This window comes from Halarcobacter mediterraneus, assembly GCF_004116625.1.
GTDB lineage: Bacteria > Campylobacterota > Campylobacteria > Campylobacterales > Arcobacteraceae > Halarcobacter > Halarcobacter mediterraneus.
Map to the genome: position 1 here is coordinate 1 of NZ_NXIE01000007.1, position 57,671 is coordinate 57,671.

The 57,671-nt window shown below is 28.3% G+C and carries 60 protein-coding genes (1 of these 60 running past the window's edge); 33 read left to right on the forward strand and 27 right to left on the reverse strand.

Features of this window, described 5'->3' with window-relative positions; genetic code table 11:
- Positions 1 to 178: 178 nt before the first annotated feature.
- On the forward strand, positions 179 to 1,618 hold the full coding sequence (locus tag CP965_RS13265) for an SLC13 family permease (RefSeq protein WP_129062598.1): 1,440 nt from the start codon (positions 179 to 181) through the stop codon (positions 1,616 to 1,618).
- A gap of 60 nt (positions 1,619 to 1,678) precedes the next feature.
- Here the strand turns inward: CP965_RS13265 and rpsU are convergent, their stop codons facing one another.
- The gene (gene rpsU, locus CP965_RS13270; protein WP_129062599.1) at positions 1,679 to 1,891 is read right to left on the reverse strand and encodes a 30S ribosomal protein S21; all 213 of its coding nucleotides are present in this window, start codon (positions 1,889 to 1,891) and stop codon (positions 1,679 to 1,681) included.
- A 114-nt stretch (positions 1,892 to 2,005) separates the two neighbouring features.
- Here rpsU and moaC point away from each other — a divergent pair, with 114 nt between their 5' ends.
- The 4 genes from moaC to CP965_RS13290 are packed head-to-tail and all read left to right on the forward strand — an operon-like array spanning position 2,006 to position 5,026.
- Positions 2,006 to 2,506: a cyclic pyranopterin monophosphate synthase MoaC gene (gene moaC / locus CP965_RS13275; RefSeq protein WP_129062600.1), complete on the forward strand. Its 501-nt coding sequence runs from the start codon at positions 2,006 to 2,008 to the stop codon at positions 2,504 to 2,506.
- Positions 2,499 to 2,762 (forward strand): HP0495 family protein, encoded by a 264-nt coding sequence (locus tag CP965_RS13280; RefSeq protein ID WP_129062601.1) that lies wholly within the window; start codon positions 2,499 to 2,501, stop codon positions 2,760 to 2,762. The genes moaC and CP965_RS13280 overlap by 8 nt, the downstream gene beginning before the upstream one ends.
- A 10-nt stretch (positions 2,763 to 2,772) precedes the next feature.
- A complete protein-coding gene (locus CP965_RS13285) occupies positions 2,773 to 3,675 on the forward strand; it encodes a M15 family metallopeptidase (protein WP_129062602.1) in 903 nt (300 codons plus the stop codon).
- Complete coding sequence (locus CP965_RS13290) at positions 3,647 to 5,026, forward strand: M99 family carboxypeptidase catalytic domain-containing protein (protein WP_129062603.1); 1,380 nt, start codon at positions 3,647 to 3,649, stop codon at positions 5,024 to 5,026. The genes CP965_RS13285 and CP965_RS13290 overlap by 29 nt, the downstream gene beginning before the upstream one ends.
- A 6-nt stretch (positions 5,027 to 5,032) precedes the next feature.
- Here the strand turns inward: CP965_RS13290 and CP965_RS13295 are convergent, their stop codons facing one another.
- The 6 genes from CP965_RS13295 to CP965_RS13320 are packed head-to-tail and all read right to left on the reverse strand — an operon-like array spanning position 5,033 to position 11,743.
- Positions 5,033 to 5,293 (reverse strand): hypothetical protein, encoded by a 261-nt coding sequence (locus tag CP965_RS13295; RefSeq protein ID WP_129062604.1) that lies wholly within the window; start codon positions 5,291 to 5,293, stop codon positions 5,033 to 5,035.
- A gap of 1 nt (position 5,294) precedes the next feature.
- Complete coding sequence (surE, locus tag CP965_RS13300; protein ID WP_129062605.1) at positions 5,295 to 6,083, reverse strand: 5'/3'-nucleotidase SurE; 789 nt, start codon at positions 6,081 to 6,083, stop codon at positions 5,295 to 5,297.
- Positions 6,083 to 9,628: a DNA polymerase III subunit alpha gene (dnaE, locus tag CP965_RS13305; protein ID WP_129062606.1), complete on the reverse strand. Its 3,546-nt coding sequence runs from the start codon at positions 9,626 to 9,628 to the stop codon at positions 6,083 to 6,085. Before dnaE ends, surE begins: the two co-directional genes overlap by 1 nt.
- Positions 9,629 to 9,669: 41 nt before the next feature.
- Entirely contained in the window at positions 9,670 to 10,410 is a 741-nt protein-coding gene (locus CP965_RS13310) for a patatin-like phospholipase family protein (RefSeq protein WP_129062607.1), read from the reverse strand.
- Positions 10,407 to 11,144 carry a UDP-2,3-diacylglucosamine diphosphatase gene (locus CP965_RS13315; protein WP_129062608.1) on the reverse strand — a complete coding sequence of 246 codons (738 nt, stop codon included), beginning with the start codon at positions 11,142 to 11,144 and terminating at the stop codon, positions 10,407 to 10,409. Before CP965_RS13315 ends, CP965_RS13310 begins: the two co-directional genes overlap by 4 nt.
- A gap of 44 nt (positions 11,145 to 11,188) precedes the next feature.
- On the reverse strand, positions 11,189 to 11,743 hold the full coding sequence (locus CP965_RS13320) for a DJ-1 family glyoxalase III (RefSeq protein ID WP_129062609.1): 555 nt from the start codon (positions 11,741 to 11,743) through the stop codon (positions 11,189 to 11,191).
- Positions 11,744 to 11,886: 143 nt separating this feature from the next.
- Between CP965_RS13320 and CP965_RS13325 the strand changes: the two genes are divergently transcribed.
- Together CP965_RS13325 and CP965_RS13330 are read left to right on the forward strand one after the other, a co-directional pair.
- Positions 11,887 to 12,549 (forward strand): FlgO family outer membrane protein, encoded by a 663-nt coding sequence (locus CP965_RS13325; protein WP_129062610.1) that lies wholly within the window; start codon positions 11,887 to 11,889, stop codon positions 12,547 to 12,549.
- Positions 12,550 to 12,554: 5 nt separating this feature from the next.
- Positions 12,555 to 13,199, forward strand: coding sequence for a FlgO family outer membrane protein (locus tag CP965_RS13330; protein WP_164971036.1), 645 nt, complete (start codon positions 12,555 to 12,557; stop codon positions 13,197 to 13,199).
- On the opposite strand, the gene recJ is transcribed toward CP965_RS13330, so the two are convergent.
- From recJ to mnmG, 7 genes are all read right to left on the reverse strand, one after another.
- Complete coding sequence (recJ, locus tag CP965_RS13335; protein ID WP_129062611.1) at positions 13,194 to 14,759, reverse strand: single-stranded-DNA-specific exonuclease RecJ; 1,566 nt, start codon at positions 14,757 to 14,759, stop codon at positions 13,194 to 13,196. The genes CP965_RS13330 and recJ overlap by 6 nt on opposite strands.
- On the reverse strand, positions 14,759 to 16,375 hold the full coding sequence (locus CP965_RS13340; RefSeq protein WP_129062612.1) for a CTP synthase: 1,617 nt from the start codon (positions 16,373 to 16,375) through the stop codon (positions 14,759 to 14,761). Before CP965_RS13340 ends, recJ begins: the two co-directional genes overlap by 1 nt.
- Before the next feature lie 109 nt (positions 16,376 to 16,484).
- Positions 16,485 to 17,867 (reverse strand): cytochrome c oxidase accessory protein CcoG, encoded by a 1,383-nt coding sequence (gene ccoG, locus CP965_RS13345; protein ID WP_129062613.1) that lies wholly within the window; start codon positions 17,865 to 17,867, stop codon positions 16,485 to 16,487.
- A gap of 178 nt (positions 17,868 to 18,045) precedes the next feature.
- Positions 18,046 to 18,432, reverse strand: a complete 387-nt coding sequence (locus CP965_RS13350) for a S24 family peptidase (RefSeq protein ID WP_129062614.1) — start codon at positions 18,430 to 18,432, stop codon at positions 18,046 to 18,048.
- Between the two features lie 3 nt (positions 18,433 to 18,435).
- Positions 18,436 to 19,224: an MOSC domain-containing protein gene (locus tag CP965_RS13355; protein ID WP_129062615.1), complete on the reverse strand. Its 789-nt coding sequence runs from the start codon at positions 19,222 to 19,224 to the stop codon at positions 18,436 to 18,438.
- Positions 19,225 to 19,320: 96 nt separating this feature from the next.
- Positions 19,321 to 20,136 (reverse strand): AraC family transcriptional regulator, encoded by an 816-nt coding sequence (locus CP965_RS13360; RefSeq protein WP_129062616.1) that lies wholly within the window; start codon positions 20,134 to 20,136, stop codon positions 19,321 to 19,323.
- Between the two features lie 34 nt (positions 20,137 to 20,170).
- Entirely contained in the window at positions 20,171 to 22,042 is a 1,872-nt protein-coding gene (mnmG, locus tag CP965_RS13365) for a tRNA uridine-5-carboxymethylaminomethyl(34) synthesis enzyme MnmG (protein WP_129062617.1), read from the reverse strand.
- Between the two features lie 182 nt (positions 22,043 to 22,224).
- Here mnmG and CP965_RS13370 point away from each other — a divergent pair, with 182 nt between their 5' ends.
- Positions 22,225 to 22,836: a riboflavin synthase gene (locus CP965_RS13370; protein WP_129062618.1), complete on the forward strand. Its 612-nt coding sequence runs from the start codon at positions 22,225 to 22,227 to the stop codon at positions 22,834 to 22,836.
- Here CP965_RS13370 and mreC read toward each other — a convergent pair.
- The 8 genes from mreC to CP965_RS13415 form a co-directional block, all read right to left on the reverse strand.
- Complete coding sequence (gene mreC / locus CP965_RS13375; RefSeq protein WP_129062619.1) at positions 22,826 to 23,623, reverse strand: rod shape-determining protein MreC; 798 nt, start codon at positions 23,621 to 23,623, stop codon at positions 22,826 to 22,828. The two genes, CP965_RS13370 and mreC, sit on opposite strands and share 11 nt — an antisense overlap.
- Positions 23,616 to 24,647, reverse strand: coding sequence for a rod shape-determining protein (locus tag CP965_RS13380; protein WP_129062620.1), 1,032 nt, complete (start codon positions 24,645 to 24,647; stop codon positions 23,616 to 23,618). The genes mreC and CP965_RS13380 overlap by 8 nt, the downstream gene beginning before the upstream one ends.
- A gap of 15 nt (positions 24,648 to 24,662) precedes the next feature.
- A complete protein-coding gene (gene clpX / locus CP965_RS13385; protein ID WP_129062621.1) occupies positions 24,663 to 25,886 on the reverse strand; it encodes an ATP-dependent Clp protease ATP-binding subunit ClpX in 1,224 nt (407 codons plus the stop codon).
- Between the two features lie 3 nt (positions 25,887 to 25,889).
- The gene (gene lpxA / locus CP965_RS13390; protein WP_129062622.1) at positions 25,890 to 26,681 is read right to left on the reverse strand and encodes an acyl-ACP--UDP-N-acetylglucosamine O-acyltransferase; all 792 of its coding nucleotides are present in this window, start codon (positions 26,679 to 26,681) and stop codon (positions 25,890 to 25,892) included.
- Positions 26,682 to 26,697: 16 nt separating this feature from the next.
- Positions 26,698 to 27,141, reverse strand: a complete 444-nt coding sequence (gene fabZ, locus CP965_RS13395) for a 3-hydroxyacyl-ACP dehydratase FabZ (protein ID WP_129062623.1) — start codon at positions 27,139 to 27,141, stop codon at positions 26,698 to 26,700.
- A 57-nt stretch (positions 27,142 to 27,198) separates the two neighbouring features.
- Positions 27,199 to 28,242 carry a lipid-A-disaccharide synthase gene (lpxB, locus tag CP965_RS13400; RefSeq protein ID WP_129062624.1) on the reverse strand — a complete coding sequence of 348 codons (1,044 nt, stop codon included), beginning with the start codon at positions 28,240 to 28,242 and terminating at the stop codon, positions 27,199 to 27,201.
- Positions 28,239 to 29,312 carry an epoxyqueuosine reductase QueH gene (locus tag CP965_RS13405; protein ID WP_129062625.1) on the reverse strand — a complete coding sequence of 358 codons (1,074 nt, stop codon included), beginning with the start codon at positions 29,310 to 29,312 and terminating at the stop codon, positions 28,239 to 28,241. Before CP965_RS13405 ends, lpxB begins: the two co-directional genes overlap by 4 nt.
- 467 nt (positions 29,313 to 29,779) lie before the next feature.
- The gene (locus CP965_RS13415) at positions 29,780 to 30,979 is read right to left on the reverse strand and encodes an NAD(P)/FAD-dependent oxidoreductase (protein WP_129062626.1); all 1,200 of its coding nucleotides are present in this window, start codon (positions 30,977 to 30,979) and stop codon (positions 29,780 to 29,782) included.
- Between the two features lie 267 nt (positions 30,980 to 31,246).
- Between CP965_RS13415 and nfo the strand changes: the two genes are divergently transcribed.
- The gene (gene nfo / locus CP965_RS13420) at positions 31,247 to 32,092 is read left to right on the forward strand and encodes a deoxyribonuclease IV (protein ID WP_129062627.1); all 846 of its coding nucleotides are present in this window, start codon (positions 31,247 to 31,249) and stop codon (positions 32,090 to 32,092) included.
- Between the two features lie 11 nt (positions 32,093 to 32,103).
- Here nfo and CP965_RS13425 read toward each other — a convergent pair whose 3' ends face one another.
- Positions 32,104 to 32,346 carry a hypothetical protein gene (locus tag CP965_RS13425; protein WP_129062628.1) on the reverse strand — a complete coding sequence of 81 codons (243 nt, stop codon included), beginning with the start codon at positions 32,344 to 32,346 and terminating at the stop codon, positions 32,104 to 32,106.
- A gap of 129 nt (positions 32,347 to 32,475) precedes the next feature.
- On the opposite strand from CP965_RS13425, the gene CP965_RS13430 reads away from it, so the two are divergent.
- The 19 genes from CP965_RS13430 (at position 32,476) to nuoN (ending at position 50,531) form a co-directional block, all read left to right on the forward strand.
- Complete coding sequence (locus CP965_RS13430) at positions 32,476 to 32,721, forward strand: helix-turn-helix domain-containing protein (RefSeq protein ID WP_129062629.1); 246 nt, start codon at positions 32,476 to 32,478, stop codon at positions 32,719 to 32,721.
- A gap of 144 nt (positions 32,722 to 32,865) precedes the next feature.
- A complete protein-coding gene (locus CP965_RS13435; protein ID WP_129062630.1) occupies positions 32,866 to 33,375 on the forward strand; it encodes an NADPH-dependent FMN reductase in 510 nt (169 codons plus the stop codon).
- Between the two features lie 48 nt (positions 33,376 to 33,423).
- Positions 33,424 to 34,344, forward strand: a complete 921-nt coding sequence (locus tag CP965_RS13440; protein ID WP_129062631.1) for an AEC family transporter — start codon at positions 33,424 to 33,426, stop codon at positions 34,342 to 34,344.
- Between the two features lie 42 nt (positions 34,345 to 34,386).
- The gene (locus CP965_RS13445) at positions 34,387 to 34,737 is read left to right on the forward strand and encodes a hypothetical protein (protein ID WP_129062632.1); all 351 of its coding nucleotides are present in this window, start codon (positions 34,387 to 34,389) and stop codon (positions 34,735 to 34,737) included.
- Entirely contained in the window at positions 34,738 to 36,471 is a 1,734-nt protein-coding gene (locus CP965_RS13450) for an ATP-binding protein (protein ID WP_129062633.1), read from the forward strand.
- Between the two features lie 91 nt (positions 36,472 to 36,562).
- On the forward strand, positions 36,563 to 36,952 hold the full coding sequence (locus CP965_RS13455) for an NAD(P)H-quinone oxidoreductase subunit 3 (protein ID WP_129062634.1): 390 nt from the start codon (positions 36,563 to 36,565) through the stop codon (positions 36,950 to 36,952).
- The gene (locus tag CP965_RS13460) at positions 36,934 to 37,443 is read left to right on the forward strand and encodes a NuoB/complex I 20 kDa subunit family protein (RefSeq protein WP_129062635.1); all 510 of its coding nucleotides are present in this window, start codon (positions 36,934 to 36,936) and stop codon (positions 37,441 to 37,443) included. Before CP965_RS13455 ends, CP965_RS13460 begins: the two co-directional genes overlap by 19 nt.
- Positions 37,443 to 38,252 carry an NADH-quinone oxidoreductase subunit C gene (locus CP965_RS13465; RefSeq protein WP_164971037.1) on the forward strand — a complete coding sequence of 270 codons (810 nt, stop codon included), beginning with the start codon at positions 37,443 to 37,445 and terminating at the stop codon, positions 38,250 to 38,252. Before CP965_RS13460 ends, CP965_RS13465 begins: the two co-directional genes overlap by 1 nt.
- A gap of 11 nt (positions 38,253 to 38,263) precedes the next feature.
- Positions 38,264 to 39,493 carry an NADH dehydrogenase (quinone) subunit D gene (nuoD, locus tag CP965_RS13470; protein WP_129062637.1) on the forward strand — a complete coding sequence of 410 codons (1,230 nt, stop codon included), beginning with the start codon at positions 38,264 to 38,266 and terminating at the stop codon, positions 39,491 to 39,493.
- A gap of 9 nt (positions 39,494 to 39,502) precedes the next feature.
- Positions 39,503 to 39,772 (forward strand): NADH-ubiquinone oxidoreductase subunit E family protein, encoded by a 270-nt coding sequence (locus CP965_RS13475; protein ID WP_129062638.1) that lies wholly within the window; start codon positions 39,503 to 39,505, stop codon positions 39,770 to 39,772.
- Positions 39,762 to 40,574: a hypothetical protein gene (locus CP965_RS13480; RefSeq protein WP_129062639.1), complete on the forward strand. Its 813-nt coding sequence runs from the start codon at positions 39,762 to 39,764 to the stop codon at positions 40,572 to 40,574. The genes CP965_RS13475 and CP965_RS13480 overlap by 11 nt, the downstream gene beginning before the upstream one ends.
- On the forward strand, positions 40,574 to 43,060 hold the full coding sequence (locus tag CP965_RS13485) for an NADH-quinone oxidoreductase subunit G (protein WP_129062640.1): 2,487 nt from the start codon (positions 40,574 to 40,576) through the stop codon (positions 43,058 to 43,060). The genes CP965_RS13480 and CP965_RS13485 overlap by 1 nt, the downstream gene beginning before the upstream one ends.
- Before the next feature lies 1 nt (position 43,061).
- Complete coding sequence (nuoH, locus tag CP965_RS13490) at positions 43,062 to 44,054, forward strand: NADH-quinone oxidoreductase subunit NuoH (RefSeq protein WP_129062641.1); 993 nt, start codon at positions 43,062 to 43,064, stop codon at positions 44,052 to 44,054.
- A gap of 9 nt (positions 44,055 to 44,063) precedes the next feature.
- Entirely contained in the window at positions 44,064 to 44,687 is a 624-nt protein-coding gene (gene nuoI / locus CP965_RS13495) for an NADH-quinone oxidoreductase subunit NuoI (protein WP_129062642.1), read from the forward strand.
- A 9-nt stretch (positions 44,688 to 44,696) separates the two neighbouring features.
- Positions 44,697 to 45,266 carry an NADH-quinone oxidoreductase subunit J gene (locus CP965_RS13500; protein WP_129062643.1) on the forward strand — a complete coding sequence of 190 codons (570 nt, stop codon included), beginning with the start codon at positions 44,697 to 44,699 and terminating at the stop codon, positions 45,264 to 45,266.
- Positions 45,263 to 45,562 carry an NADH-quinone oxidoreductase subunit NuoK gene (gene nuoK, locus CP965_RS13505; RefSeq protein ID WP_129062644.1) on the forward strand — a complete coding sequence of 100 codons (300 nt, stop codon included), beginning with the start codon at positions 45,263 to 45,265 and terminating at the stop codon, positions 45,560 to 45,562. Before CP965_RS13500 ends, nuoK begins: the two co-directional genes overlap by 4 nt.
- A gap of 10 nt (positions 45,563 to 45,572) precedes the next feature.
- Complete coding sequence (gene nuoL, locus CP965_RS13510) at positions 45,573 to 47,516, forward strand: NADH-quinone oxidoreductase subunit L (RefSeq protein WP_129062645.1); 1,944 nt, start codon at positions 45,573 to 45,575, stop codon at positions 47,514 to 47,516.
- Position 47,517: 1 nt separating this feature from the next.
- A complete protein-coding gene (locus tag CP965_RS13515; protein ID WP_129062646.1) occupies positions 47,518 to 49,044 on the forward strand; it encodes an NADH-quinone oxidoreductase subunit M in 1,527 nt (508 codons plus the stop codon).
- Positions 49,044 to 50,531 (forward strand): NADH-quinone oxidoreductase subunit NuoN, encoded by a 1,488-nt coding sequence (nuoN, locus tag CP965_RS13520; RefSeq protein WP_129062647.1) that lies wholly within the window; start codon positions 49,044 to 49,046, stop codon positions 50,529 to 50,531. Before CP965_RS13515 ends, nuoN begins: the two co-directional genes overlap by 1 nt.
- A gap of 20 nt (positions 50,532 to 50,551) precedes the next feature.
- On the opposite strand, the gene CP965_RS13525 is transcribed toward nuoN, so the two are convergent.
- The 4 genes from CP965_RS13525 to CP965_RS13540 are packed head-to-tail and all read right to left on the reverse strand — an operon-like array spanning position 50,552 to position 53,897.
- Complete coding sequence (locus tag CP965_RS13525) at positions 50,552 to 52,408, reverse strand: sensor histidine kinase (RefSeq protein ID WP_129062648.1); 1,857 nt, start codon at positions 52,406 to 52,408, stop codon at positions 50,552 to 50,554.
- A 1-nt stretch (position 52,409) separates the two neighbouring features.
- Positions 52,410 to 52,787, reverse strand: a complete 378-nt coding sequence (locus CP965_RS13530) for an ATP-binding protein (protein WP_129062649.1) — start codon at positions 52,785 to 52,787, stop codon at positions 52,410 to 52,412.
- Entirely contained in the window at positions 52,759 to 53,106 is a 348-nt protein-coding gene (locus tag CP965_RS13535; protein ID WP_129062650.1) for an STAS domain-containing protein, read from the reverse strand. The genes CP965_RS13530 and CP965_RS13535 overlap by 29 nt, the downstream gene beginning before the upstream one ends.
- Positions 53,107 to 53,111: 5 nt before the next feature.
- Positions 53,112 to 53,897, reverse strand: coding sequence for an STAS domain-containing protein (locus CP965_RS13540; protein ID WP_129062651.1), 786 nt, complete (start codon positions 53,895 to 53,897; stop codon positions 53,112 to 53,114).
- Positions 53,898 to 54,042: 145 nt separating this feature from the next.
- On the opposite strand from CP965_RS13540, the gene CP965_RS13545 reads away from it, so the two are divergent.
- From CP965_RS13545 to topA, 5 genes are all read left to right on the forward strand, one after another.
- Positions 54,043 to 54,906, forward strand: a complete 864-nt coding sequence (locus tag CP965_RS13545) for a menaquinone biosynthesis family protein (RefSeq protein WP_129062652.1) — start codon at positions 54,043 to 54,045, stop codon at positions 54,904 to 54,906.
- Complete coding sequence (locus CP965_RS13550) at positions 54,906 to 55,709, forward strand: UDP-N-acetylmuramate dehydrogenase (protein ID WP_129062653.1); 804 nt, start codon at positions 54,906 to 54,908, stop codon at positions 55,707 to 55,709. The genes CP965_RS13545 and CP965_RS13550 overlap by 1 nt, the downstream gene beginning before the upstream one ends.
- 100 nt (positions 55,710 to 55,809) lie before the next feature.
- Positions 55,810 to 56,073 (forward strand): hypothetical protein, encoded by a 264-nt coding sequence (locus CP965_RS13555; protein WP_129062654.1) that lies wholly within the window; start codon positions 55,810 to 55,812, stop codon positions 56,071 to 56,073.
- A 17-nt stretch (positions 56,074 to 56,090) separates the two neighbouring features.
- The gene (locus CP965_RS13560) at positions 56,091 to 57,323 is read left to right on the forward strand and encodes a DUF4885 family protein (protein ID WP_129062655.1); all 1,233 of its coding nucleotides are present in this window, start codon (positions 56,091 to 56,093) and stop codon (positions 57,321 to 57,323) included.
- A gap of 120 nt (positions 57,324 to 57,443) precedes the next feature.
- Positions 57,444 to 57,671: the start of a type I DNA topoisomerase gene (gene topA, locus CP965_RS13565; RefSeq protein WP_407646425.1), read on the forward strand. The gene runs 2,133 nt beyond the window's last position; only the first 228 of its 2,361 coding nucleotides appear in the window; it begins with the start codon at positions 57,444 to 57,446; its stop codon lies beyond the right edge, outside the window.

Below are 57,671 nucleotides of genomic sequence, written 5' to 3' on the forward strand. Positions count from 1 at the left end.
GTATTTTTACTAAAGCTTACCTTTACCAACTTACCCAAGTTGTTTATGGTAAGCTTTTTTTTTACCTTTTTTCTCTCTTTTCTTTCTTCTTTTATGGGTCTTTATTAAGCTTTTTGCTATATTTTTATACTTATTATTGCTTTTTTTTTATATAATATTACCTTCATTAGGGGTGTATATGATTAATCTCAATAAGTTTAAAAATAGAAAATTGAAGTTCTCAATTAAACATTCAGTTTCAAAATTTTTAATCTCATTTTTAATAGCTTTTTTAATAGCAATTGTTCCTACATATTCTGGATTAGAATATGAAGCAAGTTTAATGTTATTTATTTTAGTTTTTTCTGGAGCTTTATGGATGACTGAAGCAATACCTGCCTTTGCAGTTTCATTTCTTTTAATAGCTTTAGAAATAATGTTACTAGGTTTTGATAATTTCAATTTTGAATCAAATTCTAAAGAATGGGTTACTTATTTAAGTGCTTGGGCAAATCCTCTAATTTTTTTATTTATGGCTGGATTTATTATGGCTATAGCTGCCTCAAAAACAAAATTGGATGTTTGGTTAGCTAAAAGAGTATTATTTTATTTTGGAAAAAAACCACACAATATATTAAGTGGTCTTATGCTGGTAACTTTTATTCTTTCAATGTTTGTATCAAATACTGCTACAACAGCAATGATGATGACATTATTAATACCTATGTTAAAAAATATGAAAGAAGATAATCCTTTTCAAAAAGGTTTATTGTTAGGTGTAATAGTTGCTGCAAATATTGGTGGCATGGGAACAATAATTGGAACACCCCCTAATGCAATAGCAGTTGGTATATTAGGAAATAATGCTCCTAGTTTTCTAGGTTGGATGATTATAGCACTACCTCCAGCTATATTACTTGCGATTACACTCAGATGGATTATTTTAAGATTGTATAACTCAACTGAAGAATCTATAAATATAAATAAAGTTAAAAAAATACCACATTATGATGATTCAACAACAAACTTTACTCATATACCTACAATTCCCAGTTGGAAAAAGTCTTTAGTAATTTTAGTTTTTTCTGTAACTATATTATTATGGTTAACTGGACCTTTTCATCATATTCCAACACCTGTTGTTTCTTTATTCCCTATAGTAATATTTACAATTTTTGGAATAATTGAAACAGATGATATTAGAGAAATTAGATGGGATGTTATAATTTTAATTATAGGTGGATTATCTTTAGGAGCTGGTGTTTCAAAGACAGGGTTAGATACTTGGATTGGAACACAATTTGATATAGCTGGATTAAACTTATATCTAATTGTTGCTATCTTTGCATTTATTGTTATATTGGTATCTAACTTTATGAGTAATACTGCAGCAACTAATATTATGTTACCTCTTATAGTTGCCCTTGTTAGTAGTTTAGGTGACTCAATTGTTTCATATATGGTTATTAGTATTGCTTTATGTGCTTCTTGTGCAATGATATTACCAGTATCAACACCACCTAATGCAATTGCTTTTTCTTCAGGAAAATTAAATTCAAAAGATTTTATGGTAATTGGAATATTAGCAGCAATCATTGGACCTATATTTATTTTAGGTTTATTAAATTTTTATTCTTGATAAAAAGATTAAAAAAAAGCCTCGATAAAATATCGAGGCTTTGGTATAGAAAACGAATTACTATAGTCTAGATTCGTATCTTCTAAGCATGTATAATCTCTTAAGCATTTTCTTTCTAGCGTTAATTTTTTGTTTTTTTCTGATCTCTGTCATTGGCTCAAAAAATCTTCTAGCTCTAGTTTCAGTTACAATAAGATTTCTATCACATTGCTTCTTAAACCTTCTATATGCTTCGTCAAAAGATTCGTTATCTTTAACTTTAATGCCTGGCACTAAAATCACCCACTTTCTTTTTAAATTTAGGCTTGCATTATATTTAAAGTTTACTTAATTTCTATTTAACTATTAAAAAGATATAATAAAATGAATATACATAAAGGTTTTAAATTGGAATTAACACATTTAGATGAAAATGATAGACCTAAAATGGTTGATGTTTCATCAAAAAATGAAACAAAAAGAGTTGCAATTGCTTCAGGTATAATTACTATGAATAAAGAAGCTTATAAAGCAATTATTGACAATACTAGTAAGAAAGGTCCTGTTTTGCAAACTGCTGTTATTGCAGCAATTATGGGAACAAAGAAGACTAGTGATTTAATACCTATGTGTCATCCTTTATTATTAAGTGGAATAAATTGTGATATAGAGGAAAAGCCAGAACTCCCAGGATTTAAATTAATTGTTAGTGCTAAACTAAATGGACAAACTGGTGTTGAAATGGAAGCGTTAACTGGCGTTTCTGTTGGTCTTTTAACCATTTATGATATGGTAAAAGCAATTGATAAATCAATGGTAATTTCAAATATACAATTGGAATCAAAAAGTGGTGGCAAAAGTGGAAACTTTTTAAGAAAAAGTACTGAAGTAAGGAGTGTAAATGATTGATCTAAATAAAGAAAAATTACAATTAGATTATCCTTGTTCATGGAAATACAAAATTGTAATTCATGAAAAATCAAATGCAAATAAAATTACAGAAGAGATTTTTTTACAAAGAGAATTTAATATTGAAAAATCTAAAGTAAGTAAAAAAGGGAAATTTGAAAGTTATTCCCTTGAGCTTATTGTTCATAATGAAGATGATAGAAAAGAAATATATAAAATGTTAGGTGACCATAAAGATATCAAAATGGTATTGTAAGGTTGTTATTATGAATAGAAGAGATTTTTTAAAATCAGGTACAAGTATTCTTTCCCTTTTTGGAACATCAAATTTAATGGCTGCTTTTTCTAAAGATATGGGATTTGAGGATTTTTTTTATAATATATTTTCTTCCAATGAAGATTTGAATAAAGAAAACAACAATTTTATAAAAGATTCTATAACTATTGAATTAGATGAAAAACAAATCTCTTCTAAATCATATGTAAAAAAAGATTTATTAACTGATGTTTTAATTGAAGACAATGTATATGATAGTTTTTTATCAGTGAGAAAAAAACTAAATCTGGTACAAAGACATATTGGTTATGGAAATTTTAATATCTTAAGTTTTGATGAAATGCTAAAAATTGCAAAATATTCTAATAATATAAATGCTTTTTCAAAAAAAGAGTTAGAGTTTTTAGAATCTATTTTTTATTATGATCCTTCAGTTCATGGTTTTTATGGAGAAAGAATCTCTGAAAATATAACTGATACAATAAATAAAAAAGAAGTAAAAAAAATTCCTCATACTGGGCATTATTTATTTAAAGGTGAACCAGAAAAGATTTATTATCAAATGGTTAAAGATATAGGAAATAGTTTAACTTTAACCTCTGGAGTTAGAAGTATTGTTAAGCAAACAAAACTATTTTTAGATAAAGTTTATAGTGTTGAAGGAAATTTAACTATTGCTTCTAAGTCTTTAGCTCCTCCTGCATATACTTATCATAGTATTGCAGATTTTGATGTAGGTAAAAAAGGTTTTGGTAAATCAAATTTTTCTTCAAGATTTGCTCTTACTGATGAATTTTTTAAAATGCGTAAGTTAAAGTATATTGATATGAGATATACTGTTAATAATAAGGATGGTGTAAGATATGAACCTTGGCATGTTAAGATTATTTAAAATATTTATTCTATTTTTTCTATTAGAAAATCTTTATGCAAGTAGTCAGAGTTTTGATTTTGACTTAATAAAAAAAGGAAAACAAGATAATAATACATTATTAGTAGTAGGTGGAATTCAAGGTGATGAACCTGGTGGTTTTATGGCAGCATCTTTAATTACAACACATTATAGAATAAAAAAAGGTTCTATATGGGTTGTCCCTAATTTAAACTTTTATTCAATTATAAAAAGAAGCAGAGGTCCTTTTGGAGATATGAATAGAAAATTTGCCCAAATTTCAGAAGACGATCCTGATTATAATTCTATACAAAGAATAAAAAAATATATTACTTCTAATGAAGTTAAATTAGTTTTAAATTTACATGATGGAAGTGGTTTTTTTAGGAGTGAATATAAAGATAATATGCATGCTCCTTCAAAATGGGGACAAAGTTCTGTTATTGACCAAGAATTATTAAATGTTGACTCTTATGGAAATTTAGGTGAGATTGCACAAAAAGTTTGTGAACATGTAAATAGTAAGTTAATTGATCCAAAACATGCTTATAGTATTAAAAATACTAAGACACGACTTGGTGATAAAGAAATGGAAAAGACTCTTACTTATTTTGCTATTAATAATGGAAAAGCCGCTTTTGGAAATGAAGCAAGTAAAAATTTACCTTTGCATGAAAGAACTTATTATCATTTATTAGCTTTAGAAAAATATATGGATATTATGGGGATTGAATATGAAAGACATTTTGAGCTAAATCCTTTTACAATAAAAAATGTTATTGACAATGATATATATATGTCTTTTTATGATGATAAAATACAATTGCCATTAAGCCAAATTAGAAGTGTTTTAAGGTATTTCCCTATAAAAAAAGATGGAACTTTAGAATTCAGTCCTTCAAGTCCTTTATTAACTGTAATAAAAAAAGATGATGTTTATGCTATTCATTATGGGAACAGAAGATTAGCTTTATTAACTCCTGATTATTTAGAGCTTGAAAAAGTTGAAAAAGATATTGGAATTACAATTGATGGTAAAAAGTCATCTATCCCTTTAGGATCAATTGTTAATGTACATGATAATTTTAAAATTGAACCAATGGAAGATATAAGAGTTAATATAATTGGTTTTGTTCATGAAAAAGTTGATGAAGCAGGTGTAAATGTAAATAAAAATAAAATTGGTAAAAGATTTTCAATTGATAAAAATGGTAATATTTTTAGAGTAGAATTTTATAAAAAGAATAAGTTTGCAGGAATGGTTTTAGTAAATTTTGATAAAAATTCAAATACAAGAGTTTCCTCTTTTGATAATAGTAATTCTAAAGAAGATTCTACAAATTCTTTGTAGAATCTTTTAAAGAAAGATTAGTTCTTTTTTTATTTTTTCTTGGTTTAGTTTTTTACAAACAGTTTTATATAGTTCGTTTATTCTATCTTCATCTGCATTTAACAATTCCATTGTTTCTTGAACAGATTTTCCTTCTTCAATAGCTACAAAAGTTTTTAATTCTTTTTTTGTAAGTTTTCTTTTTAGTACTTCTTTTAAATCTTTTTCAGATTTCAAAGTACCTACTAGTTTATCTATATGTTTTGTTAAAGATTGTGTAAAATTCACTTTATTCCTTTATCCATGTATTTAATTTATTTATATCATCATAAGAAGTTAAGTCTAGCATTATAGGAGTAATTGATATATAGTTTGCTTTAATGGCTTCAAAATCACAATCTTTATTGTCGCTTTCTTGCCATATTAAAGGATGTAATCCTATCCAATAATATTCTTCTCCTCTTGGATTGTAATGCCTATGTGTATCATTTCCATATTCTCTAAATCCAGCTTTAGTAATTTTTATTCCTTTGCAATTTTCTTTTTTAATTGGAGGAATATTTACATTTAGAAATTTTCTTTTCCCTAAAGGAAATTCATTAGCTAAAATTTTCTTCACTAATTGAATAATTGTATCTTTTGCAAGTGCAAAATCCCATCCATCTTTTATATCTTGACATCTATCTTTACATACTTGGGAGATAGCAATTGCAGGTATTCCTTGTAGTACAGCTTCCATAGCTCCTGCTGCTGTTCCACTATAAGTTACATCTTCTCCCATGTTTGCACCAATATTTATTCCACTAATTACTAAATCAGGTTTAAATCCTTCTTTAAATAGATTATTTAATGATATGAAAATACAATCAGTTGGTGTACCATCATCTATTTTATAAAAATCATCATCTACATTTACCATTCTTAGAGGTTTATCTAAAGTTAAAGAGTGTCCACAAGCAGATTTATTCTTTGCAGGTGCAACAACAACTATTTTTGCAAGAGGAGACAATGCTTCAATTAATGCTTTTAATCCTATTGCATCAAAGCCATCATCATTTGTAATTAGAATTTGTTTCATCATGCTACTATATATGCTCCATCAATTTGTTTTACTAGAGTTTCAACCTGTGATGTTACACTAAATCCTGTTTCTAGTTCAACATCTGCAAGTTTTGATTTAACAAGTACTTTTAGGTTTCTTTTACCTTGATTATTTGCAACTATTTCAAAAAATTTATACATAATCTCATCACTATCACTAAAAGGTAAAGCGACTGTCAAAGGAGGTTCTTCTTTTTCAACATGTTTTGTTTTGACTTTTTCTTTTTGTGCATCTTTTAAAGATTCTATTTTTAGAATATTCATTCTTGTAAAATCACCATCTTTTGTAACTTTAACTTTAAAGGCAATAGGTTTACTTGTATCAAAATCTTCTTCTAATTCTTTTAGTCTATTTTCAAATAGCATTAATTCTATATTTCCATGTAGATCAACTATGTTGGCTATTCCAAATTTATTTCCTTTTTTGGAAATTTTTTCTGTGATTTCTTCAATCTTTCCAACAAACAATGCTTGACTTCCATCCGCGATTTCATCTATTTCTGAGCTTAAAGTATAAGAGATTTTATCAAGTTGTTCTCTATATTCATCAAGAGGGTGCCCTGAAACATAAAAACCTAATGAGGCCTTTTCAAACTCTAAAATTTCTTTTGCTTCATATTCAGGTAAATGTTCAAGGTCAAGTTCAACTCTTGTTAACTCTTCACTATCTCCAAATAATGAACCTGTTGCCATTTTTTTAGCAGTCATGGCTTTTCCTACAGTGTCACCAATAATTTCAATTTGTTCTAATAGTGATTTTCTTGAGTACATAAATGAATCAAAAGCCCCTGATTTTGTTAAGGCTTCAATTACTCTTTTATTTACCTTACTTCCATCAATACGTGAAATAAAGTCTGACATATCTTTAAACTCTCCATTTTCACGTCTTTCTTTTAAAATAGAATTAATAGCAACATCCCCAGCACCTTTTATAGCACCCATTCCAAACATTACTACTTCTTCTCCATCAATTTTTTTAGCAGAGAATACAAGGTCAGATTTATTAATATCAGGTGGGAAAAGGTCTAGTCCTAATCTTTTAACTTCATCTACATATTTTACAACTTTATCTGTATTATCTTTTTCAAGTGTAAGAAGTGCTGCCATAAACTCTGCAGGGTAGTAACATTTTAAATATGAAGTATAAAATGTTACTAAACCATATGCAGCGGAGTGAGATTTATTAAAACCATATCCTGCGAATTTTACAATTAAGTCGAATAATTCCTCGCAGTGCTCTTTTACATAACCTTTTTTTACTCCACCTTCAGCAAACTCGCCTTTAAGTCTATCCATCTCTTCTTTGATTTTTTTACCCATAGCCCGTCTAACTAAGTCGGCACCACCAAGTGAAAAACCACCAATTGTTTGTACAATCTGCATAACTTGCTCTTGGTAAACAATAACCCCATAAGTTGGTTCAAGAATTGGTTTTAATGGTTCTACAAATTCATCATAGAAGTAGCTAATCTCTGCCCGACCATGCTTTCTATCAATAAAGTCATCAAGCATCCCTGACTCCATTGGTCCTGGTCTATAAAGGGCAAGCATCGCAATAATATCTTCAAAGCCTGATGGTCTAAGCTTTTTTGCAAGGTCTTGCATACCTGAAGACTCTATTTGAAATAATCCAATTGTGTTACCAGTTTGTATTAGATCATAAACCCCTTTGTCATTTACATCAGTTGTTAAGAAATCAACTCTTTTTCCATGTCTTTTTTCAATAAGTTTATTTGCTTCTTCAATAACTGTAAGGGTTTTAAGACCAAGGAAGTCGAATTTAATTAAATCAACATCTTCTACATATTTCCCATTATATTGAGTTGCAATTGTATCAAGTCCTGAAGGTTTAAAAAGTGGAGTTTTTTTCCATAGTGGTTCATTGGAAATAACAACCCCTGCAGCATGGGTTCCTGCATTTCTATTTAAGCCTTCAAGTGCAAGAGCAAACTCCCAAACTCTCTTTGCTTGAGGATCTGTATCACATAGTTGTTTTATTTTTGGTTCTTTCTCCCATGAATCTGCTAGATTGATACCAAGTTCATCAGGAATAAGTTTTGCCATAGCATCTGCTTTAGAGTAAGGCATATCAAGAACTCTAGCGACATCTCTAATAACTCCTTTAGCAAGAAGTTTACCAAAGGTAATAATTTGAGCAACATTGGCACGACCATATTGTTGAACAACATAGTCTATAATTTCTCCTCTTCTACTTTGGCAGAAGTCCATATCAATATCGGGCATTGACACCCTTTCTGGATTTAGGAATCTCTCAAAAAGTAAACCATAAGGCATGGGGTCAATATCGGTAATTTCCATACTATATGCAACTAATGAACCTGCTGCTGAACCTCTTCCTGGTCCTACTGGAATTTTCATATCTTTTGCAACTTTTACGAAGTCCCATACAATAAGCATATATCCAGGGAATTTCATATTATTAATAATGTCAATTTCTACTTGAAGTCTATCTTTATATTCTTGATGTTTTTCTTCAGGTACAATTTCAAGTCTTTTTTTTAGACCTTTCCAACACTCATGAACAAATAAGGTTTTGTCATTTTCTAAAGAATATTCTTCTTCTGGTTCAGGAATTTTAATACCTTCTTCTTCAAGTTTTTGTCTTGTAAATTTGAAGTTAGGAGGAGTAGGGTCTCCAAGTTTTATTTCTAAATTACATTTATCAGCAATTTCTTGTGTAGCTTCAATTGCTTCTGGGATATCAGCATAGAGCATTGCAATTTGTTCTGGAGATTTTAAATAAAATTCATGCACTGAGTGTCTAAGTCTATTTGGATCATCATAAAGTTTATTCATTGCAATACACATAAAAGCTTCATGGGCATCTGCATCTTTTTGGTTTAAATAGTGAGTATCATTTGTTGCAACTACTTTAATACCTGTTTCTTTTGCAATTCTTAATATTTGGTCGTCAACAAAATGTTGATCTCCAATACCATGTCTCATAATTTCTAAGTAAAAGTCATCTCCAAATATTTCTTTGTACTCTAAGGCTATTTCTTTTGCTTTTTCATAACCTTTTGCTCCGTTTTTAACATTTCTTTCATTTTGTAAGTTTAAATGCCAATTTATTTCTCCTTGTAAACAAGCAGCAGAACAAACTAAGCCTTCAGAGTTTTCCCTTAAAAGTTTTTTATTTATTCTTGGGTAATAATAAAAACCATGCATATATGCTTGACTAGACAGATACATAAGGTTTTTATACCCAATATCATTTTTGGCATATAAACATAAGTGAAACCTTTGTCTTGTTGTTTTATCATCAACTTCCTCTGAGTTGTGAATGTATGCTTCCATTCCAATAATAGGTTTTATACCTTGTGCTCTCATTGCATTATAAAAGTCAATAGCTCCAAACATATTACCATGGTCAGTCATAGCAACACTTGTCATTCCTAATTCTTTTATTTTTTTGGCTAAAGGTTTAATTTTATTTGCACCATCTAAAAGTGAATATTCTGTATGTAAATGTAAATGGGTAAATTTTGGTATATCTGACATAGTTTTTCTTTTATTTTGGATTTAAATTTATTAGATTATATCTAAAAATATTTTTGTGCTTCTTTATATCCTAAATTAAAACAATCCTTTAGCTCTTTGAAAGTAAACATTTTAAATTGGTGTATTTTAGGGCTTGTAATATAATAGTCACTATGTATTTTTGAATATTTTGCATTTTCTATAAATTGAGTAAATATTTTTCTTTTTACAAATTTAAAAGGATTATTTTTTGTATTATTCTCTTTGCTTTGATGAGGTAGTAAGTCAAGTGTATAAATAGTATAGTTTTTGTTTTCTAGAGGTTTAATTGGCATATTATCAAAAAGACCACCATCTATTAATTGCATATTTTTATAATTAATTGGTTTAAATAAAGGAGGTAAAGCACTTGATGCCATGCATAAGCTGTGAGTATTACCTTTGTCAAAGTAATATAATTTTTTAGTTTTTAAATCATAGGCATTAATATAAACTTTTTTTGGAATTTCTTCTAAGTTATTTATTGGTAATAGTTCTTTTAAAATTGGATGTTTTTCATCAATTCTAAACAGACCTTTTTTTAAGTAATTGAATTTAATAGCTTTTTTTATATCTTTTGAGGAAAAAATTTTAAGTTGTTCTTTTGCTTTTACACCACTTGCATGAGAAGTACATATAATTGCTCCAATTGAACTTCCCGAATAGGCTTCAATTTTTATATTTTGTTCTTCTAAGAAATGAAGTACTCCTAAATGAAAAGCACCCCTTGCAGCACCTCCACTTAAGACAAGTGCAAAACTCATTTATCTAACCAATTTATAATTTTAAATTCTCCTTCATATGTTTCAACAATAGCAGTACAAGATTCAACCCAGTCACCACAATTTAAGTATTCAATTGTTTCAATATTTCTAATTTCTGCTTTGTGAATATGTCCACATATTATGCCATCATATTCTTTACGTTTTGCATGTGTTGCTAAGGTGTCTTCAAAATCTGTAATAAAAGAAACAGAGGATTTAACATTATCTTTTACATATTTAGAAAGTGACCACCTAGATTCAATACCAAGTTTAGTTCTAAAGAAATTTAATACTTGATTTATAGCTAATAATAAGTCATAGCCATAATCTCCTAAAACTGCTAGCCACTTTTTTGTCATAGTTATTGAATCGAAGAAGTCTCCATGGGTGATGAGGTATTTCTTTCCTTTTATTGATTCATAATTAAATTCATTTCTTATATCTAAAGAGTTACCTAAAATTAAAGGAACAAAGGGTCTTAGAAAGTCATCATGGTTACCAGTTATAAAAATAACATTAGTGCCTTTTCTTGCTTTTTTTAATATTTTTTGAATTACATCAGAATGGCTTTGGGGCCAGATAAATTTTCTTTTTATTGCCCAACCATCAATTATATCACCAACTAAAAATAGATTTTCACTTTCATTATGTTTAAAAAAATCAAGAAGCATTTTTGTATTGGAATATTTTGTTCCCAAGTGTACATCAGAGATAAAGATACTTTTATATTTCATAAAAAGTATCTTATTACATCTTGGTTACAAAATAATAACAGATATTAAAAATAAGTTACTAGAAGTCCTTCTTTTACATTTAAGAAAGTTTCTTCTCCTTTTAGTGTTTTTACTAATTCCAAAGCAAATTCCATAGCAGTTGCTGGACCCCTTGAGGTTATAACTTTTTCATCTTTCACTACATTTTCATTTTCTATATATTTTGCAGAATCTATTTTCTTTTCAAAACTAGGATAACAAGTATATTTTTCATTTAATACCTTAGCATGATGTAATACATAGGGTGCTGCACAAATTGCTCCAATATATTTATTTGTGTCTTTCATTTTTTTCAATGTTTGTTGTACAAGTTCTGAACTTGCTAAATTTAAAGTGTTTTGTGCTCCTCCTGGAAGAACTATCATTTCATAAGCTTCTATATTATTAAGCTCTTCTAATTTTATATCTGCTTTTATTGTGATATTATTAGCACCTAGTGTTTCAAGTTCATTTATTGTTGCAATTGTTACTTGAACTTCTGCTCTTCTTAAAATATCTATAATTGAAACTGCTTCAATCTCTTCAAAACCTGTTGAAATTATAATTAGTACTTTTGACATTTAAAATCCTTTGAAAAAAATTTAATTATTTTATCATAAGTTTCTATGTAAATAGCTATTTTAGGCATCTTAAAATATATACTTTTCAAGAATTTATAAGTTATATTTAAATAAAATCTATCTAATTATAAAAAGGGGATTTTATGCTTAAAAATTTCGCTAAAGCTTGTATTGCAACTGTAACTGTATCTTTACTTTTCACTGGTTGTTTATCTAAGTACAATAATGCGTCAGCAAATGATGATTCTGTGAAAAGAGAAGACACAAAAGTTCAAGTAACTAAAGGTTATCTAAAAATAGCAGAAGACCAACAAATGAATATCACAAATCAATCAACATTAGAAGGTTCGATTAATTCTTTAGCCACTCAAATGATGAGAAATAAGAAAATGGATACTCGAAAACCAGTTTTAATTACTTCTTTTGTGAGACTAGATAACTTTAAGAAAACAACAGAGTTTGGAAGAATAGTTAGTGAAAGTATGATTAACGAAATGTCAAATAGAGGTTTCAATGTAATTGAATATAGAGGTCAAATGGCAGTTTCAATTAATGAAAAAGGTGAATATTTTATTTCAAGAAACCCTTATAAGCTAAAAGATCAAATACCAAATACATATGTGGTAGTGGGAACGTATTCTAGACAATTTGGAAAAGTTATGCTTAATGCTAGAGTTATTGATAATATAACAGGTAGAATAATTTCAAGTGCAAGGGCAACTTACTTACATAATCGAAGAAATGATTGTATTATCTTTAAAGATTGCAAACCAGCTAGAACAATAAGAATTATTCAAGAAAAATAAAATAAATGCGAAATATTTTAAAATGTCTCTTTTTTCTCGCCATAATATTAATTTCTTTTACTTCTTGTAATGCAGTAAAGTCTCTTACAGGAAGTGAAGACTTTCCTTCATTTGTAAAAGATGTAGCAAAAAAAACATCAACTGATCATAAAAATATTAGTGGCTCAAATGATTTTAATTCTTTAGTTAAAATTTTAGTTGATGATATGTCTTTAAAACTAAAAAAATATGTAATGGAAGATGATATTGTTTTAGTTTCAGATTTTGTAAACTTAGATAGATTAGAAAATAGATCAAAATTAGGTTTTTTATTATCAGAAAATTTAAAAGACTCTTTAATAAACAAAGATATTATCGTAAGACAAGTAGAACTTAGTGAAAACTTTACTTATGGACAACATGGTTTAAACCTTTTAACAAGAGAACAAAAAGAAATAGTAAATAAAAATGTAAAAGAAAAGTTTGCCGTAGTTGGCACTTATACTATTACTACACAAAGTTTGATTGTATTTATAAAACTTCTTGATGTGACTAATGGTAATATTTTAGCTGCTGCAAATTCAAGTACTTCAGTTGATGAAGAAATTACTCAATTAGAAGGAATGAATAAAGAAAGAAAACTTACTTTTCGTCCAAGAATGGTTTTATAAAATTTCTTGAATTAAAAATTGTGGATTAACTTTTCCTCTAAATTCATTTTTATTTACAGTTATTATTATATCAATAAAGTTTTCATTTATTGGTTCTTCTTGATAAAATTTAATTGCTTCAAATAAATAACCATTGTTATTTAAAGTGAGTTTTAAATGATTTTTATCTTTCCCAAAAAAATCATATTTTATAATTTGAGAGTTTGAAACTTTAAAAATTGGACGATAGTTCTTCAATCCATAAGGTTCAAATCTTTCAATAATTTCTAAAAATTCTATATCAACAGAAGAAACATCAAGCTCACCTAAAATATCATGTTCTATATGTAATTCTTCTTGAGAAATATTTAAAAGTTCATTTATTCTTTTTTTGAACTTTTCAAGATTTTTTGCTTCAAGGGATAAACCTGCAGCATTTTTATGCCCTCCAAAACCTAATAATAAATCAGAAGTTTCAGAAATAATCGTATGAAGGTTTATATTTGCATTTGCCCTTGCACTTCCTTTTGCAATACCATTTTTTATAGAAAATATAAAAGCAGGTTTTTTAAAAGAATTTGAGAGCTTAGATGCAACTATTCCAATAACTCCTTCATGCCAATCTTCTCCCCAAACAATAACTGCATTATCTTCAGGGTTTGTAGCATTTGTAGCTTTTTGAGAAATTTCTTCTTGTAAATTCTTTCTAAAACAGTTAAGTTCTTCAAGAAGCTGCAAAGCGTCATTTGCTTCATACTCATTTGAAGAAAGCAAAAAGTTTAGTGCAATAGATGCATCTTCCATTCTTCCTGCACTATTTATTTTAGGAGCAATAGTAAAACCTATATCATCTGAAACAAAAATCTCTTTAGACATCATTTCATTTAGTTTTATAAAAGCAGGTCTTTTAGAAGCTTTTATTTTCTTCAAGCCATATTTAACCATAGTATAATTAAGACTAGTCATAGGCATGATATCAGCAATAATTGCAACACAAAGTAAATCAAAAAATTCTTGAAGATTTACGTCTGCATTTATTTCTTTTTTTATTGAAGCACATAGATACCAAGCAACTTGAGCTCCACAGATTTCTTTAAATGGAAAATTACAATCTTCTTGTTTTGGATTTATTATGGCAAAAGCCTCAGGTATATTTTCTCCTACTGTATGATGGTCTGTTATAATTAGGTCTATATTTTTTTGTTTTAGAAGTTCTGCCGCATGGCAAGCTGAGATACCATTATCAACGGTTATTACTAAACCTTCATCTATCATATCAACTATTTTAGGACTTAATCCATAACCATGTTCAAATCTATTGGGAATAATGTGATTTACTTTTTTTCCGATTTTTTGGAAGAAGTCTACAATAATAGTTGTTGAAACAACTCCATCTACATCATAATCTCCTACAATAGTTATTGTTTCATTATTTAATAAGGCTTCTTTTATTCTACTTGTAGCTTTTTTAATATCTTTGAAGCTATCGGGTTGGGGAAGGTTAGCTAGGCGAGAATAAGGGTTATCCTTATGTCTCGCAGCTAAAAGTTCATATAAGCTAGTTTTTGTAACCTTTGACATTAATCTTTTTTATTTGCTTGTTTTACAAATTCTAGAATTATAGGGTTTGGCGTTTCAAGGTGTGAAGTAAATTCTGGATGAAACTGAACTCCAACAAACCAAGGGTGGTCTTTTATTTCTACTGCTTCAATTAAGCCACTTGATTGTCCTGAAATAATCATTCCAGCTTCTTCTAATCTCTCTTTATATGCAGGGTTTGCTTCGTATCTATGTCTATGTCTTTCATAGTATACTTTTTCATTTCCATAGGCTTTTTGCAAATTTGTACCTTTTAGTGGTTCAAATGGATATTCTCCTAGTCTCATAGTTCCACCCATTGGTGATTTATGAGTTCTTAATTGTTTTTCTCCACTTTGGTCTATAAATTCATCAATTAGATAAATAACAGGTTCTTTTGTATCTTCTTTAAATTCAATAGAGTTTGCTTCTTCAATACCTAAAACATTTCTTGCATATTCAATGATAGCTAGCTGCATTCCTAAACAAATTCCTAAGTAAGGTATTTTGTTTTCTCTTGCATATTTTATAGCTTCAAGTTTTCCTTTTGCCCCTCTATGACCAAATCCACCTGCAACTAAAATTGCATCTGAATTTCCTATAATCTCATATGCACCACTATCTTCAATTCTTTCACTATCACACCAGTGAATATTTACTTTTATACTTAAATGTGCCCCTGCATGGATAAGTGCTTCAATAAGAGATTTATATGATTCTTTTAAGTCTAAGTATTTACCTACAAAAGCAATAGTTACTTCATCTTGAGGTACAAGAATATTCTTAACTAAAGTATCCCATTTTTCCATATTTGGTTTAATCTTTATATTAAAGTGTTCAGATAGAGGACTTAATATACCTTCTTTGATGAAGTGTAAAGGAACTTGATAAATAGATTGAGCATCTCCTGCTTCAATTACTGCATTTCTATCTATATCACAAGAAAGAGCAAGTTTTTCTTTAAGGTTTTTAGGTAACTCTTTTTCTGTTCTACAAACTAACATATGAGGAGTAATACCAATTCTTCTAAGTTCTTGAACAGAATGTTGAGTTGGTTTTGTTTTTAATTCACCTGCAGCTTTTATATAAGGAACTAAACTTACATGAATATTCATTGTATTTGTTTTTGGTTGCTCATGTCTTATTGCACGGATTGCTTCCATAAATGGTAATCCTTCGATATCACCAACTGTTCCACCAAGCTCAATTATTAAAAATTCGTTGTCGTCTGCTGCTGCATAAATTCTATCTTTAATCTCATCTACAACATGAGGGATTACTTGAATTGTTTTTCCAAGGTATCCACCTTCTCTTTCTCTTCTAATTACACTTTGGTAAACTTGACCTGTAGTAAAAGAGTTTTTTGCTGTAAGTGTTTTATCTATAAATCTTTCATAGTTTCCTAAGTCTAAGTCTGTTTCTGCTCCATCAGCTGTAACAAAAACTTCTCCATGTTCTAGTGGACTCATTGTTCCTGGGTCAACATTTAAGTAAGGGTCAATTTTAAGCATACTTACTTTGAACCCTGATTGTTTTAAAATAGTTGCAATAGATGCAGAAGTAATACCTTTACCAAGTGAACTCAATACTCCACCTGTAACAAATATAAATTTAGTCATTAAAAGCTCCGTGAATTAAATAGTAGTCAAAATATATCGCGATTATAGCGAATGAGAAGTTAATAAGTAGTTAAGTTAATAGGGGCAACTGCCCCTATTTAGATAAAAATTATTTTAATTTGTCTGCTCTTGGATAGATAAATACAGCATCTCTAAATACTGAAATCTTCTCAGGTTCATCAACAGCATAAGCTCTAAGTTTTACAGTAATAGGTGTATCTTTTGTTTTATCATTAACTAAGATTTTATCTGTTTGTAAAATTACAACTTTTTTTCTAAGTCTTCCTGGTTGTAATTTAAATGGTCTAAATCTTTCTATTGTTATATCATCTCTTCCTACTATTTCAATATTATAGGTATGTGTTTTAGAATCAGTATTTTGAAATAGAAGTAGAAAATTATTAGCAACTACATTATCTTCTTTTATTTTGTAAAGTTGAGTTGTTTTATTTACATTTAGAAGCATATACTCTTTTTTTCCACCCATTACAAATAATAGTCCAATAACTAATACTAAAGCAACTGTATACATAATAGTTGATTTTCTAAGAACTTTTGTTGGTTCACCTTTTTTGATATCCCTTGTACTTGTCCATTGTACTAAAGATTCTTTTCCAAGTTTTCCCATAACTTTTGTACAGGCATCAACACATTCAAGACAATTAATACATTCAAGTTGTAAACCTTTTCTAATATCAATATGGGTAGGACAAACAGTAACACATGATTCACATGTAGTACATTCATTCATTTCATCAGGAAGGTCTTTTTGTTTAAAAATAATTTTTTCTTTATTATCATTATAAATATCTCCACCTCTATTCGTAGAATAAATTGCTTGATATGTATCTTCATCATAAAGTACTGATTGTACCCTTGAGTAAGGACAAATATAAACACAAAAATCTTCTTTTAGCCAAACTACATCATAAACAAGAAAAGCAGCAATAGCTAATACAAAACCAATTAAAAACCAGTGTTCTGTCGGATTTTGAATATATGCAAAAAAATCTTCAGGTGGAACAAAGTACCACATAAAATCTGCTGCAGCAAGAAGTGAAAGCATTGTCCAGATGATTACAGCAACTACTTTCTTTGAAGCATTTTCTGGCTTTGACCAATCTGGTTCTTTTTGTTTATTTTTAATTCTTCTTAAACCTAAAAGTTTTGATTCAATTAAATCTCTATAAATTACTCTAAAAATTGTTTGGGGACAGGCCCATCCACACCAAGCTCTACCACCTATGGCAGTTACTGCAAAAATTCCAAGGAATAGCAGCATTAATAAAAATGGCATAAGATATAATTCTTGCATGTCAAAAGCAATTCCCATTAGATGAAGTTGCTTTTTATCAAATGATAATAAAAATATGTGATTTCCATTAATCTTTATAAATGGTAAACTTAAAGCAACAATTGTAGCAATAATATAACCATAATACCTTTTTATTCGGAAAGGAATTTTTTTTGAGATAGCGTTAGTTTTAGTCATCTTTCTATCCTAATATTTTTTCTTAATTATATATAAAGCCAACTTATAATAAGCATAAACTATTATAAGTATAGCTTATCTAAATTTAATAAAAACCTTATATTGTATATATACATTAAAAAGCTTTATCACATAAAATGGATAATATCTTATAAAAAATTAATATTAGATAATACTTTTAGAAAGTAGATTTACTATTATTGAAGAAGAGTAAAACTTTTGCGACAATTTTACATTCTTCTTTTTTATATTTTAAATGTGAAAAATTAGGGTTTATTGATACAAAGAATTCTTTATCGTCAAGGATATTTGCTTTTTTTATCCACATCTTATTATCTTTAAAGATTAAAAATATATTTTTATCTTCATACTTTTTCTTAGATAGGTCTGCAACCACTAATGCTTTATCTTTTATTAGTGGTTGCATGGATTCCCCTTCTACTTTTGAAATAAAAAGTGATGATAAAGAATAATCTTCTTTTATTAGGGTTTTATTAAAAGTAAATTCATCTTTAATATGTTCCCCATCTTTATAATAAGTATATTCAAGTTTTATAGTATTCATTTTCTATTCTTCTATAAATATTGAGTCATCAACTTTAATAACACCTGTCTTAATAACATCTGCATAAATGCCAGCTTTACCATCATTGTTTTTTTTAATTGTTCTTAAGATATTTATATCTTTTGGTAAATCTTCTTGTTCTAATGTTGTCATTACACATCTACTAGTAGTCTGTTTTATTTTAAGAATTACCTCTTCTCCAATATATATTTTTTTACCTACCCAATTATTTTCAATAAAGTCTTTTTCATTTGAGTTGGGTTCTATAATAATATTTGCTCTAAATCTATTAATCTTAAAGATACCCTCTTCATAAAGTTCTTCAAGTTTAGCTAAGGTAGAAGTTGTTAATAAGTGTATTATTCCAATATCAAAAAATGTACCTTTGGGCATGATAACATCACGAATAGATTCATCAAATAAACCCTCTAGTGTTGCATTATTTGGGACATTTGATGATAATATAATATCAGAATTAAAAGCTTCTGATAATACTTCATTAATATTATTTTGTGAACTATATACTGCTGAGTTGTCTGGTAATTTTATCTTTATATCTGGTAGTTTATTAAGAGTTGGTTCTTCTGAAAAACTTGAGCTATATTTAAAGATTTCTGGCCATTTTCTAGGGTTTTTAGCACTTATTGCTTTTTTACTTTTTAAATCAATCATTGCATAGGAACGGTCACCTAAAAGACCTTTTTCTGTAATTATAGTTTGTTTTAACTTTTCTCCTTGCATAGATTTAACTGGGTATCTTAATAAGATTGATACTTTACCTATTTTTTTCATATAAATAACTCCTAAATTGAAATTAAGATTATTATATGTTTAATATAAAATTTATTCAATATATAAAAAATACAGTTAATTGTAAATATTGTACATTTAAAGTTTTGTTTTAAGTGCTTTAAATTCAGAAGGAGTATATTTTGAATATTTTTTAAAAAATTTTGAAAAATGTGAAGTACTATTAAAACCCATTTCATCAGAGATATTTTTTATGGATAAGTTAGAGTAAAGCAATTGCCTTTTAATTTCTATGATATTTCTATCTATGATTAAAGATAATAATGTTTTATTTAAATATTGTTTTGTTAATTCATTTAACCTTTTTGTAGTAATCCCAAAATAATCAGCATAAAATTGTGTGTTTTTTTCTGTTTTATAGTGTTCATCAATTAATCTTACAAGAGTGTAAATCCGTTCATTTTTATAATAAATATTTTCATTTGGTTTTTTAAATTTTAAAATATATTCTAGAATTGAACAAAAAAGATATGAAGTGATTCTATTATGAATATCTTCTTCTTTTTCAATCATAGAGATTAGATTGTTTATGTTTTCTGAAATAGCAGGATAAATTTTGATTACAGGCAATGAGTTTTCTTCAAATAATTCATTGACTATACTATTTGGTGGTAAGAAATCCTTAGAAAAATGAAATATATATCCTTCACAATCTTTTAAAGAATTATCCTTTAATAATTGATGTATTTGCCAAGGTCTTGTTAATGATATAGTATCTTTTTCTAAGATAAACTTTTGAAAATCAATTTTGTAATTTAATGTTCCTTTTACAATATATACCATTTCATATAACTGGTGTTGTTGAGGAGTAAAAGTAAAAAAATCTTTTTTACTTTCTAAATCTATTTTTATGAAACTAAAAGATTTATTTTTATTTAAAATATTTTTTTTCACTTTTATTTTATCTCAACTTTTAGACAAAGCCTTTTTAGTCTTTATTTTTATTTATACTTAAATACATATGTAAAATATCAAGGGCAGCTGGTGTTACTCCTGAAATTTCACTTGCATTGAAAAGAGTAGGTGGCTTAAAGGTTTCTAACTTTTCAATAACTTCATTAGAAAGTCCTGAAATAACTTTATAATCAAAGTTTTCAGGTATTTTCATTTGGAGCATTTTTTTCATTTTTTCAATTTGCTTTTTTTGTTTTGCAACATATCTATAATATTTTGCTTCCACAATAATTTGTTCTTTTAGATACTCGTCTGTGTCTGCTAAAGTAGGAACAAGTTTGTCAAATTTTTCTGTTGTTACTGTATTTCTTCCTACTATATCGATTAATAAAGCTCTATCTTTGATTTTATCTTCATTTATTGACTCAAGAAGTTCAAGGTTCTCTTTTTTTGATGTAAACCATTGATTTGCCATAAAGTCAACTGCTTCTTGAATTTTTTGTTTTTTATAATTAACTTCATCTATTTGTTTTTTACTTACTAAACCAAGCTCATACCCATAATTAGAAAGTCTCATATCGGCACTTTCTTCTCTTAAAAGAAGTCTATATTCAGCTCTACTTGTGAACATTCTATAAGGTTCATTTGTACCTTTTGTAACTAAATCATCAATTAAAACACCTATATAAGCTTCATCCCTTCTAAGTATAAAAGCTTCTTTCTCATCTATTGCTAAACAGGCATTAATCCCTGCTATTAGACCTTGAGCTGCTGCTTCTTCATAACCTGTTGTTGCATTTATTTGACCAGCGTTATATAGGTTCTTGATTTTTTTTGTTTCAAGGGTATGTTTTAATTCTGTAGGATCAACGTAGTCGTATTCTATTGCATATCCATATCTAATTACTTTAGCATTTTCAAGCCCTACAATTGAATGGATCATCTCTTTTTGAACATCAATAGGTAAAGAAGTAGATAAGCCATTAATATAGTATTCACTTCTCATTGCAGTTTGTGGCTCTAAGAATAGTTGGTGTCTATCTCTTTCAGAAAATCTATTTACTTTATCTTCAATACTTGGACAATATCTTGGTCCTGTTCCTTCAATTTGACCTGTAAATAAAGGTGCTCTGTGGAAGTTCCCTGAAATTGTATCATGTGTTCCTGTATTTGTATATGTAATATAACAAGGATATTGAGTAGGATTGAAAGTTTTTTTATCTGTTCTAAACGAGAATGGCATAGGTTTTTCATCTCCCCCATGTTCTTCCATTACTGAAAAATCGATACTTGAAGAATCAATTCTAGCAGGTGTCCCTGTTTTTAATCTTCCAACTTTTAGCCCTAATTCTTTAAGTTGTATAGAAAGTGTAGATGATGGTAATTCCCATGCTCTTCCTGCATCATATTTGTTTTCTCCAATATGTACAAGTCCTCTCATAAATGTACCTGTAGTAAGAATTACTTTTTTTGAGTGGAATTCTTCTGTTAGTTTTGTTTTTACTCCATAAACTTCATTTTCATTGTTTATTAGTAGTGAACTTACTTCATCTTGATAAACTTCTAAGTTAGGGGTACTATGACAAACTTTTCTCATATATTCTCTATATTTGTCCATATCAATTTGAGCTCGACTTCCTTGTACTGCAGCACCTTTTGAAGCATTTAGTATTCTAAATTGAATTCCTGTAGAGTCTGTACAAAGACCCATCTCTCCACCAAGAGCATCTATTTCTCTTACTAAATGTCCTTTTGCAAGACCACCAATTGCAGGGTTACAACTTGCTGCTCCAATTTGTTCTACAAGCATAGTTATAAGTAATGTTTTTTTACCCATTCTAGCACTTGCTAATGAAGCTTCAATTCCAGCATGACCTCCACCAACAACTATTACATCATATTCCATTTTTTTTCCTTTAAAAGAAAATAGTTATTCAAAAAGTCAAAGTTTGACTTTCTATATAATTGTTTTTCTTGTATTTTTAGATGGAAATTTCTTAGATAAATGTTTTCTTCCACTTATCTAAAAAATTTACCTCTTATGAATTTTTGGCTATTATATCTAAAATTTAGCAAAAGGTATTTTAAGTGTTTACAGGACTTATTAGAGAGATGGCAAAAGTAGTAAATTTTACTAATGGTTTTTTAACATTAAAAGCTAAATATTCTCCGAAGATTGGAGATTCTATTGCCGTCAATGGTGCTTGTCTTACTGTTGTTAGACTTTCTAAGGATACTTTTACTGTTGAGTTATCCCCTGAATCTCAAAAAATTTTAGCAATGGAAAATTATAAGTCTGAGGTACATATTGAACCTGCAATGATGATGGGTGATAGGTTTGAAGGTCATATTGTTCAAGGTCATGTGGATTGTTTAGGAACTATAAAAAGTATAAACAAAAGTGGGAACTCTACAGATTTTATTATTTCTTTACCAAAAGAGTATGCAAGATACATTATTCCAAAAGGAAGTGTAACTATTGATGGAGTTTCTTTAACTGTAAATGAAATAATGAAAGACTCTTTTAGACTTACTATAATACCTCATACTATAGAAAATACACTTTTTAAAAGATATAAAGTGGGAACAAGAGTAAATCTTGAAACTGATATGTTTGCAAGGTACATTTACAATATGTTTGGGAAAAAAGAAGACTCTTTAACTTGGGATAAAGTAGATTCTATTTTGGCTACTTATTAGTAGTTTCTAGGAGTTCTTTTTCTTTTTTCTTTTCTATTGTTTTTTTATAGACAAAAAAGTATTTTTCTTTTAAAACATCAGCATATGGTTCAATCTCAATTGTTTGCATATCTTGCATTTTTTTGATTTTTACAACTTTTCCTACTTTAATACCTTCATAGAAAATATTATCCATTCCTGATGTCACAACTTCATCACCAACTTTTATTTTATACCAAATTGGAATATATTTTGCTAATAGATGATTTTTATTTTTTGCTTTATGGATAATTCCAGGGGCTTTATCTTTTCCCACAAAGATAGAATAATTACATTTATCGTTCCCATTTAATAAAGCTTTAGCTCTATTATTGTCATTTACTACAATACCTGCAGCAAAACCATTTGAAATTATTCCTAAAATAGAATCATCATCTTTTTTATAATCAAGCCAGACTTTTGTGAAGTTATCAAAATCAATATATGATAAAACTTTCGAAAACTTTATATCATCTTTTTGAAAATTTGTTTCTCCAAGCATTTCTAAAATAGAGTTTAATTCATTATGTGAAGCATGATATAGCTCTTTATAATTTTTTAGTTCTTGATTTTCTTGCTGGAGTCTTTCTATTGTAGTAACTTGATTAAAGTATCTTTCTATATTATTTTGGGTTTTTATTGCATTATTTACATATATTTTTTTTATAGAAGTTAAGGGATTGAAATTTCTAGCAATTAGCTGGTCTATCTCAAAGATATATCCTAAACTAACTGCTACAAAAAGAAGAAAGAATAAAAACTTATTCATTAGTGATTAATTTTAAAAGTGCTGCCTGATCTAAAACATTGCTTGTACCATAAGCAACTGCTAATAGTGGTTCTTCTGCAACTTTTACTGGAAGTTTAATAATATCAGCTAAATACTTGTCTAAACCTCTAATAAGTGCACCACCACCTGTTAAAATAACACCATTGTCTACAACATCACCTGCTAAATCAGGTGGCATATCTTCTAGTACAGACCTTACTGCTGAAACAATTTCTCTAAGAGGCTCTTTAATAGCAGTGCGTACACCTTCACTTCCTAGTTCAATAGTTGAAAGTAGACCTGAGTTATCCCTACCTTTTACTTTAATTTTTAATTCAGTTTCAAGTTTAATTGCTGTTCCCACTTCAATTTTTATATTTTCAGCAGTTCTTTCACCAATATATAAATTATAATTTTGTCTTACATAATCAATAATTGATTTATCAAATTTATCACCAGCAACTTTAATTGATTTAGAAAGTACAAGTCCACCAAGTGAAGTTACCCCAATCTCAGTAGTACCTCCACCAATATCAACAACAACATAACCAGATGGATCAGAAACTGGAATTCCAGCGCCAATTGCAGCTGCCATTGGTTCTTCTACTAGGAAAACTTCTCTTGCTCCTGCACTTAATGCTGATTCTTTTACTGCTTTTCTTTCAACTTGTGTAATTCCATATGGAATACAAATAATAATTCTAGGACGAATAAAAGATTTTCTAGCATGAGCTTTTTCAATAAAATATCTAATCATTCTTTCAGTCATTTCAAAATCTGCAATAACACCATCTTTCATTGGTCTCACAGCTTGAATATTTAATGGTGTTTTACCAATCATTTGTTTTGCTTCTTGACCTACTGCTAAAATTTTATCTTTCCCAAATCTATCATTTTGCACAGCAACAACAGAAGGCTCATTTATAATGATACCTTTACCTTTGACAGAAACAATTGTATTGGCAGTACCTAAGTCAATTGCCATGTCACTTGAAAACAGACCTATTAGTTTATCTAATAACATTTCTTCCCTTCTTCTTTAAGCTATTTTTGGTTCTTTTTTATTTGTTACCACATCTTTAGTGATGGTTACAGTTTTATTTTCATATTCTGGTAAATCATACATGATATCAAGCATAATATCTTCTAAAATAGATCTTAGTCCTCTTGCTCCAGTTTTTCTTTCTATTGCAAGTTTTGCAATCTCTTTTAAAGCGTCTTTCTCAAATTCTAACTTTACATTATCTAGTTCAAATAGTTTAATATATTGTTTGATTAAAGCATTTTTAGGTTCTGTTAAAATATGAACCATATCATCTTCTGATATTTCATTTAATGTTGCAATCATATGAAGTCTTCCAATTAGTTCAGGGATTAGTCCGTATTTTACTAAATCATGTGCTTCAACATTTGAAATTAAATCTTTCTCTTCTTTGCTACCTTGTTTTTTTTGATTAAATCCTAAAACATTTCCACCTTGTTTCTTTTTTAGAATTTCTTCTAAACCATCAAATGCTCCACCACAAATAAATAAAATATTTGTAGTATCAACTTGAATAGCATCTTGTCCTGGATGTTTTCTTCCACCTTTTGGTGGAACATTTACCACTGAACCTTCTACTATTTTTAATAAGGCTTGTTGTACACCTTCTCCTGATACATCTCTAGTGATAGATCTATTTTCACTCATACGTGCAACTTTGTCAACTTCATCTATAAAAATAATACCACTTTCAGCTTTTTTTACATCACCATTAGCAGCTTGCATAAGTCTTGTGATAACATTTTCAACATCATCTCCCACATAACCTGCTTCTGTAAGAGAAGTTGCATCTGCTATTGCTAGAGGAACATCTAAATATTTTGCAATAGTTTGTGCTAGTAATGTTTTCCCTGAACCCGTTGGTCCAATTAATAAAACATTTGATTTATTGATTTCAGTGTCATCTTCTATTTCATCTTTTCTAAAAATTCTTTTATAGTGATTGTAAACTGCAACAGATAAAACTTTTTTTGCTCTATTCTGTCCTATAATATAGTCATCTAAAATCTCTTTTAGTTGGGCAGGTGTTCTAAGTTTTATCTCTTCTGTTACAGTAACTTCTTGTTCTTCATAATGCTCTTCTGCGGGAGTATTTCCAATCATTATTTCGTGGGCAGCACTTACACAAGCTTTACAAATACTTGCATTGTCACCTGTTATAACAGGATTACTTGGGCTATCTTTTGCTCCACAAAAATCACATACAATTTCTTTACTCATTAACTATTCTCCTGCCTTTCTATCAAATGGAATCCCTCTTGTTGTTTCTAATACAAAGTCACACATATTTTTTACATTTTCATTAGATGTTTCTTTTAAAAGCTCAGTTGCAAGGTCTTTTAATGATTCATTATTTCTAAATAAAAATTTGTATGCTTTTTTTAATTCATTAATATCTTCTTTATTATTAAACCTTCTTCTTAATCCTGTTAGATTTAGACCTTTTACTTTTGCTCTATTACCTTCGGCTAAACAAAATGGAGGAATGTCTTGTGTAATTACAGAACCACCAGCAACCATAACACTTGTACCTATTTTACAAAATTGATGAATAGGAGTCATCCCTCCAATTACAACAAAATCTTCAATTTCTACGTGTCCTGCCAAAGTTGCACAGTTTGCAAAAATACAATTGTTTCCTACAATACAATCATGGGCAACATGAACATATCCCATAAATAAATTGTTACTTCCAATTATTGTTTTTGAACCTCCACCTTCTGTACCTGGATTAAATAGTGTAAATTCCCTTATTTTATTATTGTCTCCAATAATTAACTCAACATCTTCCCCAGAGTATTTTAAGTCTTGAGGAATTGTTCCAATACTTGCATGGGAAAAAATATGATTATTTTTTCCTATACTTGTTTTCCCATCAATAAGAGTATGAGAGTCAATAATTGTTCCATCTCCTATTGTTACATTTTTACCTATAATCGTATATGCACCAATCGTGATATTATCACCTAATTTAGCACCTTCTTCAATTATTGCTGTTTTGTGAATATTATTCATACAAAAACCTAATTTTTTATTTATCAACTACCATTGCTTTTAGTTCTGCTTGTGCAACTAGCTTATCATCAACATAAGCTTTCCCATCTAATACGATTAAATTACCTTTTAATTTTAATATTTCAATTTTATAAACAAGTTGGTCTCCCGGTTTTACAGGACTTCTAAATTTAGCTTTATCAATACTCATAAAGTAAATAACTTTGTTTTTTAATTCTTCAGTTGAAAGGTCATTACTTTTTAATGCAAGTACTCCACCTGCTTGAGCCATTCCTTCTAAAATTAGTACTCCTGGATAAATTGGATGTCCAGGAAAGTGTCCCATAAAAGCAGGTTCACTAATAGAAATATTTTTATATCCTGAGATATTTACGCCTTTTTCCATTTGAGTAATTCTATCTACAAGTAAAAAAGGGTATCTATGTGGTAATATTTCTTGAATCTCATTTATATCTAACATTATTCTTGTTCCTAAGTTAAAGTTTTTTGAAAATTATTTATTTTAGCTAAAAAAATATTAGCTTTGAATTATGTTTGCAACATTTTTAGAACTTCCATGTTTTAAATATTTTCTAAGTTCTTTAGAAGTTTCTAAAAAGTCATTTTTATTTATATTTTCATACTCTTTATAAAGGTTATTAAAGCTTACATTCTCTTGAAAAAATTCTTTGTGAATGGGGGGCTTACCTGCTTTGTATAAAAAGATATTTGCTAAACCAATATATGGAAGTTTTACAAATAGTCTACCTAAAAAATAATCTACTTTTTTTGCTACATAACTCATAACAAATGGTGTTCCTATTAGTGCTGCTTCAAGAGTAGCTGTTCCACTACAAATAAATGCAAATTCTGCTTGTTTTAACTCTTCGTGGGAATCATTTGAAATTTTAAATAATGAAATATCTCCATAATACTTTTTTATAAATTCTTTATCAAATTTTTTTGGAATAATTAAAATGTGTTCTTTATCTTTTATTTTAGATGCCAGTTCTCTATATACATTCATATGATTTATGATTTCAGTTTTTCTACTTCCTGGCATAAATACTATTTTATTTGAATTTGTTAATTTTTCTTTGAACTCTTTTATTTCATCTAATAAAGGGTGACCAACATAAGTAATCTTTTTTTTATCTGTATAAATTTCACTTTCAAAAGGTATGATAGAACAAAGTTTAGTACAAAATTTTTGTAGTTTGAAAACTCTTTTTTTCTTCCATGCCCAAGCTTGAGGTAGTATATAATAAATGATTTCTTTATTTGGGTATCTTTCTTTTAATTTTTTTGCTAGGGGGAGATTAAATCCAGAACTATCCATAAGTAAAACTTTATCACATTCGTCTGCTAAGTCTACAAGCTCATCTCGGAGTTTAAAAAAGAATCTAAGTTTTTTTATAGCATCTGTAAAACCCATAATAGCAAGTGATGTTAAGTCATATAAAGGATTTCCTAAAGAGTCATCAAAAACTCCTTTTAGCTCTATATCCTGGTTAAGGTGTTTTTTTAACTCTTTTAAGTGAATATTTGATGAAGCTTCCATTGCGCAAACTAGAAGTTTCATATAATCACTTCTTTTACATCTTCATATATTACTGCATCAAGTTCTATTTCATATTTACCATCTATAACTTCATCTACAACTACAATAGTAGATAGTCCATAAGGATTCTTAGTAACTACATTTCTAATATTTAATTCTGATTCAAATGTTGGTGGGTTAAACATTAATTTTTTTACATTTCTATATGTACTGTTTCCTATAGAGTTAAACATATCTATACTAAGAACTTTTACTTCATCTCTATTTAAATATGCTACTTCATCTTTTTCATACTCGATTCTTCCATTCATTTTTTTTCTATTTAGAGTTGAATAACAAAGGAAATATGAAGGAACTACTTTTTTATCAATTTTAACTCTTCCACTTAGTAATCTATAATTTAAAAATCTTTGTTTTATTATTTGATATGGAATATCTTGTTCTTCTAGTTCATCTCTTTTTTTATATAGCTCAAGCCTACTTTCTATTGATTCTGGTAAAACTTGATTAGAAAGGGGAGAAAACATTTCATCCATAACTTTTTTTTGTTGTTCTCTTTGGGCAGTTAATCCAAATAAACAGCCACAATAGTTTTGTCTATAAAGAGAATTTTCTTTTACAACTTCACCTTGTATTTGTGTTCCATTTCCACTTCTGTAATCTTTGAAAATAAATTCACAATTAAGTTCTTCTGTTAGTTTAGCTCCTATTTTTTCTAATTTATCTTGGGATTTTTTAGGAGAAATTAGTAAAGATGTTGTAAATTTATCATGTCCTAATTCTACAGCTTTTTTTGCACTAACTTCAAGTCTATCATCATAGCAAACAGTACATCTATCTCCTTTTTCAGGTTCATTTTCTAAACCTTTTACCTTCTTAAGCCATTCTTCTAGATTGTATGGACCTTCGAGAAGTTCAATACCAAGCTTTTTACAAGAGTATTCAACGTCAAGATATCTAAGTCTATATTCATTATAAGGGTGAATATTAGGATCGTAGAAAAAACCTACAAGTTTTTCTTCTGGAAAATCTTCCTGCAGCCTTTCTAAGAAATAGTGTGAATCTACTGCGCAACATATATGTACTAACAAGGATAACCTTTGATTATATAATTATAAATTTTTCTGTATTATAGTAGAAAGTTTTATAATAAAGGATTAGATATCAAAAATTTAGCTTTCATATTTTTTAGTATATTTATTTTTACTGCATGTTCTTTCACTCAACCTAAAGTTGTTTCAAGTGCAACAATTCTTATAAAAACACCAAAATTAAAGTTTTACGATAAAGGTTTTATATCTAAATTTGGAAATTTTACTAGAGTTGAGGTTTTTTCTGCAGGGACAACTGTTTTAAATTTAGATATTTATGAAAATCAAATTTGTAAAGATAGTTTTAAATGCCAAAATGCCAAAAGTTTTAATAGAGAATATTTACATAAATCTTATAAAGAAAATTTTTTAAAAGAGTTGTTTGAAAAAGAGGAGAAAACTATAGTTCATAGGGATAAAAAAAACAATATTTTAATAAAAATTTTAAAAGACTAAGTTAAAAAAGATTATTTCTTTTTTAACTTAGCATAACCAGCTTTAATAAGTTTTAGAAGTGGTGCTCTATAGGATGTAAATACATAATGTTTTATTTCATAAGCGATTCTTCCCTTTACATGGAAAAGGTCAAAAATATTTCCAGCTGCATACTTCCCTCCAAGGGCAATTAAAATCCCATCAAGTTTTGGTTCACAAGGAATTAATTTTTTATTTTTAATTTGTCTTAAAATATTTTTACCTGCATTTATTCCACTAATTCTCGCAATAGTTACATTTGGAGGCATTATTTCACCTGCTTTATTTCTAATCTCAGCTGCATCTCCAATGGCAAAAATACTTTTGTCTTTATCACTTTGCATAAATTCATCTACAATAATTTGACCCTTATTGTTCCTTTTTACATCTAATTCTTCTGTAATCTGGTTTGCTTCAACCCCTCCTGTAAAAATTAAGAAAGAGTAATCAATTTTTGTTCCATTTGAAAGGTAAGCAAAGCTATCTTCACATTTTTGAAGTTTTGTATTTGTAATAACATTAATACCTAACTCTTTTAATCTTTTGTGAGAAATGCTAATTAATTCCTTTGTTAGTCCCGGTAAAATGGAATCTGAACTACTAATTAAAGAGATTTTTAAATTATCACATGAAAAATTCCCTCTTTTAAAGAATTTTTTTGAGTTGTATGCCATCTCTGCAGCAATCTCAACCCCTGAAAGTCCAGCCCCTACAACTACAATATTTGTGTCATCACATTTTTTTGCTTCATCTTGAATTTTATTAAAAAGTTGATTTTCAAAACTTTGTTTAAAAAACATTGCCCAATGTAATTTTTTAATATCATGGGCATTATTAAGTCCAGGTACACTTGGAGGGAAAAAAGTTCTTGTTCCTGCTGCCATAATTAAATAGTCATATTCTACTATTTCTTTTTCTTCAGTAAAGATTTTTTTATCTTTTTGATCAATTTTTCTAACTTTTAAGTTTTTGTATTCTAAGTAGGGATGATTTAGTCCTATACATAAAGTGGTTAAATCAATTGTTACATCTGCAATATTTGATTTGTTTGCAATTAAATCGTAAACTTCTGGTTGAAGGTTATGAAAGGTATGTTTATCAATAAGTGTAATTTTTATATTTTTGTTTTTTACCAACTCTCTTAGTGCATAAATACCAGCATAACCACCTCCTATAATTACAACTTTCTCCATAAAAAATTTCCTTCTTTCTTGTAATCTTGTGGTTAAAATTTTGTTCTTTCTTTAGATACAAAATTATTTAGTTAATAGTTTTTTATTGTATCTTTTAAAAATAAATAGAATTAAAACATTTTCAACTAAAAAGTTTCTTTATGAATAGCTTAATATTTAGCTAAATTTTTAAAGTAGGAATAAAAGTAATACTTTTAATATATATTGGGTTTAAAGATGTATTTTTGTAAGATGAATACTTATACTAAGAAAAATATAGGAAGAAAAATGAAATATGTTGGAGCACATGTAAGTGCAAGTGGTGGAGTTTTTAATGCACCAATTAATGCAAGAGAAATAGGTTGTAAAGCTTTTGCTCTTTTTGTAAAAAATCAAAGACAATGGAAAGCAAAAGATTTTGATACAAAAACTTTGGATAAGTGGTTTGAGGAAATGGAAAAAACAGGAATTGAAGCAAAACATATTTTACCTCATGATTCTTATTTAATCAATTTAGGTCATCCTGAAGAAGAAAAAAGACAAAAATCTCTAGATGGTTTTTTGCATGAAATACAAAGATGTGAGATACTAAAACTTGATAGATTAAACTTCCACCCAGGTAGTCACTTAAGAAAAATAAGTGAAGAGGAGTGTTTAGATAGAATTGCATTATCTATGAATCAAGCAATTGATGCAACAAATGATGTAAAACTAGTAATAGAGAACACAGCAGGACAAGGAAGTAATTTAGGATATAAGTTTGAGCATTTAGCATATTTAATTGATAAAGTTGAAGATAAAAGTAGAGTAGGTGTTTGTATAGATACCTGTCATATGTTCACAGCTGGATATGACATCAGAACTAAAGAAGCATACGATAAAACTTGGAAAGAGTTTGATGAGCTTGTTGGACGAGAATACTTAATGGGTATGCACTTAAATGACTCTAAACCTGAACTAGGAAGTAGAGTGGATAGACATCATAGTCTTGGAATGGGACAAATTGGTTGGGATGCTTTTGAATTTATTATGAATGATGAGAGAATGGATGATATTCCAATGGTTTTAGAAACAATTGATGAAACAATTTGGCCTGAAGAAATTCAAGCTTTATATGATTTAGTGAAGAAGTAAAAACTTCTTTACTAATTATTAATTCCTACTCTTTCAATTGAAATATCACCATTATCTAAAACTTTAAAATCAATATTCTTTTCATTTTCAAACATCTGATAAATATCTATCATCTCTCTAGTTTCAATTGTTGATGGAACCATTCCATGAGCTTTTTTAACAATAAGTGTATTGTTTTTTATTTCATAGTTTTTATAGCACATATTAGATATTTTTATTTTTCTATTCTCTAATATTTTGATTAATTTTTTCATAATAATAAGACCTTTTTATATTAAAAATTTTTTGAATTATCTAGATTAAAACTATATTATTCCCTATAGGGAGTATAATAATAATTCTATCTCTTATAAACTTATAAAAAACTTCACTATAGGGAATATATGTTATTGCATTTAGATATAGACGATCAAGAGATAGAATACTTTCATAAGATTATTGCTCAAAATGTAAAAGAAATTAGAAAAAAGAAAAAAATATCCCAAACTGATTTGGCTTTAAGTATTGGACATAAATCAGTTAGTATGGTAAGTAAAATTGAGGCAGGTTTGGAAAATAAACATTATAATATAGAGCAATTGTATAAAATATCAAAAGTATTAGATGTTGATATAAAAGATTTTTTTTAAAAAAAAGTTAATGAGTTCATCAAAAATAAAAGATTTAAGGTGATAGAGAAGTTTATCTTTTAAATTTATTAAAAATCCTTAAAGATAAACTTATAAAAAAGTTATACAATTATGCTAGATAATATTTATATATGAAGGATGACTATGTCAAAAATAGGAATTTTAGTAGCAAGTGCTAATAACAACTTAAAATTAGGGCAAAAGTTAGCAGAAATTGCAAAAGATTTAGGTGTTGAAACAGAACTTATTAATTTAGTAGATTTAAATTTACCTCTTTATAGTACAGTTGAAGAAGAAAAAAATGGACTTCCAGAAATAGCAAAAGATTTAGCAATTAAAATTTTAGGTTTAAAAGCTTTTATTGTTGTTGCCCCTGAATACAATGGTGTAATGCCTCCTGTTTTAAATAACGCAATGGCATGGACTTCAAGGTCTACAGAAGATTGGAGAGATGCTTTCAATGAAAAGGTAGTAGGTTTAGCTACACACTCTGGTGGTGGGGGACAAAAAGGTCTTCAAGCTATGAGAATACAATTTCAACATCTAGGTGCAAATATTTTAGCAAGAGAGATTTTAACAAGTTATGATAAAGCTTTAAATGAAGAAACTGCTAAAAATATGATACTTCAATTAGATAAACTTTCAAGGGTATAAACTTCCCTTGTTGTTTTGCATAAAAGCAAAACAATAGTATAATTTTTTATGCAAAATATTATTGAAGCTTTATTACCAGTATTTTTTCTTATTTTACTAGGTTATTTTTTTAAAAGAATTAAATTCCCAAATGAAGAATTTTGGGTAAGTTCTGATAAATTCACTTATTATATTTTATTTCCTTCTTTATTAATTTATAAACTTTCAACAGCTTCTTTAGATGGTATAAATGGTTTTAACTTTATTTTATCAGCTTTTTTGACAATGGTTATTTTAACAATTGCTTTAATGCTTTTCAATAAGTTTATAAAGAAATTTAAAGGAGACTCTTTTACTTCTATTTATCAAGGCTCAATACGTTTTAATACCTATGTTTTTTTAGCTTTGGTTGATGCAATATTTGGAGATAAAGGTTTAGTTTTAGCAGCTTTATTAATGACTTTTATGATTCCTCTTATTAATATTTTTTGTATTTCAATCTTTTCAGTTTATGCAACAAACAGCAAAATTGATATTAAATCTTTTACTTTGTCTATTGTGAAAAATCCCTTAATCATGGGATGTTTAGTAGGTGGATTTTTAAACTTTTTTGGAATATCTTTATTTACTCCCTTGGAAAAGACTTTAGGTATTTTAAGTTCTGCAGCACTTCCTTTGGGTCTTTTATCTGTTGGAGTAGGTCTTCATCTTTCTCAAATAAAAGAAGCTAAATTAGAGTTGATTTTAGCCTTATTAATAAAACTTATCATTTATCCTTTTATTATTTACTTAATAGGCGTTTATTTAGGAGTTCAAGGTTTAGCTTTAGCTGTTTTAGTTGTATTTGGTTCTATGCCAACAGCTCCATCTTCATATATTTTAGCAAGACAACTAGGTGGTGATTTGAAATTAATGTCTGCAATAATTACTTTAGAAATATTATTATCAATTATTTCAATAGCTGTTATTTTATCTATAATTACTGTTTAATAACCTTCTTTTGATATAATAAAAAGAAATTATGGAGTGTAAATGATTTTTTTAGTATTATTTGCAGTGATAGTTATTATTGTTATTGCCTTAAATATATATGATAATTTTAATTTACAAAAAATTGAAAATTACTATTTAAAGAAAAAATGTTTAAATGTAACCTATTCAAAGGGTATATACAAGGGAATTTGTCAGGATTTAATAGTAAAAATACCTAATAGTTTTAGTCCAGATTTACTAAATGATAGACAAATTTTAAAAATTAGTGAAATAAATGAAGTAAAAAAAGAAAATTTAATGATAATTATAAATAAAGATTATAAAATACCCTTTGCAAAAAAGGAGAATTTAAATAAGTTTTATGAAAGTATAGAGGAAAAAATAAATTAAATGAAAGAAATTGTAGATTTTATAAAGTCAGAAAAAGTAGAAGCATCAAACTTTTTTACCCATTTAAAATGTTCTAAGGAAGAAGCAAAAATTCTTCAATATCTTACTAAGCAATATATCTCAGGTAGAGATACGTTAATTGTTATTGATATTTTAAATGAGTTTTATGATATAAAAAATTTTGAGCACTTAAGTAAAATTCAACTTATTAAATCTCTACTTGAGCTTGGATGGTTAGTTCAAAGTGGATTTGATCAACTAAAATTAAATGATATGTCTCAATTGGAGTTATTAAACTCTGCAGTTACTTTGTCTCCTGCATTTTTAAAACTTTTAGAAAAAGGTTCTTTAGAATTTGTTTTACCAGAAGTGAAAAAGTATGAAGATCATCTTGAGTATTTACAAGACCAGTTTTTTAGAATAGATTTAGCCCAACAGTTAAATTTAGTAAAAAATAATTTTGATGAAAATTCACCTAGTATAAATAGGCTTAGATCAAAGCTTACTCTTTTAGAAAATAGAATAAAAGAAAGAGTAAAAGAGACAACAGAAACAATTATGCTAGAAGAGTTTTTTAAACAACACTCTTTAAATGAACAAGAGCAAATGGTATTTTTAGCTTTATTAAAAGAAGAGTATTCAGGAGGAGATGGAACAATTAGAGATATGAACTCTTTGATTGCTCTTATTTCTAGTGATGATTATGAAAAAATAAAATATAGATCACTGCTTGAAGAAAGTTCAAAGCTTGTTTCAAGTGGACTTATTGATTATGATGAGGTTTTAACTCCTTTTGGTGGAATAAATAGAAACTTTTTTATTCCAGATGAAATTTTATATAAAATTTCTCATCCTACTAATAAAAAAGAAAGAGCTACTAAAATGAAGCTTGATACTTTGATAAAAGAGCAAGAAACTTTTGAGTTGATTTTTACAAGTAAAACTTTAGATGATGTTGTTTTAAATGACAAAACAAGAGAAGTTTTAAATTCTCTTTTAAAGCAAATGGATAAAAAAGTTTTTAATAGACTTAAAGAATGGGGAATAAAAGATAAAAAAAGAAATATAGAAGCTAAAATTATTTTTTATGGTTTTGCAGGAACAGGAAAAACCCTTACAGCTTTAGCTTTTGCAAAAACTTTAAAAAGACAGGTTCTTAGTTTTGACTGTTCAAAAATTCTTTCTATGTATGTAGGTGAAAGTGAAAAAAATGTTAGGGCAATTTTTGATAAATATTATGAGTTGAGAGATAAAAGTAAATCTGAGCCTATTTTATTATTAAATGAAGCAGATCAATTTTTAAGTGCAAGAACTCCAAGTGGAGCAAGTGGAAGTGAAAAAATGCATAATCAAATGCAAAATATTTTTTTAGAACAAATTGAAAGATTTGATGGAATTTTAATTGCTACAACAAATCTTTTAGAGTCACTTGATAAAGCTTTTTCTCGAAGATTTAATTATAAGATAGAGTTTAAAAAACCTAACTTAGAACAAAGGATTCAGTTATGGGAAAAATTACTTCCTATAAACCTTCCTTTAAGTGAAGATTTTGAATTAGAAAAGCTTGCAAAATATGATCTAACAGGTGGACAAATAGAAATGGTAATAAAAAATACAGCTTTTAAAATAGCTGTAGAAGATGAACCTTTATTTACAAATAAGTCTTTTGAGGAACAAATTTCAAAAGAATTAAAAGGTAATTTTGACTCGGAAAATAAAGTAGGGTTCTTTTAAAAAAGAACCAATAAAGTATTAGCTTTCCTTATAAGAGGGGGCTTTACTTCAGAAAAGATATTATATAAACAAATAATTTTAAGGATAAAAGATGACACATATGGAATTTTCACATCCATATTTTGGTGTTTTTGTAATGTTTATTTTAAGTTTTGGTATTTTTCTTAGTTTAGTTTTTATAGCTAGATTTTTAGGTAGAAAAATTGCAAGACTAAATACAGAAAAATTAAAAACAACCCTTTATGAATGTGGGCCAGAAGTTACAAAACAGCCAAGTAGTATTTCTATACAGTTTTATTTGATGGCTTTACTTTTTATTTTATTTGATATTGAAATTATTTTTATGTTTCCATGGGCAATTAATTTCCAAATTTTAGGTTGGTTTGGATTTATTGAAATGATTTTATTTATATTATTACTAACTATTGGATTTATTTATGCTTGGAAAAAAGGAGCCTTAGAATGGCACAACATAAAGTAAATTATTTAAAAGATGGTGGAGCACCAATTGCATTAACAACAATAGATAAAGTTGTTAATTGGGGAAGGTCAAACTCTTTATGGCCTTTAACTTATGGTTTGGCATGTTGTGCTATTGAAATGATGGCAACAGGTGCTTCAAGGTATGACTTTGATAGGTTTGGAACAATTTTTAGAGCAAGTCCAAGACAAGCTGATGTACTAATTATAGCAGGGACTCTTACAAAAAAACATGCAGAGTTTATGAGAAGATTGTATGACCAAATGCCTGACCCTAAATGGGTTATTTCAATGGGTTCATGTGCAAATACTGGGGGAATGTTTAATACTTATGCCACAGTTCAAGGAGCAGATAGAATAATTCCTGTAGACATTTATTTACCTGGCTGTGCACCAAGACCTGAAACTTTACAATACGCACTTATGATGTTGCAAAAAAAGATTAGAAGAGAATCTATTTTTAGAAGTATTAAGAAAAAAAGGCTTGTATAATGAGAAAATATACACCTAAGGATGATGTACAAAAAAAATCATACTCTAGTGATAGATTTTATATTACTCCTGAAACAGTAAAGAAAGAACTTGCTAGTGATGAAGTTTATGCAAAAGATATTGAAGAACTTTCAAATAATTTTGAAGTCTTAAATTCATATATTGAAATAGATGAATTAGTGCTTTTTATAAGACCTGAAGATAATGTAAAAGTTATAAAGTTTTTTAAAGAAGTTTTAGCTTATGAGATGTTAGTAGAACTTTCTGCAATTGATTATCTTGCAAAAAGAAATGGTTTTGAGATTTTTTATGAAATGTTATCTTTAAAGAAAAGAAAAAGAGTAAGAATCAAAACTTTTATAGAGGAAAAACAAGAATTAAACTCAGTATATGAAGTCTTTAAAATGGCTAATTGGTCTGAGCGAGAAATGTATGATATGTACGGAGTAAGAGTTATTAATCATCCAAATTTAAAAAGAATTTTAATGCCAGATGATTGGTATGATCATCCTTTAAGAAAAACTTATCCTCTTCATGGAGATGAGGTTGCTTCTTGGTATGAAATTGATAAAATTTTTGGAAAAGAAGCAAGAGAGGAAATTGGACCTGAAATAAGAGATCCTGCTTTTATTGATAGATATGATACCCAAAGGTTTTCAAGGTTAGGGCATGAAGTTCCTTCTGGTGTTGATATTAGTGATGGGAAAGAACCAGAACAAACTCCTTTAGCTTATCAAGAAGAAGGTGGAGTACCTATAATTAAAAAGTTTGATGAAAACAAAAGTGTTACACTTGATAAAAGAAAGTAAGAGAAAATAAAATGCGACAAACAGCTAATAGATTAAAACCCTTTTTTGAAAATATAAACTTTGAGCATGAAGATAATACTATGATGATAAATTTCGGTCCACAGCACCCTTCTGCCCATGGACAAATGAGATTAATGCTAGAGTTAAAAGGGGAAGAAGTAGTAAAAGCAAGACCTGGAATAGGTTATCTTCATAGGGGTATGGAGAAAATGGGTGAAAATATGATTTATAATGAATTTTTGCCAACAACTGACCGTATGGATTATATTGCATCAACTTCAGATAATTATGGTTTTGCACTTGCTGTTGAAAAACTACTTGGAATTGAAGTTCCAAGACGAGCAGAAGTAATCCGTACTATGCTATTAGAACTAAATAGACTTATGTCCCATCTTTTTTGGTTAGCAACTCATGCCCTTGATGTAGGAGCAATGTCTGTATTTTTATATACATTTAGAGAAAGAGAATATGCCCTTGATTTAATAGAAGATTATTGTGGTGCAAGACTTACTCATAGTGCAGTTAGAATAGGTGGAGTTCCTTTAGACTTACCTGATAATTGGTGTGAAGATTTAGCAAATTATCTAGAAAAATTAGAAAAAGAAATTAGTAGATATGAAGGCTTACTTACAGAAAATAGAATCTGGAGAATGAGATTAGAAAAAGTAGGTGTGATAGATGAAGAACTTGCTAAATCATGGGGTTGTACAGGAGTTATTTTACGAGCAGCTGGTGTTAAATGGGATTTAAGAAAAGAGATGCCATATGGTTTATATCCTGAACTTGATTTTAATGTTCCTATTGCAAGTACAGGGGATGCTTATGGAAGATATAAATGTTATATTCAAGAAATGAGAGAATCAGTAAAAATATTAAGACAACTTATTCCTATGTATAAAAGCAGTGAATCAGCTCTTATGGCACATGCACCTGAATATATCTCTGCATCTAAAGAAGATATTATGACTCAAAATTACTCTTTAATGCAACATTTTGTTTTAGTAACTCAAGGTATGAGACCACCAAAAGGTGAAATTTATGTGGCAACTGAATCTCCAAAGGGTGAACTTGGATATATGATAGTAAGTGATGGAACTCCATATGCCTATAAACTTAAATTAAGAGCACCATCTTTTTGGCATACCGGCGTTTTAGAGGATATGTTACCTGGTCACCAGTTAGCAGATGTTGTAACCATTATTGGAAATTTAAATATTATATTTGGTGAAATCGACCGATAGAGAGAAAAAATGAAAAGATTTGATTTAAGACCATTAAAAGATAATTTTTATGACAGAATGTTAGAACTTATGGATAAAGAAGTTTCAAAAGGGGAAAATGCAATTTTTCTTTTTGAAATAGGAGATTTTTCTTGTGTTCAAAAAAGTGCTGACTTAATAAAAGAAGCAGAATATACATTAATGAATTCTATAAAGTTTAATGAAGTTGATTGGACTATTGTTGTAAAAAAAGAGAAAACTAAAGAGATAGTAGAAAAAGAGGTTGAAGATGCAGAATAAAGTAGAAAAAATTTTAAATAGTGATTATATAGTTTCATTTGGGTCATTTTTGGCTCAAGATAATGAATTTGTCAAAGAAGCAATTATTGAATCAATTGCTAAAAAAAGTTCAGAATTTATTTATATGCATCCTGTAGATAATGTGGATATAAAAGTTTATTATTCTCAATTTATTAAATATGAAGTAGGAAGTGAAGAAGGTATTGCTACTATGCTTCTTGATACCTTTGTAAAAAACCCAAGTGAAGAGATAAAAGCATATTTAAATGATTTAGATATGGGGTATATTTCTGCTGAAAGTTCTGCTGGAGAAGAAGAGTTTGAGGAAGCAAAAGAAAAAGAAGAAGAAAAAACTTCAAAATGTTTATTAGTTGGAAGAGATATAACAACTCATGAAAGAGTAGAAAATATAATAAAAATATTAGCAGCACTTAAAAAATACTCTGATTTAGAGATTATTTGTTTAGATGAAAAAACACAAGAAGCTGTTGATGCCTGTCTTGATGAAAACCTTGAAGAAGTTGAAGAATTGCACTCTTATAATGGAACAGTTGTATATACTATTTTTGATCAAGAAGCTTGCCAAAAGTTAGTTGGAAGCCAATCTTTTGCAAAAATTGCAAAGATTCAAGATAAAGATGAAGTTTATTTAAATTTTGAAGGGCAAAGGTTGAAAAAACAGTTTATAATTAATAAAGACCTATATGGAACAATTGCCTTATGTCCTATAGAAAAAGAAAATATTAGCTTTTTGGTTGAAGGTTATCGATATAAACAAGTTGGGATAGAAAAGGCCGAATAATGAGTGAATTAATAAGCTTAACAATTAACGGAAAAGTTGTTAAAGCCAAAGAATCAGAAAGTATTTTAAATGTAGCAAGAGCTAATGATATATTTATTCCTGCACTTTGTTATTTAACTAGATGTTCTCCTACTTTAGCATGTCGACTTTGTCTTGTTGAAGCTGATGGGAAACAAGTTTATTCTTGTAATGCAAAAATAAAAGAAGGAATGAATGTAACAACAAGCACTGCAAACATTGAAAAAGAAAGACGAGCTATCATGGAGGTTTATGATGTAAATCATCCTCTTCAGTGTGGAGTTTGTGACCAAAGTGGAGAGTGTGAATTACAAAACTATACTCTTTATATGAAGCTTGATTCTCAAAGTTATTCTATTAAAGATGTACCAAGACCAACTTCTCATTGGGGTGTTATGAATTATGACCCAGGTCTTTGTATTGTTTGTGAAAAATGTGTAACTGTATGTAAAGATATGATTGGATCAAATGCCTTAAGTACTGTAAAAAGAGGTTCAGACGTAATTGATAAATCGTATAAAGAAGAGATGCCAAAAGATGCTTACGCAATGTGGAATAAGCTAAATAAATCTCTTATTGGATTTGAAGCAGACAATTGTACAGATTGTGGTGAGTGTATTTCTGTTTGTCCTGTGGGTGCTTTAGTTTCAAATGATTTTCAATATAAATCAAATGCTTGGGAACTAACAAGAATTCCAGCTGCAAATCCTCATTCTAGTGATTGTGCTTTTATGTATTATGAAACAAAACATACTTCAATTGATAATCCTAGCCCTAAAATTTATCGTGTAACAAATGAACATCATTATTCAACATTGAATGGGGCAGCTAGGTTTGCTTATGATTTTGAAAATAAAGTAGAGAAAAAAGATGAAAAAGCTTTTTTCAAAGCAATTGAAGCTTTTAAAAAAGCAGATTCAATAAAATTTAACTCATATATTACAAATGAAGAAGTTTTACTTTTACAAAAGATAGCTTTAAAAACAGGAGCTAAATTAGTAAATAAAGATGCTTATAGATTTAAAAGGTTTTTAGAAAATTATAGCTTAATAAGTGGTAAGTCTCTTTATTCGGCTACTTTAAAAGATGTACATGAGTCAAACTTTGTGGTATCTATTGGAGCATACTTAAAATCTGATTTACCAAGTGCAAGATATGCTTTTAATAATAGTGTTATCATGAATAAAGCAAGTGCTTTATATTTTCATCCTGTACAAGATCCAGTTATGGAAAAAGTTGGCAAAAGAGGTAAAACTACAGAGTTTATTTATCATAAACCAAATATTGAAAGCTCAATCTTATATCTGCTTTTACATCTTTTTGGAAAAGATTTACCAAGTGAAATACAAGAATATCTTGATTCAAAAAAAGAGCAAAGAGTAAAAACTGTTACTGAAACAATCAAAGAAAAAGTCATAGAACTTGTGAAAGATGAAGAAACAGGAGAGGAAAAAGAGGTATCTAAAATGGTACCTAAAAAAGTGGAAAAAGAGCTTGAGTATGAATATACAAAGTTCTTAGATGATATTGAAAAAGATGAAACTTTTTTAGAGTTACTTGATTCAATGTTAGCAAAAAAAGACAAGTTTTCTTTAATTATTGGTGAAGATTTAATTCATAATGAAAATAATGAAAATTTAGGGAAACTTTGTGGATTAGTAGATAAATATACTTCTTTTGATGTATTAATTCTTCCAACTCAAACAAACACTTTAGGAGTTAGTTTAATTTGCGATGAATTATATGAAGAAAATAGTGGTTTTACTCTTGGATATAATGAAAAAGCAGATTTTGAATTAAGTGCTTTAAATAATGATAAAACTGATGAAAAATTAGATATTCCAGCTCTAAATCAACAAGAAGGAACTTTTTCAAATATTGATAAAAGAGTAATTCCTACAAATGCAGCAATTGAGTATAAAGGTTATGTTTTAAATGATATTGCAAATACTATTTTAGAAGATGATATTGAGTATACCATTGAATATACAAAAGAACTTCCAATAGAAAAAGGTTTTTCAAAAATAGAGTTTGATAATTTACCTAACTATTTTGGAAATGATAGAAAAGAGTATAGAGGATATGATTTAAAAGAGTTTACTATTGAAGTAAAAGAAGATTTAGAAATTAAAGAAAGTGAAGCTTTAAGTATAAATGAAAATGAAATTATTATTTATAAAGCTAATCCTATAAATCAGTTTAATGAATTTACAGCAATAGCCCATGAGTTTAAAGAGAAACTTCAATCAGGTATTTTCTTTTCAAAGTCAATGTTTGAAAAACTACAATTAGAAGAAAATCAAGAAGTTCTTGTACAAGTAGGTGAAATACAAAGAACTTTAAAAGCTTATATAGAAAAACAGATTGATGGAGATATTGCTTTAGTGTCTACTTTTGAAAAAGATTTAGATACTAAAGCTTTCTTTGAAAATTCTAGATATGCAAAAGCAAGTGTGACTAAGGTATAAAATGGAAACTTCAATTTTAATAGAAACAGTGATAAAAGCTATAATTGTTCTTTCAGTATTTGCAACCCTTGCAGGATTTACAACTTATATAGAAAGAAAAGTTTTAGCCTTTATGCAAAGAAGACTAGGTCCAATGAATGTTGGACCTCATGGACTTTTACAGCTAGCAGCAGATGGAATAAAACTTTTTACAAAAGAGGATTTTATTCCAGCAAATGCTAGTAAACCAGTTTTTATGATAGCTCCAATAATTACAGCAGCAACTGCATTTATTGCAATGAGTGCTGTTCCATTTTTTCCAGAGTTTGAACTATTTGGATATACAGTACGACCAATTATTGCAGATATAAATGTGGGTGTTTTATTTGTAATGGGTGTGGCTTCCGTAGGACTTTATGGACCATTATTAGCAGGAATGAGTAGTGCTAATAAATGGGCACTTTTAGGGGGAGCAAGAACAGCTATTCAACTTCTATCTTATGAAGTTGTTTCAGGACTTGCTCTTCTTGCACCACTTATGCTAGTTGGAAGTTTATCTTTAATTGATATAAACAACTATCAAGCAGGTGGTTTTACTCATTGGATTATTTGGTCTCAACCTTTAGCTTTTGTTTTATTTGTTATTGCAGGTTTTGCTGAAACAAATAGAACTCCTTTTGATTTATTGGAGCATGAAGCTGAAATTGTTGCAGGTTATGCAACTGAGTATTCAGGTCTTAGATGGGGAATGTTTTTTATAGGTGAGTATGCAAATTTATTTACAATATGTTTTTTAATTTCACTTATTTTTCTTGGTGGTTTCAATGACCTTGGTTTTATACCTGGGGGATTAGCAATTGTTTTAAAAGTTATGTTTTTAATTTTCTTTTTCCTTTGGACAAGAGCTTCTTGGCCTCATATTAGACCAGATCAGTTAATGTGGCTTTGCTGGAAAGTATTAATGCCCTTAGCAGTGATAAATATTTTAATCACTGGTTTTGTAATGATGTTTTAGGATTTGATAATGAGTTTAGACAAATTAAAAAATAGAGATGTTAGTGTTGATGATTATATAAATATATTTGAAGATAATTATCCAAAAACTTCATGGGGACAATTTAAACAAGTAGTAAAAAGATCTTTTAGAGGAGAACTTTTCAAAGGACTTGGTATTGTTTTAAATATCATGAGAGAAGCACTATTTAAAGGGGAAATGCAAACAGTTCAATACCCAGCTGAGAAACTTCCAATAGGACCAAGATATAGAGCTGTGCATAAACTTCTTGCACTTTTAGAATCAGGTGAAAATAGATGTATTGGATGTGGTCTTTGTGAAAAAATATGTATAGCAAATTGTATTAGAATGGATACTAAGATAGATGAAAACTCTAGAAAAGAAGTCTTAGAGTATTCAATCAATATGGGAAGATGTATTTTTTGCGGTTATTGTGCAGAAGTTTGTCCTGAACTTGCAATTGTTCATGGAGGAAGATATGAAAATGCCAGTGAACAAAGAGCTCATTTTGCTTTAAAAGAGGATTTATTAACTCCAATTGATAAGTTACTAGAGCAAAAAGAGTATCCAGGTTTTGGTGCTGTATCTCCTGATGCAGATGAAAAAATTAAAAAAACACCACTTTCATACTAAGGAGTTTGAATGTTTGAGATTGTAGCTTTTTATCTTTTCGCATTTTTAACTGTAGGAATGTTTTTGATTACAGTTTTTACAAATAACTCTTTATATGCTTTAAGTTCTTTAGCTGCTGGAATGATATTTATTTCAGCTTTCTTTTTTTTATTAGGCGCAGAGTTTTTAGGAGCTGTTCAAATTGTAGTTTATACAGGAGCTGTGATGGCTTTATATGCTTTTGGTATGATGTTTTTTGATGCTTTATCAACTGTAAAAGAGAATATAAAAAATCCAAGATTAGTATTTTTATTAACAGGTATCTCAGCTTTAATTGTAGTTTTAATATTTACTGCACCAATTGTTGTATCAAATTTTGAAGCCTATTATGCTATTAATCCTGAGTTAGGAAACTCTCAACAAGTAGGAGTTGTACTATTTACAAAATATTTAGTTCCTTTTGAAGTTGCTGCTGTAATGCTTTTAGTTGCAATGATAGGTGGAATTATTTTAGCTGGAAAAAAGATGGATATTTCATATACCGAGCTTAGTGAAGAACAAATAGATGCTTTAGAAAATAAAGAAAAGGAGAATAAATGAGTTTAAATGAGTACTTAATTTTGTCAAGTGTACTTTTCTTTATAGGTATGATTGGAGTATTAAGAAGAAAAAATCTTCTTATGCTTTTTTTCTCAACAGAAATTATGCTAAATGCAGTAAATGTTGGACTTGCTGCTGTATCAAAGTTCCATGGAGATTTGACAGGACAAATGTTTGCTTTTTTTATTATTGCAATTGCAGCAAGTGAAGTTGCTATTGGACTTGGCTTACTTATTCTTTGGTATAAAAAAAGAGGTTCAATTAACCTTGATACTCTACAAAGTATGAAAGGTTAAGGTATTATTTATGGAAAACTATTTATATATAGCTCTTTTTGCACCTCTTCTTGGGTCTTTAATAGCAAGTTTATTTGCAAATAAAACTAAAAGCACTTTTATTGGAATTTTATCTTCTTTTTTTATTGCCCTTTCAATGTTTGCTTCATTAAAACTTTTATATATGATATACACAACAGATGTTGTAGTTTCAATAAAACTATTTGATTGGATAGCAATTGGTAATTTATCTATTCCTTTTGGCTTTGTAGTTGACCAAGTAAGTGTTGTAATGATGGTAGTTGTGACAATAGTCTCAACTATGGTTCATATTCATTCAATTGGTTATATGGAACATGATAAAAGTTTTAATAGATTTTTTGCTTGGCTTGGTGCTTTTGTATTTTCAATGATGGTTTTAGTTATGTCTGATAACTTTGCTGGTTTATTTATTGGATGGGAAGGTGTTGGTCTTTGTTCTTGGGGATTAATTGGTTTTTGGTATCATAAAAAAGATCAAGAACTAACAAGTGATATTAAAAAATCACCATTTTCAACACTGTCACCATTTTCTTCTATTTCTCCTTCTTACGCAGCAAATGAAGCTTTTATAACAAATAGAATTGCAGATTTAGCAATGCTTTTAGGAATGTTTTTAATTTACTGGAATCTTGGAAGTTTACAGTATGATGAGGTATTTGCAAATATAATTACTTTAGATAATAGTTTAATTATAGCTATTGCAATACTTTTATTTATAGGTGCTATGGGTAAATCAGCACAATTTCCTTTTAATCAATGGCTTGCAAATGCAATGGAAGGACCAACTCCTGTTTCAGCATTAATTCATGCAGCAACAATGGTAACAGCAGGGGTTTATTTAGTAATAAGAGCAAATGATATTTTTGTAGCAGTACCAAGTGTAGGGAACTTTATAGCAATACTTGGAGCTTTTGTTGCAATTGGTGCAGCACTTATGGCTTTGGTTGCGACAAATATTAAGAAAATCATTGCCTTTTCTACTTTATCTCAACTTGGATATATGTTTGTTGCTGCTGGACTTGGAGCTTATTGGGTAGCACTTTTTCACCTTGCAACACATGCTTTTTTTAAATCAGTTCTATTTTTAGGAGCTGGTAATGTTATGCACGCACTTAATGATGAAATTAATATAAAAAATATGGGTGGGTTATATAAGCATATGAAAGGCACAGCTACTATTATGATAATAGCTTCTCTTGCCCTTGCTGGTATTTTCCCTTTATCAGGATTTTTCTCAAAAGATTTGATTTTAGAAGTTGCTTTTGGAACTCATAGTTATATAATTTGGACTGTATTATTTATAACAGCAGGTCTTACTGCATTTTATTCTTTTAGACTGATTATGTATGTATTTTTTGGAAATGAGAACTTTAAAGAGTTTAACTATCATCCTCACGAAGCAAAAAGTTATGTAATAGTAGCAATGTCTATTTTAGCTATTTTAGCTATTACTGCAGGATGGTTTAAAAGCTTTTTTGTAGAGTTTATAACAAAAAAACTTCCAGAACTAAATGCACATTTAGATTATTCAACTATATATCTTTTAATAGTTGCAACAAGTGCAATTGTTTTAATATCAATTGCCTTTGCAATAATTAGATTTAGAAAAAAGCAAACTTATTTTTCTTCTTCTTTTGAAAATAGATTTTGTTATAAACTACTAGCAAATCAGTTTTATATGCCACATTTTATAGATAGTATTGTAAATAAATCATATCTTCTTCTTTCAATAATTGCTTATAAAGTCTTTGATATGAGAGTAATAGATTTAATAGTTGATGGTATTGCAAAAATTATTTATAAAAGTGGAGATAAAGCAAGAGTTTCTCAAAGTGGGAACCTATCAAGTTCTTTAAGACTTATGGTTTTAGGAATAGTTTTTCTTTTAGTTTTAGGCATTGTTTTAGCAGTAGCAAGCCAAGGGGTTTATTAAAATGGAATATATTTTATCAATATTAATATTTTTTCCAGCATTTGCAGGGTTTATAGGGTTTCTAGTAAAAGAAGACTCTATTAAAGCTTATGGAATTATTGTTACTGCCTTGCAGTTTATTTTATCACTTATTCTTTGGATTAATTTTGATGTAAATGAGGCTTTAATGCAATTTACACAAGTAATTCCTTTGATTAGTACTTATGGTATAAATTATTCTGTTGGAGTAGATGGGATTTCATTGTTTTTAGTGATAATGACAACTTTTATGACAATGATTTCTATAATAGGTCTTAGTGAAAAAAGAGATTTAAAAAACTTAATTATTACGATACTTTTTTTAGAAATGACAATGGTTGGAGTTTTCCTTGCCCTTGATGCAATTATTTTTTATGCTTTTTGGGAGTTATCATTAGTTCCTATGCTTTATATTATTGGAGCGTGGGGTGGAAAGTTAAGAATCTATGCTTCAATAAAGTTTTTTCTTTATACTTTTTTAGGTTCTTTAATCATGCTTGTAGGAATGCTTTATTTAGGATATGTATACTATTTAACAACAGGAGTTTATAGCTTTAGCTTAGAAGATTGGAATATGATGATTTTACCATTTGATATGCAGTTTTGGTTATTTATTGCATTCTTTTGTGGTTTTGCTGTTAAAGTTCCAATGTTTCCATTTCACACTTGGCTTCCATATGCCCATGGACAAGCACCAACAATTGGTTCTGTAATACTTGCAGCAGTTTTACTAAAAATGGGAACTTATGGTTTTGTAAGATTTTCATTACCACTATTTCCTGATGCAAGTGTTTATTTTACAATTCCTATGGCTATTTTAGCTTTAATTGCAATTGTTTATACAGCAATGGTAGCATATGCTCAAGAAGATATGAAACAAGTTATTGCTTACTCTTCTGTTTCTCATATGGGTGTTATTATTTTAGGTATTTTTGCTTTAAATGTTGAAGGAATTGGAGGTTCAATTTTTCTTATGATTTCCCATGGTATTGTATCAGGGGCTTTATTTATGTTAGTTGGAGTTGTATATGATAGAACCCATACTAAGCTGATTAAAGATTATGGAGGAATTGCTTCAATAATGCCAAAGTATGCAACGATTTTTGCCATAATGCTTATGGCTTCAATAGGACTTCCTTTAACAATTGGTTTTGTAGGTGAATTTTTATCACTTCTTGGATTTTTCAAAGTAAGTGCAACTTTAACTTTAATAGCTGGTCTTACTATAATTTTTGGAGCAGTTTATATGTTAACAATGTATAAAAAAGTTTTCTTTGGGGAAGTTAGAAATGAAAAGAACAAAGAATTAAAAGATTTAAACAAAAGAGAGTTAAGTGCTTTAATCCCTCTTGTTGCCCTAGTTATAATCTTAGGTGTTTATCCAAAACCTATTTTAACTCCTGTAGAAAATTCTGTTTCTGCTTTAGTTGATTTGATGAAAATAAAAGCAGCGGAAGATAATACAAGACTTGAAATTATAGATAGAAACTCAATTGAAGGAGATAAGTAATGAATGAAATTACACCAATTGATATTGAGTTTGCTAGTTTAAACTTTACTACAATTGTTCCTATGCTTATAGCTATAGTAGGGGCTTTACTTATTTTATGTATTGATTTAGTAAATAAAAAACTTGATAAATCCCTTTATGTGATGATTACAGTTTTATTTTTATTGATTGATTTAGGAGCTTTAGCAAGTTTTAGTTCTGATGTAAGAGGTTTTTTTGACCTTTTATTAGTAGATGGAATTGCAATTTTATCCCAAGGAATTATTGTAATAGCTTCTATATTTTTTGTACTTACAGCAATGGGAAAACTAAGATTTCAAGAATATAGATATCCTGAATATTTTGCTCTTTATTTATTTATGATAGCTGGTTTCCAATTTATGGTAAGTTCTGATTCTCTTATCTTAATTCTTGTAGGGCTTGAAACAGCTTCAATGGCACTTTATACAATAATTGCAATGCACAATAGACTAAATGCTTTAGAAGCAGCTATTAAGTATTTTACAATGGGTGCTTTATCAACTGCTTTTTTTGCTTTTGGTTCTTTAATTTTTTATGCAGTAACCGGAACTGTAGAACTTGGAAAAATATCAGAAGTTTTAGTTGCTTCAAGTTTTGAAAATTATCCTTTAGTACTTTTAGGGGTAATATTTATGTTAGGAGCTTTAGGGTTTAAACTTTCATTAGTTCCTTATCATACTTGGGTAGCAGATGTTTATGAAGGTTCAACGGCAGCTTTAGCAGGTTTTTTATCTATTGTTCCAAAGTTAGCAGGTTTTGTAGTTGCTTTAAGATTTTTTGAGATTTTTATTGCTGCAAGTGACCCTTTTGTGGAAATAATTCTTTATATTACAGTTGTTTTAACTATCACGATTCCTAATATTATTGCATTATTACAAAAAGATATAAGTAGAATGCTTGCTTATTCTTCTATCTCAAATGCTGGATTTGCAATGACTGCTATTTTAATAGGGACGACACAAGCAACACAGGCACTATTTTTATATTGGTTAATGTTTTTAATCACAAATCTTGGAGCCTTTTCAATGCTTTGGATAAATAGAAGTAAAAATAGTACAAACTTTTCCTCTGACCATACTTTAGAAAAGTATTCAGGTCTTATAAAAAGAGAACCTTTTACTGCTCTTATGATGGGATTATTTTTATTTTCACTAGCAGGGATACCTCCTTTTGCATTATTCTGGGGAAAATTATATTTAATAGGAAGTGCTGTAAATGCAGGATATATAATCTTAGCTCTAATTATGGTTATAAATTCGGCTATTGCTGGATACTATTATTTAAAACCTATAGTTCATATCTTTTTGAAAGAACCAGAACCAAATAGTGAGAAACTTCTTGAAAATGCTACAGTTTCTATAAAAGGTATAATAGGTTTTTGTGGAATACTAGTGATTTTTTCTATTCTTTTAATAGAACCACTTTTAGACATAATTTCATATTATGTTCAAATTTCAGGCTACTAGAGAGATTTCTCTAGTAAAGCTTATTTAGAAAAGATTATTGTAAAACAAGCACCTTTATGTGTTTTACCTTTATAATCAAAGTCTTTGTTTTTTACTTCTAATTTACTATGATATCTTTCTCTTAAAATTTTTTCTACCATAGAAAGACCTAATCCTGTTCCTATAGACTGATGTTTAGTTGTAAAGTAAGGATCAAAAACTTTATCAATAATATCTTCTTTGATTCCTCCTCCACTATCAAGAAAACTTAAACTTAAAGAGTTGTCATCTATCTTTTTAGAAGTAATCCAAATATATTTGTCCTCTTTATCTTTTAAGGCATCTTTTGAATTATTTATTATATTTATAAATGCTTGTTCAAGTTCGTTTTTATTGGCATTAATTTGTAAATCTTCATTTATATCTGTAATCAAAGTAATTTGACTGCTTTTTAGACTTGACTGGGCTAAAGAAATAGTATCTTCCACTACTTTTTTTATACTAATTGGTAAAAACTGTTTATCATCTTTTATAAAGTTTTTAAAGTCTTCAATAGTTTGAGAAAGATAGTTTACTTGTTTCATAATAGCATTCATCTCTTCTACAATATCTGTATCATCTAAGGAATCAAACTGTTTTCTTACTTCTATACCTGTAGCAATAGTTGAAATAATACTTAGCGGTTGTCTCCATTGATGGGCAATATTTCCCATCATTTCTCCCATTGAAGCAAGTTTTGATTGCTTTGCCAAGAGTTTTAGGTTTTCTTCATTTTCTTTGAATTTTTTATAATCTTCTTCCTCTAACCCTAAAGCTAACATCTCTTTTAATTCTTTGCAGACAAACTTTTTAGTATTTAGGTTTAGAAAGTCTTTTTGAATAATACAAGAATTGTTTTTAAATATATAGTAGTTATTAAATAAAAACTCTAAAGTACCTTTTAGTGATTCAATATTATGAATGTATATTTGTAAACTAGTAGTATTTAAATAGATATCTATTTGAGAATATTCAAGGGCTTCAATTAAAAAAGTTTTTATCTTGACTTTATCTCTTTGTTCAAAATTTATTATTGAATCAAGTTTTTCAATTGTAAAGGCAAGTAGTTTTTTTTGAAGATCTTCTACAATTAAATATTCATTATTTAGTAATTCTAAACTATTTTTTTGTTTTATATTTAAAGAAATAGGATTAGTTCTTGTAAGTGAATGTTTTGGCTCTCTTCTTTTTATTATTTTAGGTGAATTAGCTTTTGTTATAGTTTGTTCTTCTTGTTTATTATATAAGGTTGAAAAAGCTTTATTTTTGATATTTGTGAATTTTAATACAAGAGTTAAACTATCATCATCTTTTTTCCCAAAGTTTTGTATGATCTTTTCAGGCAAAAGATTTATATCTCTTGTTTCTTTTATAAGAGGTTCAATCTCTGAATCATGAATACTTACCCCATCGGTTGAAATAATTAAAATATCATCTTTTAGAAGTTTTAAAAGATTTGTTTTAATTGTTCTTGGAATATCATAACCTAGAATACCACTTTGTGAATTGAAATGAAGAAATTTTCTATTTCTATAAATAAAAGACTTTGTATTTCCAATTGCACAATAACTTAACATAGGTAGTTCTTTGTAAATCTGAGCTAGAAAAATAGTCATTCCATTATTTTTTAAATAACTTTGAGTATGTATTAAAGTTACTAAGTTTTTTAAACTTTCAGTTTTGTGTTCTTTAACGAGTTCTTTTATATTTGTTGCGATACTATAAACTCTAGAACTACCATGTCCTCCTATATCTCCTACGAGTAATAAATAGTAGTTTTCTAATTCTAAAAGTTCATAAAAGTCTCCACATTCATTTCTTTGACTATAAGGTTTTATTTCTACATTTACTTTTAACACTTTAAATTCTTTTCTTTATTTTTATTGTTGTTCCTTTTTCACTTGTCTCAACTTCAACTTCATCACTAAGTCTAAAAATTGAAGCAAAGCCCAAACCTAAAGTCCCTTTTGTGCTATATCCATCTTGTAAGGCTAAATTAATATCATCAATACCCTCTCCTTGGTCTGTAGCTTCTATTGATAAAATATTGTTAGAGGTAAATTCTAGTTTTACATAGCCTTTTGGAGTATGTTTTTGAATATTATATATAAGTTCAGATATTATAATCTTTATTTCTAGTAACTGGCTTTTATTGGAAATATTATTATCTAACAAAAATAAACGGGCATTTGTTAGCAAAGTTTTTATATCACTTTTTTTTGATATTTTTAATAGCATTAACAGCCTTTTGAATATTTAATTCTGTTTTAAATGAAACTTCATCAATAAAGTGAAAAAGAATTGAAGCACTATAAACATTGAAATTACAAACAATAACATCTATGTCATTTAGTTTTAACATACTAATAAGCTTTTCAATATAAGAGATATTTTCACTAGTAATAACATCAAAAAGTGCTAAATCAAAGACTACAAAGTGAAGAGCTTTTTTTCTTATAATTTGTAAAAGCTCTATTCCAAAGTTATCAAGTTTTGTATCTTCAAGATTTAGCGTAAGAACTAAAATATCTTCATTTATAGAGTAGTTACTTTTCATGGGAATTAAAAATTTGATGAAAGTTTGATAGCATCTTTTAATGTAGATGTAGTATAAATACCATCTAAATTAATACCTAAGTTTACAATTGTTTGAGCAACTTCTGGCGCAATACCTGAAAGAATAGTTGTACATCCCATAAGTTTTGTAGCCTTTGTTATTTTGATTAAGTGAGCAGCAACGGCACTATCTACTATAACAATACCTTCAATATCAATAATAGCTACTTTTGTCATTCTTTCTTTAATAGAAATTAAAATATTTTCCATAAGGTTTTGAGATTTTACAGAGTCTAAAATACCAATTAGTGGAATAAGTGTTGTTTGTTCATTTATCTCTAAAATTGGAGTTTCCATTTCTGCTATTAGAATAGCTTGATTTTCCATTGTAGTAATATCTGAAAAGACAATTACATCTTGATTGAAATAAGTATTGTTTTGGTCTATAAGTTTATTTCCTTTTACCTCAAAAATTGTTTTTTCACCATCAGAGTTTAAAATCATAGCTTTATGTAATAAATCAGGCTCTTGAATTAATAAGTCTGCCCATCTAGTACCATCAGGATAAACCTTTTGTAGGTATTTATTTGAACCATCATTAATAAAAAAGTCACAAATACAGTCGGTTTTTTCTAAAAATTTTTCTACAGACTCAACTTTGAAAAAGTCTAAAAAAGCTTGGTTTGCATCAAGTAACTTTTCTCCATTTGTCAAAATTACAATATTAGGTTGGGCATCTATTATTAATCTAGTTTTTCTTAACTCTTCTTCTATTTCTACTTTATTTTTCATTACTTTATTTCCCTTATTAATAGAATATTTATTTTATTATAACTTAAGTAAAGTTATTAAGTTATGATATAGATAAATTTTCGTTAAATCAAAAAGTAATTTACTTATTGATACAATCCAAATATAAAAAATTTAAGGAAAAAAATTGAAAACTATTAGTGTTGCACACTCTCCTGATGCTGATGATATTTTTATGTACTATGCTATAAAATTTGGTTGGGTAAGTCCTAAAGATGCTGTTTTTGAAAATCTTGCAGCAGATATTGAAACCTTAAACCAAGCTACTTTAAAAGGTGAGTATGATATTTGTGCAATCTCTTTTGCTCTTTATCCTTTTGTTAAAGATGATTATGCACTTTTAAAAACTGCGGTATCTTTTGGGGAGGGTTATGGTCCAAAACTTGTAAAGAAAAAAGATAAACAATTAAAAAGAAATTTTAAAGTAGCTCTTAGTGGGGAGTTTACTACAAATGCACTTTTATTTAAAATAGCTTACCCAGAAGCTAGAATTACTTATATGAACTTCTTAGATATCGAACAAGCAGTATTAGATGGAACTGTTGATGCTGGTGTTTTAATCCATGAATCAATTTTGACTTTTGATAAAGAACTTGAAGTTGAACGGGAAATGTGGGATATTTGGGAAGAATTAAGTGGTGGAGGTTTACCTTTACCTCTTGGGGGAATGTGCTTAAGAAGGTCAATTCCTCTTCACAGTGCAATTGATTATGAAAATACTTTAATCAAAGCAGTTGAAGTAGCAAATAAAAACAGAAAAGTCTTAGCGCCTATGTTACTTGAGAAAGGTTTAATTAGAGTTGATGCTAATACTTTAGATAACTATTTAGACCTTTATGCAAATGATAATTCGGTTAATTTAAGTGAACTTCAATATGAAGCTTTAGATAAACTATATGAGTTAGGATATAAACATGGGTTTTATACAAGTTTAATCAAAGCAAAAGACTTTTTGATTCCCAGTGAATATGAGGAATTAAGAGCTAACTAATGGTTGAGCAAAAAGAAGAGTATCAAAACTATTTTAAAGAGATTGATTTTTCAAAATATTCATCAATACATATTGGACCTAAAGCCCAAGTTTTAGTTATAAATGAGATTGCAGACTATGAAGAGTATACTATTTTAGGAAGAGCAAATAATGTACTTATTTCAAATACTCATCCTAAGTTTGCAGTTTTAGGGGAAGCTTTTGATTATATAGAAATAAAAGATAATCTTTTATATGTAGGATGTGCTACAAAATCTGGAAAATTACTTTCTTATGCAAAAAAAAATAACTTAGCAAACTTAGAATTTCTTGGAAAACTTCCAGGAAGCCTTGGTGGCTTGGTTAAAATGAATGCAGGTCTTAAACAGTGGGAAATTTTTAATTATATTCATTCAATTAAAACGAAAGATGGTTATATGAAAAAGCAGGATATTGAATACTCATATAGACAGACTAAAATTGATACAATAGTTTATGAAGTTGTATTCAATATAGAGTATGGTTTTTCAAAAGAACAAGCAGAACTTTTCAAACAAATGAGAGATAATCAACCTCAAATGCCAAGTGCAGGAAGTTGTTTTAAAAACCCTAAAGATGATTTTGCTGGAAGATTGATAGAAGCTGTAGGCTTAAAAGGTTTTAAAAAGGGTGAAATGAGCTTTAGTGAAAAACACTCTAACTTTTTGGTAAATCATGGGAAAGGTTCTTTTGAAGATGCTATATTCTTAATAAATCTTGCAAAAGATAAAATCAAAAAAAACTTCAATATTGAAATTGAAGAAGAAATTATAATCTACAAATAAATAAACTCCATAAAATAATATATAAATAAATTTATTAAGAAATAATAAAGACTTAAATTACTACAATTAATCTAATACTAAGAATTGTGAAGGAGTTTAAATGAAGATAGACTCAAATGTAGAATATGTACCAATAGAAAGTTACAGTCAAATAAAGAAAGGTACAAATAAGGAAAATATAGAAAATAGTGATATAGAAAGATCATATAAAATAAATATAAGTTCTACTCCTAAAGAAGAGATAAAAAATAAAACAGTATCTTTAGAATCTTTAAATAGTAAAACAATCATTCAGAGTAGAAATGGTTATGTTAATGAAGAAAGAGTTATTATGAAGAAAGAGTTATTCAAACTAAAATTTTAGATGAACATTATGCACGAATGAATGAAGTAAATAAAACTTTTGAAAATCCAGAAAGACATATTCATGTTAAGTATTATAATAAAAACTCACCTTATTATATAGAAGATATGACAAAGGCTGAAAGAGATATTGCAAGCCATCAAGAGTACTCATACTTAAGAAATAATAAATTATCCTCTTATAATTCAAATGATGCAGTTCTTAGAGATAGAGCACCAGTTTTTTTTGATGTAGAGATAGCAGAGAGAAAAGCATATAATAGAGAGAAAGTAAATGAACAATTTAAACAATTATTACAGTTAAGAGGAATAGAGATAGAAAAAGATGAGAAGTTGACGTTTACAATAGATCCATATAGATATAAAGTAACAGTAAATGGAACAGAAGATGAAAGCTTAAAAAAGAAGATAGAGGAAGTATTAGAAACAGCAGAGAATTCAAGAGAACTGTTTTATCATATAGTTTCAAGTCTATCAGCTGATTCAAGTCAGTATAGTACAGATAAGAGTATGAAACAAGCCGTAATAAGAGCAGTAAGTGATGCAACAGGATATTATTTAAATGAATTAAATGTAGTAGATGGAAGATTTGTGACAGAAAAAGGAGAAGATGTTTTTGAGATATTTGAAAAGAGTATAAAAGAGGACTCAAGTATCCCAGAATTTTCAAAAGGATATATTATAACAGGGTATAAAGAAGATATGGATGAATTAGCACAAAGAGGTATTGATAATGTAGGAGATTTAGTGCTTTCAATTGAGTATGAAAATGGTTCTTTCTATGATATAGCCCAGAGTGAGAACTTTGGAACAGGAAAAACAGATTGGATAGAACAAATGCAAAAAGCAAAAATAATAGAATATGAAAAAAATAAAAGAACAGAAGAACAAGATACAGAAATAATAAATTCAGATAAATTTACATATAAAGAAGTACAAAATAAATTAATAAAAGAAATACTAGAAATAACAGGATATGATTTAAATAATTTAGAAAGAAAAGATGGGAGATTTTTAACAGGAGAAAAAGAAGATATCTTTGAAATATACAAAAAAGAATTACTTGTAGAACACTTGATAAAAGAGTTAGAAGAATCTAAAATAGATTATTATGGAGAGATGCTAAAAAGATTTGCAAAAGAAGATAATTTTTTTATAGGAAAAGATGAAGAGAAAACTATTTCTTTAGAAAAAGATACTTGGATTGACAATAAAAGTGCTTCTTTTTTAAATAATGATATTTATGGATAAGACCTTAAAGGAGTTTTATGTAAAAATGCAAGTAGAAAATAAAAGCTTATGAAATTTTTGCTTAATAGAGTTTTCATTTTTTTATGTTAGAATTCAAAGCTTAAATTTTAGTGTTAAGGTATGTTGGTGAAAAATTTAGTAATAGTAGAGTCTCCTGCAAAAGCAAAAACAATATCAAAGTTTCTAGGAAAAGATTTTAAAGTAATGGCTTCAATGGGTCATGTTAGAGATCTTCCAAAGTCAAAGTTAGGATTTGATCCACAGAATAATTTTGAACCAAAGTATTTAGTTTCAACTGATAAGAAAAAAGTTATTAGTGATTTAAAAAAAGAGATCACAAAAGATACA

Coding starts and splice junctions, on each gene's coding strand:
- CP965_RS13560 (WP_129062655.1), top strand. CDS start 56,091: ATGAATGAAGTAAATAAAACTTTTGAAAATCCAGAAAGACATATTCAT.
- dnaE (WP_129062606.1), bottom strand. CDS start 9,628: ATGTCAGATATACCAAAATTTACCCATTTACATTTACATACAGAATAT.
- nuoN (WP_129062647.1), top strand. CDS start 49,044: ATGAATGAAATTACACCAATTGATATTGAGTTTGCTAGTTTAAACTTT.
- lpxA (WP_129062622.1), bottom strand. CDS start 26,681: ATGAATAATATTCACAAAACAGCAATAATTGAAGAAGGTGCTAAATTA.
- CP965_RS13555 (WP_129062654.1), top strand. CDS start 55,810: ATGAAGATAGACTCAAATGTAGAATATGTACCAATAGAAAGTTACAGT.
- CP965_RS13415 (WP_129062626.1), bottom strand. CDS start 30,979: ATGGAGAAAGTTGTAATTATAGGAGGTGGTTATGCTGGTATTTATGCA.
- lpxB (WP_129062624.1), bottom strand. CDS start 28,242: ATGAAACTTCTAGTTTGCGCAATGGAAGCTTCATCAAATATTCACTTA.
- CP965_RS13530 (WP_129062649.1), bottom strand. CDS start 52,787: ATGCTATTAAAAATATCAAAAAAAAGTGATATAAAAACTTTGCTAACA.
- CP965_RS13315 (WP_129062608.1), bottom strand. CDS start 11,144: ATGAAATATAAAAGTATCTTTATCTCTGATGTACACTTGGGAACAAAA.
- fabZ (WP_129062623.1), bottom strand. CDS start 27,141: ATGTTAGATATAAATGAGATTCAAGAAATATTACCACATAGATACCCT.
- CP965_RS13380 (WP_129062620.1), bottom strand. CDS start 24,647: ATGTTATTAGATAAACTAATAGGTCTGTTTTCAAGTGACATGGCAATT.
- CP965_RS13435 (WP_129062630.1), top strand. CDS start 32,866: ATGTCAAAAATAGGAATTTTAGTAGCAAGTGCTAATAACAACTTAAAA.
- mreC (WP_129062619.1), bottom strand. CDS start 23,623: ATGAATAAGTTTTTATTCTTTCTTCTTTTTGTAGCAGTTAGTTTAGGA.
- mnmG (WP_129062617.1), bottom strand. CDS start 22,042: ATGGAATATGATGTAATAGTTGTTGGTGGAGGTCATGCTGGAATTGAA.
- CP965_RS13430 (WP_129062629.1), top strand. CDS start 32,476: ATGTTATTGCATTTAGATATAGACGATCAAGAGATAGAATACTTTCAT.
- nuoD (WP_129062637.1), top strand. CDS start 38,264: ATGCGACAAACAGCTAATAGATTAAAACCCTTTTTTGAAAATATAAAC.
- CP965_RS13540 (WP_129062651.1), bottom strand. CDS start 53,897: ATGAAAAATAAAGTAGAAATAGAAGAAGAGTTAAGAAAAACTAGATTA.
- nuoL (WP_129062645.1), top strand. CDS start 45,573: ATGGAAAACTATTTATATATAGCTCTTTTTGCACCTCTTCTTGGGTCT.
- nuoI (WP_129062642.1), top strand. CDS start 44,064: ATGAGTTTAGACAAATTAAAAAATAGAGATGTTAGTGTTGATGATTAT.
- CP965_RS13460 (WP_129062635.1), top strand. CDS start 36,934: ATGGCACAACATAAAGTAAATTATTTAAAAGATGGTGGAGCACCAATT.
- CP965_RS13485 (WP_129062640.1), top strand. CDS start 40,574: ATGAGTGAATTAATAAGCTTAACAATTAACGGAAAAGTTGTTAAAGCC.
- CP965_RS13500 (WP_129062643.1), top strand. CDS start 44,697: ATGTTTGAGATTGTAGCTTTTTATCTTTTCGCATTTTTAACTGTAGGA.
- CP965_RS13280 (WP_129062601.1), top strand. CDS start 2,499: ATGATTGATCTAAATAAAGAAAAATTACAATTAGATTATCCTTGTTCA.
- CP965_RS13310 (WP_129062607.1), bottom strand. CDS start 10,410: ATGAGTTTTGCACTTGTCTTAAGTGGAGGTGCTGCAAGGGGTGCTTTT.
- CP965_RS13265 (WP_129062598.1), top strand. CDS start 179: ATGATTAATCTCAATAAGTTTAAAAATAGAAAATTGAAGTTCTCAATT.
- CP965_RS13290 (WP_129062603.1), top strand. CDS start 3,647: ATGAACCTTGGCATGTTAAGATTATTTAAAATATTTATTCTATTTTTT.
- ccoG (WP_129062613.1), bottom strand. CDS start 17,867: ATGACTAAAACTAACGCTATCTCAAAAAAAATTCCTTTCCGAATAAAA.
- nuoK (WP_129062644.1), top strand. CDS start 45,263: ATGAGTTTAAATGAGTACTTAATTTTGTCAAGTGTACTTTTCTTTATA.
- CP965_RS13440 (WP_129062631.1), top strand. CDS start 33,424: ATGCAAAATATTATTGAAGCTTTATTACCAGTATTTTTTCTTATTTTA.
- CP965_RS13550 (WP_129062653.1), top strand. CDS start 54,906: ATGGTTGAGCAAAAAGAAGAGTATCAAAACTATTTTAAAGAGATTGAT.
- CP965_RS13535 (WP_129062650.1), bottom strand. CDS start 53,106: ATGAAAAGTAACTACTCTATAAATGAAGATATTTTAGTTCTTACGCTA.
- recJ (WP_129062611.1), bottom strand. CDS start 14,759: ATGTCAAAGGTTACAAAAACTAGCTTATATGAACTTTTAGCTGCGAGA.
- CP965_RS13325 (WP_129062610.1), top strand. CDS start 11,887: ATGCTTAAAAATTTCGCTAAAGCTTGTATTGCAACTGTAACTGTATCT.
- clpX (WP_129062621.1), bottom strand. CDS start 25,886: ATGAGTAAAGAAATTGTATGTGATTTTTGTGGAGCAAAAGATAGCCCA.
- nfo (WP_129062627.1), top strand. CDS start 31,247: ATGAAATATGTTGGAGCACATGTAAGTGCAAGTGGTGGAGTTTTTAAT.
- CP965_RS13475 (WP_129062638.1), top strand. CDS start 39,503: ATGAAAAGATTTGATTTAAGACCATTAAAAGATAATTTTTATGACAGA.
- surE (WP_129062605.1), bottom strand. CDS start 6,083: ATGAAACAAATTCTAATTACAAATGATGATGGCTTTGATGCAATAGGA.
- CP965_RS13320 (WP_129062609.1), bottom strand. CDS start 11,743: ATGTCAAAAGTACTAATTATAATTTCAACAGGTTTTGAAGAGATTGAA.
- CP965_RS13455 (WP_129062634.1), top strand. CDS start 36,563: ATGACACATATGGAATTTTCACATCCATATTTTGGTGTTTTTGTAATG.
- CP965_RS13355 (WP_129062615.1), bottom strand. CDS start 19,224: ATGAAAAAAATAGGTAAAGTATCAATCTTATTAAGATACCCAGTTAAA.
- CP965_RS13340 (WP_129062612.1), bottom strand. CDS start 16,375: ATGACTAAATTTATATTTGTTACAGGTGGAGTATTGAGTTCACTTGGT.
- CP965_RS13330 (WP_164971036.1), top strand. CDS start 12,555: ATGCGAAATATTTTAAAATGTCTCTTTTTTCTCGCCATAATATTAATT.
- nuoH (WP_129062641.1), top strand. CDS start 43,062: ATGGAAACTTCAATTTTAATAGAAACAGTGATAAAAGCTATAATTGTT.
- CP965_RS13445 (WP_129062632.1), top strand. CDS start 34,387: ATGATTTTTTTAGTATTATTTGCAGTGATAGTTATTATTGTTATTGCC.
- CP965_RS13515 (WP_129062646.1), top strand. CDS start 47,518: ATGGAATATATTTTATCAATATTAATATTTTTTCCAGCATTTGCAGGG.
- CP965_RS13480 (WP_129062639.1), top strand. CDS start 39,762: ATGCAGAATAAAGTAGAAAAAATTTTAAATAGTGATTATATAGTTTCA.
- CP965_RS13350 (WP_129062614.1), bottom strand. CDS start 18,432: ATGAATACTATAAAACTTGAATATACTTATTATAAAGATGGGGAACAT.
- CP965_RS13425 (WP_129062628.1), bottom strand. CDS start 32,346: ATGAAAAAATTAATCAAAATATTAGAGAATAGAAAAATAAAAATATCT.
- CP965_RS13465 (WP_164971037.1), top strand. CDS start 37,443: ATGAGAAAATATACACCTAAGGATGATGTACAAAAAAAATCATACTCT.
- CP965_RS13450 (WP_129062633.1), top strand. CDS start 34,738: ATGAAAGAAATTGTAGATTTTATAAAGTCAGAAAAAGTAGAAGCATCA.
- CP965_RS13285 (WP_129062602.1), top strand. CDS start 2,773: ATGAATAGAAGAGATTTTTTAAAATCAGGTACAAGTATTCTTTCCCTT.